The following is a 57,671-nucleotide window of genomic DNA, read 5'->3' on the forward strand; positions in this document are numbered from 1 at the left end:
GGACAACACCTTCGTAATCGCCGCCGTCAGCGTCGTCTTGCCGTGATCAATGTGCCCAATCGTCCCAATGTTCACATGCGGTTTGGAACGATCAAATTTCTCCTTCGCCATTGCTCTCTCCGTCTCGTAAGGTTGGCCGGCGATTATGCCGGCGAGTTCAAATCAAACTTCCAAAACCGTCTCAGTAGTACGCGTACAGCCGGAAGAACCTCTGCCGAAGCTCCGGAGCGACGCGCTCCAGGCTGGCCAGATACAACTCACGAATCTGCCCCTGATCTCCATCCGGGAGGCTGGAGTATTCCGCAGCCGACTTCTTCCCAAGAAGTCCCTTGGCGAGGACCATTTCGAATTCACGAATGCGAACTCCCTGGCGATCCAGCGACCGAAGAAAGTCGGCAACCTTGCCAGTCGAAAAGGAAGATTCGATGGCCGACTTTACCGCGCCGAACGCCACGGGGTCCGCGATCGGAAGTACCGGCTGCTCATTCAACGTGCTCAACAAACTCTCCTGCGGCGTACCTTCAAAACTTTGGAGCGGGAGACGGGAATCGAACCCGCGACCAACAGCTTGGAAGGCTGTGACTCTACCACTGAGTTACTCCCGCCCGTACAACATAACCGTCCAGAAAATGGACGGCTTCAAATTCTGGAGCTGATGATGGGGCTTGAACCCATGACCTCTCCCTTACCAAGGGAGTGCTCTACCACTGAGCTACATCAGCCTTACAACCAACCTACCAATCCTACCGCGAACGCAGCCATCCAAGCGTTACGCGAAAGGCAAAAAATCCCAGGAGGACCCACGTCAGCGATTGCATCCTGCCCGGCTCCATCGTCCGCCAGACCAGGATTGCCAGCATTCCCAGCCCGATCAGCGCAACTGCCATTCTGCCGCTGCCGGCGGGGCTGAAATCCACTTACGCTCCCCTGTCTACCGCATACAACCAACTACCCGAACTGAGTGGTGCACAGGGGAGGATTCGAACCTCCGTAGCGCGTTGCGCGGCAGATTTACAGTCTGCTGCCATTAACCACTCGGCCACCTGTGCACATCCCTGCCTTGCCTTTCACACACAGATCCTGACCCCATCCAATCCCGCCGTCGATCGCATCTCACGATCGAGCGGGTTTTACACCTTGAAGGAGTCTCCGGAGGTCTGCATGGCCAGAACGGCCCGACAGTACAACCAAATCCAATCTCTTCCACCGGCTGAGTGGAAACTGGAGCTGGCGAAGGGACTTGAACCCCCGACCCTCTGATTACAAATCAGATGCTCTACCAGCTGAGCTACGCCAGCCCAAACAGCCTTGTCCTGCTCCCTGTAAGCACGGCTGCGGGACGCGCAGTCTTGCCTGCGCAGAGTGCGCCGCAGAGCTAACTTTAGCACAGCAGGAACTCCCCCGCAACGGCAGCAGCGACGCGGGTTTAGCGGTTTCCCACAACCGCAGCCTCAGCCAGCTCTGCTGCCGCGCGTTCCTGTGGAGAAGCAATCCTCACCCAGGCCATACCGGCTGCTGTGGCCGCATCGATCCCCATCTGTCCATCCTCGAACACCAAGCAATGCTCCGGCTCAATCCCAAGCCGCTCAGCCGCCATCAGAAACGGCTCCGGATGCGGCTTGCCCTGGGCATAATCCCCGGCGCAAACCAGCGTCTCGAACCGATCCAGCAGGTCCAGCGTCTTCAACGAAGCTTCTACGGAGTCGCGGGTGCTTCCCGAGACCACCGCAAAAGGTATCTCCCCATGCCGTGCATCGATATGCTCCAGCACCTCGGGAACCACTTTCATCAATGGCAGATTCGCATAGAACAGCTCTTCTTTACGACGCTTCAGATCCTCAATCGGCATGGCGAGCCCGTGACGCTGGTTCAGCGTCGAGATAATCTCCGTCACCGGCATACCACCCCATTGATAAAACAACTCTTCGGCAAACTCGCAGTTCCACTCCAAAAGAACGGTCTTCCAGGCGGTATAGTGCAGCGGCATCGAGTCGGCAATGGTGCCATCGCAGTCGAACAGGTACGCCTTGAAATTTCCCTCGGGAAGCTTCAACTTCATGTATGAATCTCCTTGGCTCTCCCACACCGGCAGAAAGCCCTGTTTATAGGATGACAGATCGCTCAAGGAGCTTCGCCTTGAATAGCGATTGCCTTGGGAGCTGTTGCATCGTCCAATACCCGTAGTTATTTGTAGATTGTTCTTTTGGAGGTATTTCTGCATGTCGTTCGGAGCACGATTGGCCACTGCCCTGCTCTCTCTGGTCCTGTCCGGAACACTGTCCTTTGCGCAGAACGCTGAAACCTCCAGGCCTGCGGAGGGTCCTCTTCCTACCGCGCCCGAACATTCCAAAACCCTCACCAACAGCTCGATCGTCCGCATGGTAAGCGCTGGTCTCAGCGACGACCTGATCCTCCATGCGATCGCCGCCCAGCCGGGCCAGTACACCACCGACGCCGACTCCCTCGTCGACCTCAAAGACGCTAATGTCTCCGAACGTGTCATCACTGCGATGATCAACAAGGGCCGCAAACGGCTCACACCCGAAACCGCAGCTTCCTCAACCGCTTCCTCTGAGGATCCTCCACCGGCTCCTATCTCTGAGGTCAGCGAGATCGGCGCCTACTACAAGGACCGCAACGGCACCTGGCAGCCCCTCCAGACCGAAGTGGTCCACATCAAGTCCGGAGGCTGGCTGAAGTCGACCGCCACCCACGGCATTATCAAGCAGGACCGTAACGGACACCTCAACGGACGAGAGTCGAAGCTTCCCTTGCAGGCCCCCGTCGAGATCCTCATCTACGCCCCCACAGGAGTCGACATCGCGGAGTATAACTTTCTCCGTTTTCGCCTCAACTCCGACAATCGTGAGTTCCGCTCTGTGACCGGCGGCGTCTTTCACTCCAACAGCGGAGCGCAGCGTGATGAAGTCCCCTTCCATCCAGCCAAGGCCGGTACCCGGGCATGGAGCTTTACCGTCGATGCATCAGTAGGCGGTGGTGAATATGGCATCCTGCCTCCCGGGACCGGAAACATTACTAACGGCGGTAAAATCTATACCTTCGCCCTTACCGAATAGATTTAGGCCGTTGCTCTCTAGCACCGGACAGAGTAGAAACAAACAGGATGCCTGACCTTCCCGTAACCGATCGTCCAGATGCGTAAACCCACCCGATACTCCCTCCTGCTGGTGGCAGCATTGGTCGTAGCCCTGGTGATCGCCATCGTTCTGCGCAAAGCGGCGCCCCCCGAGGCCGCGCGCCTGCTCCCGGAGTCCGATGCCATCCTCTACGCCAACCTTAAGCCGCTCCGCCTGGCGACGCACTTCGACCGCACGCCCGTGAACCGCGCACCCGAATACCAGCACTTCGTCGACGCCACCGGCATCGTGCCCGAGCGCGACCTCGATGATGTTGCTTTCGCACTCCATCGCATGGACGATCCCAACGGTCCCAACGGCCCGGTAGGATACTCCGAGGTCTTCGAGGGGCGATTCGACGGTGAGAAGCTCACACGCTACCTCGACTCCATCACGACCGCCCGCGAGACCTACGCGGGCCACACCATCTACACCGTCCCCATTCACGATGGCGAGGCTATCCGGCCCCTGCGCATCGCCCAGATCGGTTACGATTCCATTGCCGCCTCCAACATGCCTACGGCGGAGCAGATCCACTCCATCCTCGACCGCCACCGGTCGGCAGCTTCGCCTTTCTCCGGATCGTCGCTGCTCTCCTCGCGCTATCGTGACGTTCCTTTGCTCTCAAGCGCCTGGGGCATCGGCCACATCGGTCTGCCCTTCTCGGATCGTGGCTACATCAGCCTCTTCGGCCTGCAGCTTCCATTGCCCGAAGACACGACCTTTGTCGCCAGCCTGCGCTATACAGGCTCGCTGCGACTGCGGGTCGAAGAGATCTCCCCCTCGGAGGCCGAAGCCGCACAAGCCGCGCAGAATCTCTCCACGCTCTTGGGTCTGTTCAAGTCGCTGCAGCAGGTGAAGCCTCGCAACCCCGAGGATGTCGCCTTCCTTCGTTTGCTCGGTTCGGTCAAGATGGACCATCGTAAGGATCGTGCCGTTCTCACGGCAACCGTTCCCCTCGAGCTATTGCAGTCTTTGACCAGCGCCCCCGCCGCCTCTACGGTTCCCCAAACCTCCGAACCACCCAACGGTGCATCTCCAGCTCCACGCTGAGCGCAGCCGCATCGTCGGTCCTGCCTACCGTCATTCTGAGCGAAGCGTAGCGGAGTCGAAGCCTGCCCTGAGCGAAGTCGAATGGGAATCCCTGTATTTTGTCCATCCCGGGAAATACTTAGAGGTATCGCGGCGGGCAGCCTGACTCTCCTCTGGCTATGCTCTCAGGCGCAGAATCGTGTCAGATGGCCGTTCGCACTGATCTCCGGGTCCACATCCAGAGGACGGTGATCGCTAAGATATCCCAACAACGCGCGAATGCAATTCTGATCGAGCTTGCGTCCGGCTAAACCGTTCAGAATCGGCAGAATCTGCCCAAAGCTCAACCCTGCCCGATAGGGTCTTTCCTCCGACAACGCACCATAGACATCCGCAACCGCGATGATTCGAGACTCGATGGACAGATCACGCGCCGTCAGCCGGTTCGGATAACCGCTTCCGTCCAGCTTCTCGTGATGCTCTCCCGCCACAATCGCAATCTCGTGGAACGGTCCGATCTGCTCCAGGATCTTTCGCGTAAACCCGGGATGCTCCCTTACGACCTTCCATTCGGCATCCGTAAGCTTTGCCTTCTTGTCCAGAATCTTGTTTGAGATGCTTAGCTTGCCCAGATCGTGCAGTAGAGCTGCTCGCCATACCAGCCGCACCCGCTCGAGCGGCAGGTGCAGATTCTCCGCGATGCCTCGCGCCAGCTCCGCCACACCCAACGAATGGCGGAAGGTGAAGTGCGACTTCGCATCCACCACCTCAGCAAAGGCCTCGCAGATCCTGTCGATCTGGTCTTCATCCAACTTATGCGCTCTGCGAGGATCCATTTCCAGAACCGCCGCCCGCGTCGCCTTGTGACTGTCCGTCGCCCGACAATGCATCCACAGCCGGTCCTGCCGATCCAGCTTCAGCGCAACTTCCACCAGCTCTGGATCGAACCAGCTTCCGCTCCACTCCTCCATCGTCTCGATGGCAATTCCCGTGTTGCGGCCGATCGAAAACATATCCAGGTGCTGGGCAATGGCGCCTAGCCGTGCCAGCCTCGGAATCTCGCGTCCGCGCTTGTGATTCGGATATCCCGATCCGTCCCAGTGCTCCTCGAGATTGCCCACGGCATCCGCCGCCAGCGATCCCATGCCCAGCTTGCTCACGATGCTCGCGCCGCGATCGCATCGCAGACCGATCATCTCCTCGTTGCCGATATCTTTGAGAAGTAGAGCGTAGTAAAGACTGCTCTTTTCTTCGTCGGTGAAGCCTGCCTCGTTCGCAATCCGCATCCCGAGAATGCAGCTCCGGAGGGCATGTCCATGGATGGCGCCATCGGTTAGCTCAATAGCGAAGGAAAGCGCAGAGATGATGTCTGAGAGGAAGATCGACTGGTCCAACTCCTGAGTTTCCTTTCGAAAGGAGGTTGATGTCGGGCCCATACGATCGATTCCGTCTCCGCAAAAAAGCTCTGCTGGCGAATGTTTTGGAATCCTGTGGGGCAGATCTTCCCTTGGGGGAGTGAGCCTTGAAGATCCCGCAATGACTATAGGGACTTCACTCACAACCTGCCACTAGCACAAAAGATGCATTTTTGACCGTTTGAGAGGCTTGATCTCAATGGAAAAAATTCATCGAAGATTCAACTTTCGAACCGGCATCTACCGTGATCCCTCATCCCCTTTTCCGAAAAATCCTGGGCTCTTTTGCTCAAAATTCTCACTCGTCTCGTCTTAACCGTCGCCGGGGCGTCTCTACCGCGGCTTTTGCATTGTCTTTTCTGCTCCATAAAGCGCCAGGAGAGGATGCCGCACCACCGCCCGGAACTCGTAATGTCCGGTATCCGTCAATCCGGGAAGTTCGGCGGAGAAGACTCCCGCGTGGCTGACGGTCTGGAGCGGCAGCGCTACCCACGCGGCAGTGCGGGAATGAATATCCTCCCCCTCAATCGAGCGATACTCGAATCCCACCTCCAGCGACTTCGCGCCTCCCATATCCAGCAGATCTCCCTCCAGGTGATAACTCTTCGAGCCCTCCTCCCACCGATAGCCTTCCGTCTGCACTCGTGGCGGAACCAGTGCGGGCACTACGTTCGTCATCCGCACCACCACGGGATTCGGCCACTGCTTGTTATCCTGCAACCGCTGCGACCGCATGGTGCGGATATGCAGGCCATCGCTCTCCATGCGAAAGGTCGACTTCGGGATAACCTTCGGTGCGTACTCCAACACCTCGCCGTTCGCGCCCAGCACACTCACCTCGGTCTTCGCCGTCGCCTTCACCGAGTGCAGCACCAGGTCCTTCCACTCGCCCATCTTCCACGGGATCTCCGGATCAACGATCGCATACAAGGCGCTCGAATCCTTCTTCTTCGTAAACCAGACATCGCCTTCGTTGGTGATGATCCACGGCCTCACTCCATAGATCGACTCCGAGTTCACGAACATCCACAGCGCCATCTCGCGCAGACGTTCCTCCTGCTCGACAGCCAGCTCCCCATTCGGCTTCGGTCCGATGTTCAACAGGAAATTGCCGCCCTTGGCACGCGTCTGAACCAGCTCGCGGATCAGATCGTGGCCCGTCTTGTAGTGGTCGTTCTGAGGCTGATACTGCCACGCGCTTCCCATGGTGTCGTTCGCCTCCCATGGAACGTCGAACGGCTTTCCGGGAATCGTCTGTTCTGGGGTCATCATGGCTCCCCGAGTGATGACGATCCTCGGCTGCAGCTTCCAGGCAAGCTGTCGCAGGCTCGTCGCCTCGCCATCAAAGAACAGCACGTCCACTGGACCATAGTTCGTCAAGAGCTCGCGCAACTGTTCGCTGTCGTACTGGAGAAGCCCGGGATTGTGGCTCGGCTGAACCTCCTCGGTTCCGCGCTGAATCGTCTTTCCGTTTTTATGCAGCCAATAGAAATCGTCCGGCGAAAAGTACATCCCCGGAGCGATGCCCTCGTTCTTGAACGCCTTCAATATCTCGGCTGTAATATCGCGATGAAACGGCGTGTTCATCACGTTGAACGGTGTCGTCTTCGTGTCGTACATGCCAAAGCCTGAATGGTGCTTTGTCGTAAACACGACATAGCGCGCGCCCGCCAGCCGCGCCAGTCGCGCCCACTCCGCCGGATCGAATCGCGTTGGATCGAACGTCTTCGGCAACTCGTTAAAGAAGCGGTCGCTGTAGTCCTGCGATGCTCCCACCAGGGAATGGCTGATCGTCACGCCAAGCTGGCTGTCCACGCTCCAGTGAATAAACAGCCCGAACCCCTGATCGCGAAACCACTCCACCCGATCGGCCTGATTTAGCGAACTGGTAAAGTCGGTGTTCTCTCCCGCGATTGCTTTGCCCTGCCCCGCGGCATGCAGTGCCACGCCCCCACACACGATCGCGATCAGTAAACCCCGTAGACTGCGCCGCACCATCAAATCTCATCCTCTGTTAAAGATCGCCGCCGGACACAGCTCTGCCAGGCAGAGATGCAATTCACCTGACGGCAAACCATCACTCTACATGGTTTTCCGAGGCGGCATCGCACGCTCGCGCAAAACATTGAATCTCTGCATTTCGCCCGAGACGGTTATTCCGTCTGAACCAAACGGATCCACCCGCGAGTCGCCAAACAACCTCCCGCAAAGAAACGGAACTCTTCTCCTACCTTTTCCGTATCTCCAGCGTCCTATGTGCGGAAGCACAAGCATTTTCGTGCCAAAGGATCTTCCATGACACCACAAGAACAGCAGATGCTCCAGGGCCTGGTTCAACGCGTCAATCAGACCCAGCTCCAGGAAAAAGACTTCGACGCAGAAGAGATGCTGCAACAGACGCTCGGGCGCAATCCCGATGCGCTCTACATCCTCGCCCAGACTGTGCTCGTTCAGCAGTACGCTCTCGACCAGGCGCAAAGCCAACTCGAGCAGCTTCGACAGCAATCACCACAGCGCTCAACAAGCTTCCTGGGAAATCTGCTCGGACGTACACAGGAACCGGCACGCCCTGCTCCTCCACCCCCGCCTCCACCACAGTACGTACAACCGCAATACGCTCCCCCTCCGGGCTATGCAGTCGATTACGGAGCTCCTCAGTCCGGCGGCTTTCTTCGTTCCGCCATGCAGACTGCCGCGGGAGTCGCTGCTGGTGCTCTGGCCTTTGAGGGCATCGAAAGCCTGATGCACGGCTTCGGTCATTCAGCAGGGTATGGTCCGGGCCTTGGCGGTTTTGGCGATTCGGAACGGCCTGAGGTCATCAACAACTACTACGGAGACAGTTCCCCCGGTCATGAGGGCTCTGGCCACCTCTCGCCCGACATCGAAGATCGACGTGGCGAATCCAAGTTCTCGCAAGCGGTCGACAACAACGACCATGGCGACAACTTCATGGACAACGGCAGCTCGAATGACGACAGCGCTGACAACTTTGCCGATGATTCCACCTTCGACGACAACTCCGGGTTCGGCGATGATTTCGATTCCGGCGGAGGCGACGACAGCAGCTTTTAGCCGGTCAATCGCCTGGCTTGTCTTTGTCTTTATCCTTGCGTTTCAGAGCCAGGCCAAACTTTGGTGAGCCGCGGGAGCCGCTGATCTTCACGGGAATTTCAGCGCCCGCGCCGTTTTTCCTAAAGAACGGATCGACAGGCTTCAGCAACCATGACTTCCACCACGTGGCCACCATGTTCGAGAGCGCGGCCTTGGTCCTGACCTTGCCGTCAAAGTTCAGTTCATTCCCATCCAGCGAATAGGCTCCGGCAAGGTTGATATCCGCACCGGGAAGAGAATATTCAAGACGGCTGAAGTGCAACTTTCCGCCGCCCATGCCAAACTTTCCCACCATTCGAGAGGTCACGTCGTCAGCGCCGGGTTTGGCCTGCTTTGCTTCGCCTTGCGCTCGCAGGCTCAGCATATCGACCTTGTCCTGCCACTCCGGATTTACAAAATGAATCGAGCGCAGCGTGAAACCTCCACTCAATCCCAGCTTTTGCGTCACGCTCTCTTTGCCGGGATGAATCGATAGCTTCGTCTTCATATTCAACCGCCCTGTCATAATCGCCGGCTGCGCCTTGACCGCAAGATCGAGGAAGTCCTGGATCCTGCCGTTCGGCACGTCCACATCCAGGTTGATCTGGTGCCCCTTCCCTTTGATGTTGATCACCGCGCCCTTGCAGGTGAACTCCGAATTCCGCAGCTTCGCCTCGACCGGCTGCAGATAGGTATCACCGCTGGTGCCATCCACAATCGCGTGAAATTTCGTGTGCAGCGGCATCGGATGATGAGCGGTATCGAGCGAAAAATCCGGCGTCTCCGTGGTCCCATCCACCACGATGCGGTTCAATTGTCCGGTAAACTCTCCCACGGAAGACAGCATTCCTGCGATCCCCTTAATCGTGTTCAGGTCTGCGCGATCAAACGTATATTTGCCGGTCACGGTTGAGTCCCCCGGACTCTCATTCACCCAGGGACCAAAGGTTCCCACCGCATGAATATCGCCGGTCGGAATCGCGTTGACAATCGTTGCGTCGTAACGCCAGGGACTATTCGGACCCACGTTGTGCATCACGATATGGTTAAGGTCGAACTCCTTAGGATCCTTATCCGGTTTGCTCGTTTCCAGGATCAGCTTCGAGTCATCGCAGTCGATCTCATCAACCACAATCTTGATTTTGCCGACGTGCCTGTTGCTTTTTCCTGCCTGCTGACGCATCTCACGGGGAGGGACACTGATGGTCATCCCTGCAACTTTCACCGTGCCGACGTGCATTGGCTTCAGGAAAAGTCCTGCGACGTTCGCGTGAAAGGTGAAGTGCTGAAGCGAGATCAGAGGATCCTTCGCACCCGCTGCCACGATATCGTCCGGCGGATAGATGCGAAGCCCATCGCCTGAGACCTCAAGCCCCGATAGCACCGAAACGTGCAGGCGATCAAGATCGACACGGCTGTCGAACCGGGTGCTTAGAGTCTCTATGATCCTCCCCCTCAGGATAGGCTCGGCACGATGAAGCATCCACTCCAAGGCCGCCGCAAGACCGATGACAAGGAACAAGGCAGAGATTGCAAGCCAGCCCCAGATGCCTCGACGCTTTTGAGGCAAAGACTGGAAAGATTGTTGATCTGTACTTCGCTTAACGTCGTTCACAATCAATTGGATGCATCTTGTCACTACATCGTGCCTAAGCTTTTAAATCGGCCATTCTGGTGACAAATAACGTCCAAAAAGCTGTTACTCTTCTCTTCGCTTCGTATCTAACGAGGCAAAGATGGGGGCGCAGGTTAGCCCATCTCAATTCAAGGAGATTGTTATGAAGAATTCCTTCAAGGCAATGATGCTGGGCGCGGCAGTGACCGGTTTGCTCAGTGGTTCCACCTCACCTATCCACGCTTCCAGCATGCACAACGATGCTCAGCTTGGGCAGGCCGCGCTCTCTTCGTCGGCGACGCTGATGGGAGCAAAAGAAAAGCACGCTTGTAAAGGTCAGAACAGCTGCAAGGGCAAGGGCGGTTGCAAGGCTGGTGACAACGGATGCAAAGGCAAGAACAGCTGCAAGGGCAAGGGTGGTTGCGCCACCGACGGCTCCAAGCCGCCTGCCGCATAACCGGCGCTGCCTGACAGCCTGTACCGCCGTGAGTGCGTTTCTGGTCTCGCGGCGGTACATCTAAACTCCTCCATGAGGATCTTGCAATGCCAGCAAATCGCTTCAACGCGTTTACCGAGTATGGCGTCGGCATCGGTCTCCGAGTTCCGCACTACCGCCATATCCTTGAGAAAAAGCCGGTCGTCGACTGGTTCGAGATCATCTCCGAAAACTACATGATCGACGGCGGACGTCCCCTCGCCGTTCTCGACAGCATCCTCGACCAGTACAAGGTCGTGCAGCACGGCGTCTCCATGTACTTCGGCTCGGCCGAACCTCACTCGCGGGAGCATCTTCGCCGCCTGAAAGACCTCGTCCGTCGCACCAACACTCCCTGGCTCTCCGACCATCTCTGCTGGGGCTCGGTCGACGGCACCTACACGCACGACCTTCTTCCCATGCCTTACACCTTCGAGGCCGCACGGCTCACCGCCGAAAAGATTCGCCAGGCCCAGGACTTCCTCGAAGTCCCCATCGCAGTCGAGAACGTCTCCAGCTACGCCGAGTTCCACGTCTCCCAGATGACCGAGTGGGAGTTCCTCAACGAGGTCGTCGAGCAGGCCGACTGCGGCATTCTCCTCGACGTCAACAACATCTACGTCTCCTCGCAGAATCACAACTTCGACCCGCGCACCTACGTCAACAGCGTTCCGGCAGAGCGCGTCGCGCAGATCCACATCGCCGGCCACTCCAAATTCGAGAAGTACATCCTCGACACCCACGATCATCCCGTGCTCGATCCTGTCTGGGCTCTCTACGCCCGCGCCATCGAGCGCTGTGGTCCCACCGCCACACTGCTCGAGTGGGACGACTCCATCCCCTCCTTCGACGAGGTCCACGCCGAAGCCCTCAAGGCAAACCGCTATCTCACCTCTCAGGCAGAAGCAGTACCGCTTGCGGTGACGGCATGAACGCTCCTGAGTTGCAGGCGCTGCAAAAACGCATGGCCGCCGCCGTCATGCGACCGCTCACGCGCAACGAACAGATGCGACAGCGCGACGAAAGCAATCGTTCCGTCGCCGAAGAAGCAAACGAGTTCATCAAGCCCAACGACCGTCTCAGCTCCTTCGAACGCCTCGAAATCTACAATCGCCAATACTGGTTCCGCGTCTTCTCCTCGTTTGAAGAGGACTTTCCCGGCCTCAAGTCGATCGTAGGCACCCGTCGCTTCGAACGCCTCATGCGCGCCTATCTTGAGGTCAATCCCTCGCGTTCGTTCACCCTGCGCAATCTCGGCTCTTCGCTCGTCGCCTGGCTTCGAGAAAACCCGGACTATACACAGCCCATGACCGAAGACGCCATCGCGATGGCCGCACTCGAATGGGCCCACATCGAAGCCTTCGATAACGAACGATGTGCTCCGCTCACGTCCGAAGAGATCGCCAACCTCGACGACGCCTCCCGCCTCGCGCTGCAGCCCTATCTCCGCTTGGTGGAGGCCCCCAGCGCCATCGACGATGCGCTCCTCGCTGTCCGCGATGCGTCTGAGGGAGCCGGAGCTCAGGCCTCGAACGCCGTAGGCATCCATCTCGTTCGCCGCACTCGCTCGCGCAAGCCCGCGCCTGGCCATATCTATCTCGCCATTCATCGCCACGAAGACTCGGTGTACTATAAGCGGCTCGGCCGGGAAGACTATCTTTTGCTCCGCGCCTTCGAGAGTGGCGCAATCCTCGGAGAAGCCATCGAGGCCGCATTCGAAAACAGCACCCTCTCGGAATCGGACCGGGCAACTCTCATTCAATCTTCCTTCCATTACCTCATGCAGATGGGCTGGTTCTGCACTCCACGCACGACCGAGGCGATATGAAACTCCTTGAACGACTCGCCGCCGCGCACGCTGCTTTCTGCACCATCGCAGAAAAGCTGTCCTCCCCCTTTCTCCTTGCCATTCGCCTCTACTGGGGCTGGCAGCTCATTCAAACCGGGCTCGGCAAGCTGCGAAATCTACCCAAGATCGTGGACTTCTTTACCTCGCTCAATATTCCCTTTCCCGCATTCAACGCTCACTTCGTCTCGGGGCTTGAATTCTTCGGAGGCATGCTCCTCATCGTCGGACTCTTCTCGCGCCCCATCTCGCTGCTGCTCACCGGTTCCCTGTTCGTCGCCTATTGGACTGCGGATCACGAGGCGCTGACCTCCATCTTCTCCGACCCTGGAAAGTTCTACGCCGCCGATCCCTTTACCTTCCTCTTCGCGGCGCTCCTGATCCTCGTCTTCGGTCCGGGTCTCTTCTCGCTCGACGCCCTCATCGCCAGAAAGTACCGTTCTTATATGCACACTCCTGCTTCAGGCACAGCACGCTGGGAAACGGATGCAGTCTCCGGATAGCGAAAGAGACGAGGCCGCCATGATCGCGGAGATTCTGGCAGGTCAAACCGACGCCTTCCATGAACTTATCCGCCCTTATGAGCGCAGCGTCTACCTCATGGCGCTCTCGCTTCTTCACAACGAGGCCGAGGCGGAAGATGTCGCGCAGGAAGCCTTCATCAAGGCCTACCGCGGCCTCGGCCAATTCCGCTCCGAATCCCGCTTCAGCACTTGGCTCATCGCCATCGCGCTCAATGAAGCTCGCGCCCGCCTGCGCCGCAAGCAACCCCGCCTGACCGATTCTATCGACGACCCCGATGGCTCCATCGTTCCTGCTCAACTTACCGACTGGCGCGAGATTCCCTCCGAGACCCTCGAGCGCCAGGAGATGCGCTCTCTCATTCGCCGTGCGCTCGCCGCGCTTCCGCTCGCCTATCGCGAAGTCTTCGTCCTCCGCGAGCTCGAAGAGCGCAATGTAAAGGAGACCGCCGAAACCCTCGGCATCACCGTCGCATCCGTCAAGATGAGGCTTCACCGCGCACGCATGATGCTGCAGAAGCAGCTCGCGCCGCAGCTCATCAGCGCCGCTCCAAAGCGCCGAAGGAGGTTCCCGTGGTTCTGAACTGCCGCCATGTCTGGGACTACATCTCCGGCTATCTGGACAACACCCTCGACCCGGAGACCCGGGCCGATGTCGAACATCATCTGGAACACTGCGAGATCTGCTCCGCGGTTCTCGACTCGACCCGCAATATCCTCATCCTTACCGCGGACGACCGCGTCTTCGAACTTCCCCTCGGCTACAGCGAGCGACTCCACGCACGGCTGACAAAAGCCATGCTTGAAATTCCGCCACCGGCAGATGAAAAAGACGAAGAAGAACCGCCTTCGTGAGACGCCATCACACCCGATGGACCATTCGGTGTGTCACCAACTCCACGGCAAGCAGGATCAGAGTCACCCCCGCCAGGCCAATCTGCAGCCGCTCGGAACGAAGCTTTTTGACAGAGACAGGCTGACGTCTCCACTGCGCTGCCGGCCGTGCCCGCAACGATCGCACCCTCCACACCGCATACAGATTCACTAGCGAGCCGATCAGTGCCAGCCACATCATCGGGATTCGAATAGCATCCTGGTGAAATCCCTTTGCCGGCGCATAGATTCCGCTGGCGCCTGCCAGGGCAGTCAATCCAATCAACACCCGAAATCCACTCACAGCCAGAAATGCCGTACAAAAACTCTGTAACAGCGCAAAGAGAAGGCTTCCCAGGTTCACCCAACCCAACCGGCGCTTCGTCGGCTCAGCCTCTATCCGGCTATCCGCCCCCGAATCTTCCTTTGCAGAATCCATACTTCGATTCTAGCGCCCACCCGCACCCACCCTCTCTGGCCGCCCGTGCTCGAGCCATACCTTGTAAAGACCCCATGCCGCCACCGAACAGTTATCCACAATCTCCCCGTTCAGCAGCATCTGCTCAAACTCCGCTACACTCACCCGCCGCAGCACCAGGTCCTGCTCCTCCGCATCGGGATCAGGCTCCCCGTGCGTCAGCCCCTCGGCAAGAAAGATATAGTGCTTCTGATTCATCACGCCGTAAGCAATTTGCAGCGTGCTCAGCAGCGTCAGCCGCTCAGCCTCGATGCCGGTCTCCTCGCGAAGCTCACCCCGCGCCAGCTCTTCAGGAACCACCTCGGCCTGCTCCCAACCACCCTGCGGAAACTCGGCGAATCGGCCGCCTACGGTATAGCGGTACTGTTCGATCAGGTAAACGAACTCGCCTTCCTCTGTCTTCTCCAGCGGAATGATGATCGAAGCCGGGTCCTTATCGACTACCCCATAAATCCCGCGCTGCCCGTTCGAACGTTCAATTACGTCCTCACGCACGCTCGTCCATGGATTGCGATAGACCTCACGGCTGCTGATGGTTTTAATCGACAAGCTCTCTCCTGAAGTGCCATGAAACATCAAACGCCCCAACCCACACCGTCATTCTGAGCGGAGCGCAGCGAAGTCGAAGAATCCCTGTATTTCTTTGCAGGATATTTAAGTCCCACTGATCTTCCCTCAGGCAAAACCTTCTTCAAGACCTCAATCCGGCATCTCGAACTCAAGATGCGAAGGATACTTCGCCGATCCATAGATCGAAATGGTCTCCGCCTTATAGGCGTCCGGAGAAGCCGTCATGATATTCGGCACATACGTCTGCGGATTCCGGTCGTACAGCGGGAACCAGCTCGACTGCACCTCGACCATGATCTTGTGTCCCTTCAGAAAAGTGTGGTCCGCTCCATGCAGACTCCACTTGTACTCCGCAACCTCGCCCGGCTTCACCGGCTCCGGCTTCTCGAAACTGTTCCTATAGCGTCCGCGAAAAATCTCATCGGCGATCATCAGCTGGTAGCCACCCATCCCGTTCGGCGCGTCGTCGGGGTACACGTCAATCAGCTTCACCACCCAATCGCCATCGCTCCCCGTCGTCGAGGCAAACAGGTCGGCCACTATATCCCCGGTCACGGTCACATCATGGTCAAGCGCCGCCGTCGTGAAGTTCGCCAGGTCCTTGCGCCCGCTCACAAAGCGCTGATCTTCCACCAACCACGTGCGCCATTTCGACCCATTCCCATACGTCGCCTGCACCGGCCTGTGCCGATAGGGCACGGGATTCGCAGGGTCTGCCACATACTCTGTCTTCGCTTCTCCACCTGGTGCATCAAAGCTCAGCCCATGATCAGCGGCGAGATACATCTTCGCCGGCTTGAATCCCGCCTTAGGCGGCCATGCATCATACCGCTTCCACTCATCCACACCGGTTCGGAAACTCGCCGTGTCCTTCAGATCGAACCCCCGTCGATCCTTCAGATACTTCTCGAAGAACGGCGCCTCGATCGTCTTCCGATACGCCTCGCCCGTCGCTGCCCCAAAGTTCACAACACCCAGGTGCCGCGTCGTCGGAACCCATCCGCCATGATTCCAGGGTCCCAGCACCAGGTAGACCTCATGATCCTTGTCATGTGGCTCCAGGGCAGCATATTCGGCTTGCGGTCCCCACATATCCTCCTGGTCCCACCATCCACCAACCTCCAGCGTAGGAACCTCTACCTTGGTCAGGTGCGGCTCTACTGCCATCGCCTGCCAGAACTTCGTATACGCAGGCTGCGTCAGAAACGCCTTTGCCGTCGGCAGATCGCTCATTCCCGCGCTCTTCGCCGCACCGGCAAAGTTTCCATTCTTCAAAAAGAAGTCGAACGTATCCTCGCTCGTCTCCACGCGCACATCGGTCTTCTGCCCCTCCAGCTGCTGCACATAATCGAAGCCGTAGGTCTCGCGGAACGCTCCGTTATGAAAGAAGTCGTCGCCGATCCAGATGTTCGTCATCGGTGCCTGCGGGGATATCGCCTTCACCGCCGAATGCGCGTCGATCCCCGCCATCATCGCCAGGAACCCCGGGTAGGAGATGCCATACACCCCAACCCGCCCATTGTTGTTCGGAATATTCTTCAGCAGCCAGTCAATCGTGTCGTTTGTATCCGTGGTCTCGTCCACGTCGTTCTTCGTCGTATGCGCGACAACAGGCCGGTTCATCACGAACTGACCCTCCGACTTGTACCGCCCGCGAATGTCTCCAAAGACGAAGATGTATCCGCTGGCCGCCAGCTCAGGCTTGGAGGCGTTCACGCTCATCGACGTCTCGCCATCCACTCCATACGGCGTTCTCTGCATCAGAAACGGCAGCCGCTCCCCCGTACTTTCCGATCCTTTCGGCCGCAGAATCACCAGATGCAGCTTCACCCCGTCCCGCATCGGGACCATCGTCTCGTTCCGCGTGTACTCGCGAAAATGGTTCAGATCCTTCGGCTTGTCGCTGAAGCGAACCATGCTCATCGAGCCGTTGCTTCGCGACCCGGCAGTTGTCGTCGTAAGCCCCGTCACCTTGCCTTTGCCATCACGGGTAAATGCCACGCGAACCGAGGTCTCCGGCAGAAAGAAGTGGTCCACCGACTCCGGCTTCAACTCCACCGCCGCCATACGCTCACCCTCCGCGTACAGCACGCCATTCCGCAGCGAAATTGCATTCACGACATCCGGCTCGACGGACCCGCGATACTGCCCCACATACTCGCCCAGCTTGCTCGAGGAAAGTGTCACTGCCTGCGGATCGCCCCCGCCAACCTGCGACCATGCCATCGCAGATGAAAACAACAGAACCCCCGACAGCATCTTCGTCGACCACGTAAAACGTCTCATCGAGCCTTCCTCAAACCAACGCTGTCGTGAACCTGCGGAAAAGAAAGCACTGCGGCCGCCTTCTCCATCAAGGAGGGCGGCCGCAGCGGCGATCGGTAGACGACTAAGTCAGTAGCGCAGGAGATGCCGCGCACTGAAATCCCACCTTGTTGTGCGATCCATCGCAAAAAGGTCTCTTCTCGCTTGCGCCGCACCGGCACAACGAGATCGCCGGCTTGCCCGTCAAATCCCAGTGCCTGCCATCCGCGTCCGTCAACGAGATTGGACCCTCCACCCGCAAAGGACCGTTCGGGCGAACCGTAATCTTTACTGCCTCATCTGCCATCGTGTGCTGCTCACTCTCTTTTTAAAAGGTGAGCCCAGCATAGCAAACCAGCGCCAGCTCTCGCTCTTTCAGCAACTCAGGCGAACTCCAGCTCAACCTCGTCGACATAGCACCAGCCCCACGTCTCCCCCGGCTCGATCGACCGCATGATCGGATGCTTCGTCGCATGAAAATGCTTCGTCGCATGCGTGTTCGGCGATGAGTCGCAGCATCCGACATGTCCGCAGATCTCACACATCCTCAGGTGCACCCACCGGCTGCCCATCTTCAAGCACTCCTCGCAACCCTTCGCAGAAGGCTTTACGTCACGAATCTGATCCAGATGCTTACACTTCATAGTTTCCATCCCTTTTTTGATTCGCCTGTTCCCGAATCATCTCTCTTTAGGATGCCAGATCGATCCCCCGAACCTGCGCCCATCATTCTGGATCTGAATCGCGACTCAGCGACTGCGCCCATCATTTCAGCGCCTGCCATTCTCGTCAGCCACTGCCATTCCCGGCATGCAACACCCTGCCACTCCCGCCATGCAGCGCGCCCCCACATCGCTCATTCCGAGCGAAGCGGCGCAGCTGCGAAGTCGAGAGCCTGCCCTGAGCGAAGTCGAATGGGAATCCCTGTATTTCGCGCATACAGCCGCAGATCCTGCCCGAGGAACAATTTTCTGCCACAGAAGGCGAACCCATCTCCCGTGACCTAATCTGTCGCCTCCGACACGTCTGTAATCCCATACTCCTTCAGCTTGCGATACAGAGTCGTCTTTCCGATTCCCAGCAACTTGGCCGCGAGAAGCTTATCTCCCTTCAACTGGCGAATCGTCCCCAGGATTGCCTGCTTTTCCATCTCTGCGATCGACACGATCCCGTCCTCCCCTGCCTGGGCACTTCGGGATCCCTCCGCCGGAAAAGCCATCGTCGTCGGGTCTGCCTCGGACTCTGCGTTGCGCTGCATCCTCAGGTCCTGCAACTGAGTCGGCATATCTCCCAGATGGAGCACCGGGCCGCTCGACAACGCGCACGCCCGCTCAATCGCATTCTCCAGCTCTCGCACATTGCCCGGCCAGTCATAATCCGCCATCAGCCGTAAAGAGTCGTCCGACAGCGTCCGCTCCACTCCCGTCTCCTTCTCCATCCGAGCCAGAAAATGGATCGCCAGCAAGGGAATATCCCCCCTTCGCTCCCGCAGCGCGGGAATGCGCAGGTTCACCACATTCAGGCGGAAGAACAGGTCCTTGCGAAACTTCCCCTGCTCCACCATCGTCGACAGGTCGCGATTGGTCGCCGCCAGCACCCGGGCTGAGATCGGCTTGGCGTGCGTTGCGCCCACCGGACGAACCTCCTTCTCCTGCAGAGCGCGCAGCAGCTTCGCCTGCAAGTCCAGTGGAAGCTCGCCGATCTCGTCCAGAAACACCGTCCCGCCCTCGGCCGAAGCCAGTAAACCCTCCTTCGCGCGATCAGCTCCTGTAAACGCCCCCTTCACATGACCGAACAATTCGCTCTCGATCAAGCTCGGAACCAGGGCACCGCAATCCACCGGGACGAACGGCTTTTCTGCATTCGGCCCATTGAAGTGGATCGAACGCGCCACCAGCTCCTTTCCCGTTCCGCTCTCTCCCAGAATCAGGACCGGGTGCGTTGAGAACGCCACCTTCGACAAGATGCGGTACAGCTTCTCCATCTCCGGAGACCGGCCCACCAAGCCATTCGTGTCCTCCTGGGATCGCAGCCTCTCACGCAGCAGGCGGCTCTCGCGGTCAAAGTGCACCCTCTGCCTCGCGCGCTCCAGCACCGTCGTCAACTCTTCCAGAGCGAAAGGCTTGGTCAGGTAGTCGCGTGCTCCAATCCGCATCGCCTCCACGGCAGAAGACACCGTCGCATACGCCGTCATCACGATCACGGCCGTATCCGGGTAGAGAGTCTTCACCTGTTCCAGCAGGGTTAGCCCTCCGCCATCGGGAAGCTTGAGGTCCAGAAGCAGAACATCGATCTTTCTGTGCTTCAGGATCGATCGTGCCTTCGAGATGCTGTCTGCTGCCACCACGGCGCAGCCAATCCTCTCGGCGATCGAGCAGCACGCCTGCCGCACAGACTCCTCGTCATCGACCACGAGAACATGTAACTCCGGCGACCTACCCGTCTCACTGTCCCCTGCCTTCGCATGGTTCACGATCTCAGTCTTCATCCCGGAGATCCCAACCAACATCCCTGTTGATGGTCTTCTCTCTTCCGCTGTCCTGCTCTGTATCGCCACGGTCATCGTCGTTCGCTCCAACCCGTTCACTTGAAATGTGCAACGGATTGCACTTTCTATAATCACGCGCAGTGCCAAACTGGAACTCGCACGCTAAGTGTTGAAGAATCCGCAACAAATCCCGTTGCCCTTCCTCATCCGTCCAAGAAAAACACGCCTTGGCCTCTTCCTGCAATTCCCAATTCGGGACAGCCTCTCCCCCAAAAGTCCCAAATCGCTACAACTTCCCCCTCTTTCAGGCATTCCCAAAATGAAACGCAATCCCATTCCGGGAAGCTCCAACTCCAGCCCATCTATAAAGCCCATCTATAATTTCCGAATGCCCGCCGCTTCACCGCAGATCTTCCGCCCCGATGCCCGTACCGCCGACTCTCTCCGTTCCATTCGCATCACTCCCGGCTTCGTCGCCATGGCCGAAGGCTCCGTCCTCATCGAGGCCGGCAACACCCGCGTCCTCTGCAACGCCTCCGTCGAGCAGGGAGTTCCTGCCTGGCTCCGCAATTCCGGCCGCGGCTGGGTCACCGCTGAATACGGCATGCTCCCCCGAGCTACTCTTACCCGCACTCCGCGCGAGGCCGAACGCGGCAAGATCGGCGGACGCACTCACGAGATTCAGCGGCTCATCGGACGCAGCCTGCGCTCTGTCGTCGACATGAAGGCCCTCGGCGAGCGCACCGTCATCCTCGACTGCGACGTCCTCCAGGCCGACGGAGGAACCCGTACCGCCGCCATCACCGGGGCCTCGGTCGCCCTCGCGATCGCGCTCCAGAAGCTCGTCGCCGCAGGAACTCTAAAAGCCTCGCCTCTGCGCCAGATGGTCGCCGCAACCAGCGTCGGCCTCGTAGACGGCAACGTCCTGCTCGACCTCTGTTACGAAGAAGACTCCCGCGCTACCGTCGACATGAACGTCGTCATGCTGGCCTCAGGCGGCCTCGTCGAAACCCAGGCCACCGCCGAAAAGGACTCCTACAGCCGAGCCCAGCTCAACGAGATGCTCGACTACGCCGAAAAAGGAATCCGCGAGCTCTTCGCGGCCCAGCAAGCTGCCCTCAAGAGCGCCATCTAATTTCAGCAAGAGGACTCTGATGAAGAACCCCGAAGAAAAACCCACCACGCGTCTTCAGGATATGGCGTCGCTCTGCTCCACCTTCGCCGTCGCCTTTTTCGTCATGACCTTCCTCTTTCAGAACTTTGCCATCCCCTCCTCCTCCATGGCGAGCACCCTCTTGGTAGGCGACCATGTTCTCGTCGAGCGCGCCACCCTCGCGCCGTCTTCTCCTCTCGCCGGATTTCTTCCCTACGGCCAGCTTCAACACGACGAGCCCGTTGTCTTCTTCCGCCCAACGCCCAACGCCAGCGGCCAGCACGACATCCTCGTGAAGCGCGTCATCGGACTTCCCGGCGATCGCATCCACCTTCGCCACGGCATCGTCTACCGCAACGGCATCGCGCTGCAGGAGCCCTACGCCGCTCAGCCCACCGCAGCCAACTATGATCCCTACAACGACGACTTCCCCGCGATCCCCGCCGATCAAGGTCGCGACGTCCTCGCCGCCTGGTCCGTCGATCTCCCCGGCCACATCCGAGGAGAAGACCTCGTCATCCCACCGGGTTACTACTTCATGATGGGCGACAACCGCACCAACAGCTACGACAGCCGTTACTGGGGCCTTGTGCCTCGCGCCAACCTCATCGGACGCCCGCTGTTCGTCTACTGGTCGTTTAAAACCTCAGAGGAAGAGCAATACAAGACCACTGTCGTCGAACGAACCACCTTCGCCCTCCACCAGGCGCTTCATCTCTTCGATGAAACCCGTTGGAGCCGAACCTTTCAAAGAATCAAGTAAAGAAAGCGGCTTCGGCGAGCTTCTAATACTGAACGGGCGCCTTTTTGTCCTCCGCCGTGAGCGAACCACCTTCGGCGAGCTTTTTCATATTGCGGAGCATCTTCTCGAAGAGCGCGCGATAGGTTTCTACCTGTCTCTTCCTTGCGGCGTCGTCCGGTTGAATTGAATCGTCCCATACGAGCGTGTAGTAAAGAGTGGTTTGGGCGGCATCCAGCCGACGCGCCTCAATCGTCCCGTGATACATCGGATAAGGACCGTTCGCCCGCAGAGGTTGCGTATAGGTATAGCTATACTGCGTCTGCCCGACGATGATCGAGTGTCCGATGGTGCGAACGGCTCCTACCTCACCCGGTCTCCCGGAGATCAATTCGCAACTTTGAAAGCCCCACTCCCCGATGTCGCACGTCTTGCCGACACGGGCCCAGACCTTCGCAACAGGCGCGTTGACGACGATCGACATCGGCAGACTGGCGTAGTGAGGATTGAGATTAAGGAACGGTGTCGTGATCGGTGGGCGAAGGTTCCCTTCCCGCTTTGGTGGAAGCTTACCGCCCTCGGCCAGCACCTTCATATTCTTCAGCCACTCTGAGATACGCGCATGGCGACCGTCCGCATCGCGTTTGCGGGCGGCCTCGTCCGGCAGCACCGAATCATCCCGCAGCATCGTATAAGTCAGTCGCGTGGTAGTCGGGGTTAGCGCCTCTGCTGAAAGCGTACCGTGGGCCAGGTTGTAGGGAGTGTTCTTTCGAGGCGCTTGTGCGTAGGTGTAGCTGTGCTGCGTCCGGCCAACCATGACCTCATTCACGATCGTTCGCACACTGCCGGGGCCGCCGTCACCCTGCAGGTAGCGACAGTCCTCCCATTCGGGTGAGTTCATCCACTCCGTAATATTGCAGTAACCGCCAACTCGCGACCAGACCTTGTCGACGGGAGCGTCCACGACTACGGACTCGGTGACGGTCGCATAGTGAGGGTTTGGAACCTGCAGAGGAACCTGCTCGCGTACCTGAGAAGTTTGTAATTCAGCGCGTGCGACGGCGGAGAAAACAAGTACACCGAATAAGCCGACGTGGCGCATGGTCATGGCTGAAGCCATCCTCTAGTGGCAATCCGGCACATCCTGAAACTGCCCGCCTGGGATAGCCTGCGATGCCATCCCCTGTGCACAGGCCAGAATCTTCTTATCCAGTGGATCGTTATCCAGTGAATCCGGCGACACATACGTCAGCGTAGTGCGAAGCCCGAGAAACCGGTCGCTCAACTGCTGCATCATTCCCATCGCACCCTGTAGCAGCGGCAGCGCCTGCCTGTCTGCGTCCGTTGTTGCCGACGCGGTCGCCATCGCCATCCTGTTCTCCGCATTGCTTCGATATCCCGCGATCCAACTCTGCAGCACCGGGTTGTTCGTACGGATCGCGTTCTCAATCGCGCTGCGCCACTCCCGGATCACCGTCATCTGCTCTACCCCGGCACGCAGGAACTCACGCGAAAAACCTTTCTCTTCCTTAGGCTGCGCTGCAGGCTCCTCTGGCGCAGGAGGGGGAGCCTCAGGCTCGTATACCGGCAATCCCAGCACGATGCGGTTCCCTTGAAACGCCAAGGTCGCTCCCGTGATTCGTGCCAGCCCCTCCACCTCTACGTAGGCGTGGCCATTGCGCTGGATCAACGGTGCCTGCCCATCGTAGCCACTCACCACCAGCACCGTGCTCCGCGGCGCGTTCTGCGGAGAAACGCTCGTTGCCGCACTCGGCGGCGAAGCGCTCGCTCCGGTACTCTGTGCAACTCCAGTCCGCAGTCCAACCGCTATTGCAAGCACCAGCATCCATCGCGTGAAGCTCATAGTTACCATCCTTATGCCAGCCATCCTGCACCTGGCCCGCATCACAGATATCATCCCACCAATGGCTGCTGAGACCGAAATCGATATCCTGGCTCAGCTCACCGCACGCGAACCCATCTTCCACCGCCTCGAGCATCTCGAAGGACGCCTTCCCACCCGCGCTGACTTCGAAGTCATGGCGGCTCCTGGCTTCTTCGAGATCGGAGCCTCAGGCCGTCTCTATACTCGTGACTTCATACTAGACACCCTCGAAGAACGCCACCGGACTCCTGGCTCAGAGCCCGACCTCTGGAACGCCAGCGACTTCCGCCTCCTCCGTCTCTCCTCCGATACCTGGCTGATCTCCTATCTCCTCGAGCAGCAGTTGCCCTCCGGTCCACGCTTCACCCGTCGCTCCACCCTGTGGCAGCAGACATCCCGGGGTTGGCAGATCCTCTTTCATCAGGGAACCCTCGCCTGATCTTTCAAGCCCATCGAACCCATCAAGCCCTTCGACCATCAAGAGCTTTGATCATCGGAGACACTCTAAGCCGATATGGGCATGGCGCTTACTCGAGAAAATGCAGGAATTCTTCCCTTCACTCAACAATCCTTCATCGAATGAAAGAGCTCCGCATGAGCGGCCAGCTTCTCCTTCACCGTAGCCTGGTCAACCTCCAGCGACCAGTTCCCCTCGTCATGCGTCCCACCCAGCAATACGCCGTCCCTGCGCGAGAACATATACGTATCCTCGAAGGTCGTCGCATACGTCACCTCAGGCTGCGGCAGCAGAAACGTAAGCTGCCCTCGAACCGGCACCAGTTCCTTGTCATCGAACAGAGCCTTCGCCCCCAGGCCCGTACAGTTGAAGACCAGCTTCTCCTTGAGTGCCTGCACCTCAGCCGTCGACTTCAACTCCCGCCCCACAACCTTGCCGCCCGCAATCCGAAAATCTGTGATCAGTGCGTTCAGAAGCATCGGCGGCTCCATAATCATGCCGTCATACTGTGACGCATACCCAATCCGAAAAGGATTCTCCTCCTGCTTCAGCAACCTGCGCTCCGGTAGAAACGGTTCGAGCCCGCTCACAATCCGCGGTCGATCCACTCCCCGCTTCAGAGAAATCGGCGTGCGCGAGATCGAATAGTTCCTCATCCACCGCACTCCATACCGTGGATCGGTCGTGATCTGGTAGCGCTCGTACGCATACTTCGCAGCCGCCAGAAACTGATCGGTGAACCTCTCGGTCACCTTGTCGTCGTCATACACCGTCGCGGGATACCACTGCCCTCCCGCAATATTCGAAGTCGTATCCGGAGGCATCGCCTTCGTATAGATCGTCACCGCATATCCGGCATCCTGCGCCATCCTAGCCGTCGTCAGCCCGATCACGCCGCAGCCAAGCACCGCCACCGATCCCGTGTGTCCCTTCAGGCCAAGATCGGTCGCCAGCTTAGCCGTTCCCCAGCTCAGCGTGATGCCTCCACCGCCATGTCCATAGTTGTGGACCACGACGGTGTCTCCCACCTGCTCTCGTTCCACCCGAAAGCCGGAAGGCCGATGCGGCCGCAGGCCCACCACCGTGCGGATCACGCGATCCTCCGTCACATGCACCGGAGGAAGATGGCACGCGCTCTCCGGCAGATTCACCGGCGCAAGCGCGGCCTGGTTCATCGCGGGGTTGAAGATCGCAGGCTTCTTCCCAGCGCAGCCTGACAAAAAAGCAGAGGCTGCGGCAAGGTTCGCGGTACGCAAAAAGGCACGACGGTTCACGCTGTCTCCTGGTGAATCAGAATTGAGGAGGGATCCTTGAAAGTCATCTACGAAGACAAACGCTGTTTCGTCCCTGCATTTCCAAAGGACACCCTATCGTCGGGCGGCCTGAAGCGCCTTCCTGTCCCCATCATTTTTGGCTGGCTTCAGCCCTAGAATGCCACAGACGAAGTCATACACATTCACATTCGTGAACGGAGCGATCTTTACGCCCGGCTTGATATCCGGACCCTCCGCGTAAAAAATCGCCTTCATCTCCGGGAACTTGGCTGGGTCAAATCCATGCGCCCCGACTCCCTTGATCTCTGCCTCTTTCGGTTTCGCTGTAATGGGAACCACCTCCATCGGCACCACCACCGGGTCTCCCTCGCGCTCACTGCGGTTGAAGTCCAGCTTGCCGGGCACATCCTTCAAGCGATACACCGCGAACCGGGGATCGTTCGTCGCTTTCAACTCTTCGTAGATCCTTCTCTTCTCCGCCTCGGTCTTCGGATACATCAGCTCGCCCGAGGTCAACGTATCCTTCAGGTCCACCAGCTTGCTCAGCGGCAGCCATCGGCGATCCTTAAGCTTTGCCATGCCATGATCCGAAACCACGATCATGTCCACCGGAAGCCCGGTCGCCTTCAGTTTCTCTTCCAGCTCACCCATCAGGGCGTCCAGATGATGCACTGCGTCGCGGCACTCCTCGGAGTCCGGACCAAAGTCGTGTCCCGCATGGTCCACGTTCGAGTAGTACAGAGTAATCAGGTGCGGCCGATCTTCCTCAGGAAGCCCCAGCCATTCCATCACCTGCGTAATGCGCTTCTCATCGTCGAATTTGTCGTCGAACGGAACCCAGTAGCTCGGACGCTTCCCTGCAATCTCTGCCTCCGACCCCACCCAGAACATCGATGCCGACCGCATCTTCTTCCGCTCCGCCAGCGACCACAGCGGAACCCCGCCGTACCAGCTTCCATCGCTGTTCGAGGCATGGTCTTTGTAGTAGTACTCGGCGTAGTTGCGCTTCGGGTCCCGGAACTCGTTATCTACAATCCCGTGATGCTCAGGATAAAGTCCGGTAACGATCGTGTAGTGATTCGGAAAAGTGATCGAGGGATAGCTCGGAATCATCCCCTCTGGCGCGCTCGCTCCCTCCGCAGCCATCTTCAACAGATGCGGAGCCCCCCACATCGCCGCATAGTCCCAACGAAATCCATCCAGCGAAATCATGACCACGTAATGCGCCTTCTTCGCCTTCGCTGAGTTCGGCGCGTTCGGCTCATGCCGTACCGGAGCAACATCGGCAGCCGCCACAACCTGTACACCAAGAAACAAAACTCCCAAAGCCTTCAGAACTTTCAATGTCCCTCCATCTAGGAGCCATCTCCACAACGAAGCATCTTTACAACCGTCATTCAGCGGCAAAGCAGTTCTTTACAGCCCATCCTTCTTCGGCGAAGCACTTCTTACAACTTGTCGTGCTGAAGCAGCTTTTCTACCTTGTCCTGCCGAAACAGCTTTTATTGCTTGGTCATTCCGGGCGAAGCGGAGTAGCCGCGAAGTCGAGAGCCTGCCCTGAGCGAAGTCCAACGGGAACCCCTGTACTTCGCTCGTGCTCCCATATGCGCCGGCCCAACTCCTACTCCGCCTTATCTTCCGGCACCAGCACCTGCAGCGTCAGCGGTCGCTCCAGCATGCAGTCCAGCTTCGCAATCGAGCGGATCGCCTTGTCGACCACGCTTGTCAGGCACGGCTCCGTTGTCACCACAAACGGAAGCCTGTGCTTTGGATACCCGGGCTTCTGCAGAAGCGAATCGATGTTCGCTCCCACCTTCGCCAGTGCGCCCGCAATCGAGGAGACGATTCCCGGCTTGTCATCCACCACGAACCGCAGATAATGCGGCGCCAGGAACTCTCCCGTCACCTCCCGCTTGCGCATCGGAAGCTTTACCGCCTTCGCTCCCTGCGAGACTGCCAGCAGATCCGAGACCACCGCCACTGCCGTAGGCTCCCCGCCCGCTCCGTGACCGGAGAACACCACGTCACCACCGTAGTTCCCGCTCGTCACCACCATGTTCTGCGTCCCGTGCGACCACGCCATCGGCGAACTCAGGGGAATCAGCATCGGGGCCACCCGGGCATGCACTACCTTGCCATCCGCCTGCGCCCGCGAAACCTGCCGGATCGTGCAGTTCAGCTCCTTCGCATACACAAAGTCGATCGCCTCGACCGTCGAGATCGTCTGCGTGGCCACCTCGTCAGGATCCAACTCCGCATGCAGCGCGATCCGCGACAGGATGCACAGCTTCGCTCGCGCATCGAACCCATCTACGTCCGCCGAAGGATTCGCCTCCGCATAGCCAAGCTGCTGCGCGTCCTTGAGCACCGTCGCATAGTCCGCGCCCATCTCCATCCTGTTCAGAATGTAGTTGCAGGTCCCGTTGAGGATGCCGCTCAGCCGCGTCACGCGATCCCCGCTCAGGCCCTGCAGAATCCCCGGAATCACCGGAACTCCGCCCGCGACTGCCGCCCCATAGACAAGCTGCACGCTATGCTGCGCCGCCAGTTTCTGCAGGCTCACCCCGCGGTACGCGATCAACTGCTTGTTCGCAGTCACCACGTGCTTTCCCGAGGAGAGCGCCTTGCGCAGCCATCCCTCCACCGGGTTCAGGCCGCCCATCAGCTCGATCACCACGTCGACATTGGACCCCAGCACATCGTCGATATTCTCCGTCCATATCGCCGTCGAAGGAACGAACTTCGCCGCAGCAGAACCACGCTTCCGTGCCACATCGCGGTTGTATACATGCGTCAGGGCAATGCCGTGAAACTTCGACTCTGCCAATACCTTCGCCACCGAGCTTCCCACCGTCCCGAAACCCAGCAACGCTACCTTCACCACGCCATCGCTCTTCCGCGCCGCACCCTTAACCTGCTTCTTCTGCTTCGTCGTCATCATCCTCGCCTGTCGTTCGTCTCAGTAATCCATACGCGTGACAAACTGTCGCCACGCATCGAAGCTCTCTGTTCCCCGCTCCGCAAGCAACCGCTCCTCAGGAATCGTCCGCTCTCCAATACTCGTTCGCATCACCCCATAGAGAAATGCATCGTCGAAGCCAGCCGCAGCTGCGTCTTCTGCTGTCCCGCTGTAGAAGATCCTCTCCATGCGCGACCAGTAAATTGCCGCCAGGCACATCGGGCACGGCTCGCAGCTCGTATACATCGTGCAGCTTGTCAGGACGAAATCTTCGAGCACCCTGCATGCCTCACGGATCGCAACTACCTCCGCATGCGCTGTCGGATCGTTCGTCCCAGTCACCTGGTTTACCCCCGTGGCGATCACCTCGCCATCGCGCACGATCACCGCGCCAAACGGTCCTCCACGCCCCGAAGTCACATTCTCGGTCGCAAGCTCAATCGCCCGCTTCATGAACTCTGGATTGCCCTGCATTTGGCTCCGTGTCCTCGCCGCGCACGCCAACTCTCTCGAACAGCGAGCACAACAAGCCTGAAAGATACTCAGATTATTTCATACCGTTTCACCCCATCCGATGTCTCGAGGACAGGTCTACTGGAGCCCGAAGGAAGGCTTTCCATGGCTGGCACGCAATGCCAAAGACGCTTCTCGCATGTTGGCTTCGATTGCATCGCACGCTAGCTCAACTGCCGCAACGCTGGAAGAATGCGCCCGGAGCCACCGTCCGCTAAGTGGTTCTACCACCTTGAGTTGGCGAAAATGGAAACTTTCACTATAGTGATCGGAATTATTAAGACGCGCATACAGTGCTGATCTTAAAAAACATACAAATGCTTCTTTGAAGTACGTTACGAATTTTTGCGAAGGCCGCATCGTTCCATCTTCTGATAGCGCTCCCAGGTACTGAAAAATGCAGAGTTTCAAATTTTTCAGGGAGGGCCCCCAATTGTCATCAAAAGTAAATTCCATCCGTTTTCTTCTCTTCATCCTCTTCTTCTTTCCCGTCACCATCACAGCGCAGGAATACCGCGGCTCCATTCTTGGGCACATCACGGATCCCCAGGGCTTCGATATTCCCAATGCCTCTATCCAGGCCACGAGCGATCAGCAGACCTACTCCATCAAGACCGACAGCCGCGGAAACTTTGTTATTCCGCTCGTTCAACCTGGAACCTACACCATCGCCATACAGGCTCCCGGCTTCCGCAGAGAGGTCTATCCCAACCAGATTCTCAGCATCAGCCAGAAGCTGAACCTCTCCGTCCGCCTCACTCCCGGCGGTGTCTCCGACGTTGTTACCGTCACGACCGATCAGCTCCAACTGGCCACGACCGATGCCTCTGGCGGAACCGTTATGGATCCTGAGAAAGTTCAGAACCTTCCTCTCAACGGCCGCCAGGTCTACATGCTCATGTCACTCACTCCCGGCGTTCGCTTCACCCAAACGCAGTTTGGCGCTGGCGGATACTCCGGCACCCGCGGCTGGGATGTATCAAACTCCTACTCCATCAACGGACAGCAGGGAGCCTACAACCAGTTCATGCTCAACGGCGCTCCCATCTCCGTGCAGGGTGGCGGCAGCGCGGGCAGCTGGAATATCTCTCCCTCTATCGACGCCGTTCAGGAGTTCAAAGTCATGACCATCACCTTCGACGCGCAATATGGCCGCGTCGGCGGCGGCGCCATGAACACCATCCTCAAATCTGGAACTCCCAAATTTCACGGAACCCTGTACGACTACTGGCGCAACTCCATATTCGACGCCAATGCCTACCAGCTGAATCAGCAGGGAGCGGACAAGCCCTATCACAACCAGCATCAGTACGGCGGCACCATCGGCGGACCTTTCCTCAAACACAACGCCTACTTTTTCTTCAGCTACGAAGGTTGGCGCGAAGTCCTTCCTGCCGGTGTCGTCACCAGTGTTCCCACTTCGGATATGCGCCCCGATGCCTCAGGCAACGTCAACCTCAGCGGTTATCTCGCGGCCGTCAACAAGACCGGCGTCTACGATCCACTCACCACGACCTGCGCTACTCCGACCAGCGGAAGCTGCTCCACCTATACGCGCACGCAATTCCTCAACAACATCATTCCCGCCTCGCGCATCACCACTACGGGGCTCGCTGTGCTGAATCTCTTCCCTCTACCCAATCGCCCTGGATATACCAACAACTTTGTCTTCAACGGCAAAGATAACTACACCTACAACATGCCCATTGCGCGCGTCGATTACAACTTCACGGATCGCACGCGTCTCTACGGCATCTTCGCCTGGTGGGCAGGCAATGAGTACCGCAATCAGAACGGCTTCTCCGGCCCGGCCATGCGTGGAAACGTTCAGAATTATCGGTCCAGCCTCACCCAGGTGCTCGACCTCACCCACACCTTCTCCGATCGTCTCGTCGCCGACGTTCGAGTCTCCTTCAACCGCTATTACACCAACTCTCCGGATGGAGCCGTCGCCGCCGACCAGGCCTCTCTCTCCGCCTCCGATCTCGGCCTCAACATGCCGCAGCTCCCCACCACAAACAAAAACTACGCTCCCGAGTTCACCTTCGGCGACGGCTACAACTCCGTCATCGGCAACACGGTCTCACCCTCCATCTTTGAGACCTACGACATCGGGCCCTCGCTCACGCACACTATCGGCCGCCACACCCTTCACTACGGTGGCGAGTTCTCTCTCTACCACGACGTCACCGGAGGCATCGGACAACCCAACGGAACCTTCGCCTTCGGTGCCGATACCAACAACAACAACCGCGATTTCACCTCGAAGAATCCCTTCGTCCAGAACAACGACGGCTCAGCCATCGCCGATCTTCTCCTCGGCTACGCCAACGGAGGCAGTGTTCAATACAAAAATCAACCCTACGAGTCCTACAAATACTTCGGCTTCTTTGGCCAGGACGACTGGAAGGTCACCGACAAATTCGCCATCAACGCCGGCCTCCGCTGGGACACCGAGCTCTCCCCCACCGAGCGGCATAATCGCCTCCTCGCCGGCATGTGCCTCACCTGCGTCAACCCCATCACCGGCATGGTCCAATACCCGGCAGGGAATGTCCTTCCCAACGGAGCAAGTATCGCCAATCCGATGAATGGCACTTTGCAGTTTGCCAGCGACAAACTCACCGCCTACGAAAACAACACTGGCTTCTTTCAGCCCAAGCTCGGTTTCTCCTACAGCCCCAACCGCACGCTCGTCTTCCACGGTGGCTACACCCTCTCCAAAGCGCTCGGCATCGAGCTTGGAGGAGACTCCTCCTGGACCCAGAGCACTCCCTACAACGCCTCGCCTGACGGAGGCCTGCACCCCTCTGACAGCTTCCATAGCGGGACTCCTTTTCCCAATGGTTACGTCACGCCTCCCGGCAACTCGCAGGGAGACCTCACCCTCGTCGGCTCCAGCGTCTCGCTCGACTTCCGCGATCGCAAGATCCCCATCGTCCAGCAATGGACCGCCGGTTTTGAAACCCAGTTCCCTCTCGGCATCATCGCCAACGTCGCCTACCTCGGCGCCCGCACCTATCACCTTCGCGCCAGCCGCCAGCTCAACGGCCTCAGCGCGGCAGACTTCCAACGTGGCCACGACAACCCGAACTACCTCGATCAGCAGGTGTCCAACCCCTTCTACGGAGTGCTTCCCTCCACGGTGGCGATGGGCCAGAATCCCACCATCCAGGCCAAGTACCTCATGGTTCCCTATCCCGCGTTCGATGGAAACATCTACAACTACACCAATGCATCCGGCTCCAGCCGCTATGATGCCCTGCTCGCCAAGCTTGAAAAGCGTTTCTCCGGTGGAAACGCTCTCAGCCGCGGGCTCAGCATCCTCAGCTCCTTTACCTGGTCCAAGCTCATGAGCACAACCGATTACCTCAACAACTCCGGCGCAGGGCTGGTCGACGACAATCCCTTCAAAGCCATCGACGGCAGCGACCGATCCTGGGACTTCGCCATCAGCGGCCTCTATAACCTGCCCCTAGGCCGCGGCAGCAACCTGCTCGGCGACGCGCACGGCATCGTCGGCCAGTTCATCAACGACTGGCAGCTCGATTGGACCTTCACCAACGACGCCGGCACCCCAGCCAACTTCCCCAATGGCAGTCTCTTTAACTGCGGCAACTACAACATCCGCTCCGCGCAGCGCAGCTATAAGAGCTACCTCAACAACACGCAAAGCAGCTGCTTCAAATCCTTCCCGGAGTACACCGCAAAGACACAGCTTCCACGAACTACCCTCCTCCGCAATCCCTGGGCACAACAAACTGCTCTGGCTGTAGAAAAGAAGTTCGCGATCAGGGAATCGATCAAACTCCAGTTCAAAGCCGAGGCCTTTAACGCCACCAACACAGCCATCTTCGGCTCACCCAGCAGCGACTCCCCGCAAACCGCACCCGTACGCACCAGCGTCGCCGATCCCAATCAACCCGGAGCATGGTCCGGCTTCGGAACCATAGGCTCCACCCAGCAGAACTTCCCGCGACAGATGCAGATGTCGCTTAAACTTCTCTTCTAACTCCCGTTCCAGCCGCTCCGTCCTCATTCGCTCGCTGGAGAGAGCAGGGTGAGGGCGGTGCGTCTGGCACTTGTCTGAACCCGTGGTCCCAACTTTTGCTAATCTGCTCCGTAAGCAGCATGGCCATCGAATCCATCAATCCCGCCACCGGAAAACTTCTCCGCAGCTTTGAACCTCTCACCGGGCAGGCCATCTCCGAAAAGATCGCCCTCGCCCACGAAACCTCACGCACCTTCCCCTCCATCCCCCTCGACCACCGCGCCCTCTGCATGAACAAGCTCGCCTCGCTCCTCGAGCAGGAGACCGACGAGATCGCTCCCACCCTCACCCTCGAGATGGGCAAGCCCCTGCTCGCGGCTCGCCAGGAAGTCGCCAAGTGCGCCACCGCCTGCCGCTACTACGCCGAAAACGCCGCCCGCATCCTAGCCCCCGAGGCTATCCCCACCGAAAACTCCAGCTACGTTCGCTGGGATCCCCTCGGCGTCGTCCTCGCCATCATGCCCTGGAACTTTCCCTTCTGGCAGGTCTTCCGCTTCCTCACGCCTGCCCTCATGGCCGGAAACGTCGGCCTCCTCAAGCACTCGCCCAACGTTCCCCAGTGCGCCCTGCTCATCGAATCGCTCGTCCGCCGCGCCGGTTTCCCCCGCGGCTCCTTCCAGGCTCTCCTCATCGAGACCAATCAGGTCGAGCATGTCCTGGCCGATCCGCGCATCGCCGCCGTCACCCTCACCGGCTCCGTCGCCGCTGGCAAAGCGATTGGAGCCCAGGCGGGCTGGCTCATCAAAAAATCTGTCCTCGAGCTCGGAGGATCCGACCCCTTCCTCGTCCTCCCCTCTGCAGACCTCGACGCCGCCATCGAAACCGCCGTCCGCGCCCGCACCGTCAACAACGGCCAGTCCTGCATCGCCGCCAAGCGCTTCATCGTCCACGAATCCATCTACGACGCCTTCGAATCCCGCTTCGTCGCCGGTATGGAAGCCATGAAGATCGGCGACCCCATGAAGGAAGACACAGACATCGGCCCGCTTGCCACCCCCAAGATCGCCGAAACCCTCGAAGCCCAGGTCAATGCCGCTGTAAAAGACGGAGCCCGCATCCTCACCGGGGGCCAGCGCATGATCGGAGATGGCAACTACTTCGAGCCCACCGTCCTCATCAACGTCCCTCGCACCAGCGCCGTCTATCGCGAAGAGCTCTTCGGCCCCGTAGCCATGCTCTTCAGAGTCTCCTCCCTCGACGAGGCCCTCGAGATCGCCAACGACACCCCTTTCGGCCTCGGAGCCTCCGCCTGGACCCGCGACCCCGCCGAACAACAACGTCTCGTCGCCGAGCTCCAGAGCGGCGCCGTCTTCATCAACGCCATGGTCGCCAGCGACCCGCGCCTTCCCTTCGGAGGCATCAAGAACTCCGGCTATGGCCGCGAACTCTCCGCCGCCGGAATGCGCGAGTTCCTCAACGCCAAAACCGTCGTCCTCGCTTCACCCGCACCAAATCCATCCCGTTAGTCCGCTGATCTTTCCTCTCGGATAAACGCGCTTTTCTCGCCCGAACCGGAAGCAAACGGAGTAGCCAAGATCTTCTCTCACAAATAAGAAAATACGGGATGGCGACTCCGCATCTTCAGGTCCGCGTACCACTTGCACGCTGGATAGCAAGCGAGAACAACAAGCGGCCACACGCACCAGATGACACCCAGGCCATACCCATATCCCGGCGGCCTCCCCGTCAAAACGCCGCCATGTGGAATCTCCGCGATCCACCATCGCCAATCCCCGCCGCTCATCGCGGAGACGACCAGCGCCAACAGGTGAACGATCGCGATATGCAACAGGAAATAGAAAAACGGAACCCGCCCATAAACCTGGAGCACGCTTCGCGTCCGTTTCAGCACAGACCTGCTTTCCGCAAACTCAATCGAGGCCATGACAAGCGCTGCGATCCCCAGAGTCGCAAGCAGAAACAGTAACGAAGGCGGATACTTCTGCACGTTGAAAAATGAAAGAAGGGTGCGCCACTCAATCGGCTGCGAACTCCATCGAGACGGGTCACCATAGAGATTGCTCCAACGCAGCACGACAAACGCGACAAGCAACACAACGCCCGCGCGCAGGTCGAACCGTCTGCGTTGCAGGCTGTCGGAAAGACAGACGCTGCCGAACGCGTAGCCCAGCGCCATCACTCCCACCCAGGGCACCAGCGGATAGGCAACAATGACGATCGGCGCGTGCACCGGCGGCCCAGTAAGGGATCCAGGCACATGAAGAATCGACCAGAGCCAGCCCATCGATCCGAATCGCGCTGGCATCACTCCATCGAATGCATTGTGACCGAGGATCAGGCATGCGCCAAAGATCAGGTTCCCGCGCACGCCTGCGTGAATCAGCACCGCCATCAACATCATGGACGCTCCGATCACCCAGATCACTTCAAGGAGCTGCACATTCCACTGCCAATGAAAATTGAAAACGAGATGCACCAGCGTCAGCTCCACCACAATCAACCACAATCCACGTGAGAGCAGAAGAGTGGTGACCTCGGCTTTCGTCTTTCGCTGCTGCTGAAAAGAAATGGATGTGCCGGCAAGAAATACAAAGACCGGAGCGCAAAGATGCGTCATCCATCGCGTCAGGTAGAGCAGCAGCGTTGTATGTTGTGGGTCGAGCGGATTTCCCCTGAAATTCGTAAAGAACTCTCGAGTATGGTCCAGCGGCATCAGTACCATCACCAAGCCGCGCAGTATATCCACTGCGGTAACACGTGTTCTGGTTCTTTCCATTCGAGGAGGCCGCCTCAAAGTTTTTCAGTTTTAGTGCGTTTCGGCGTATGCCGAATCTGTTTCGAAAACATTCTAGTGCCGCAAAGCCAGCTTGTGGAGCAAGATCACGGCACAGCTCCCTCACCTGAAACCAGCAACTCCACCATCACCGAATAGGGTGCGCTATTCCGTTCGCCGGATGATCTTCGCGCTAAGTCTGTCGGGCCTACGGCCCTAATCAAACGGCAGCAAAGAATGCAACTAGGAAAAACACTAGTCACCGCATCTCCTGTGTTGTGTCCGGCTTCCCCAAACTATCGCTTTCCCTAGTACACAGGTGCTTCCGCTAGGAGCATAATAGGTCTCGCAAATTGCAGCTCTTGTTGTTCTTCTGCCGGGACTGCGGATTACCGCTCCGAGTTTTGGAGTGTGTTAGGGCCACAACGCAAATGTGGAGGCCTTATGCGGACGATACAGCGGGCGCTATTAGCGATAGGTCTTACTCTCCTGGTTGTTTACTTCGGTATACGACTCCATGGTGAGCTATCGTCGCGCCTGTCTCTCCTGGTCTTTCATTCCGCACACACCAAATCGGATAAGCAGATCACCCCTAAGCAGATCGTCCCGGGTGTCGATTTTAATCTCTGGTCGGAGAAAAGAATTGCGGCGTTCAATGAGAGTCTGACGCGACACTTCAGTCCGCCCAGGGCAGTACTGCATATCTCGAAGATTCATCTTGAGGTGCCGGTGTTTGAGGGCACCGATGACCTGACACTAAACCGCGGCGTAGGTCGGATCATAGGCACTGCTCATCTCGATACGGACGGGAACGGCAATATAGGCATCGCCGGCCATCGAGACGGCTTCTTCCGGGGGCTAAAGGACGTACAAAACGGGGACACGATCGATCTGGTTCTCGCAGACAAAACAATGAGCTTTGTAATCGACAAGATTCAGGTAGTAGATCCAGACAACGTGAGCGTACTGGAATCCGGTTCTGTATCTTCATTGACCCTTGTTACCTGTTATCCGTTCTATTTCAACGGCAGTGCGCCACAGCGGTACATCGTTCACGCATCTCTTATCCCCCCTGCACCCTCGGAGGGCGCGACAACCATGCAAAATGTCGCTGCCGCTGGCAGACGAAGACAACAGGAGAAGACAGAATGAAACCGACTACAGCAAGAATCATTTTCAAATTCCTCATGGCGAGCGGAGTCTGCTTAACCTTCGCCGCTGTGGGGCACACACAAGTGCAATCATCAACCACTACAACGACCGGAGCAGCGACACACGAGGTAAGCGTAGAGCGAGGAACCGTGGCGCTCGTCAATGGGAACGATCTCTACGTCAAAATGGATGACGGCTCGATTCGCCACTTTCCAAACGTTTCGGAGAGTGCGCGGGTCACAATCGACGGCAAGCAATATGGAATTCACGATCTGCAGCCAGGGATGAAACTGCAACGAACCATAAAGGTGACCAACACGCCTCAGACAGTGACAACCGTGCAGACCGTCACAGGCAAAGTATGGAACGTACAACCGCCGAATCACGTCATCCTGACTCTGGAGGATGGATCCAACCAGCAGTTCACCATTCCCAAAAACCAGAAGTTCAACATCGACGGCCAGATGGTCGATGCCTGGGGCTTGAAAAAGGGGATGAAGATTTCAGCGACCAAAGTCGTTGAGACCCCAGAAAACGTCGTCGCACAAACGCAGCGAGTGACCGGGGAACTGCCTCCGCCACCTACGCCTCCTGCGGATCAGCCGATCCTCCTCGTCGTCGTTCGACAACCAGCAGCAGCACCGCAAGTTGCCTCTGCGGCGCCGGCAGCAGAACCTGCACCGAAGCAGCTGCCTAAGACTGGCACTGGGCTCCCGTTGATAGGAGTCTTAGGAATACTTTGCACCGGCGCTTCGCTCGGTCTTGGGCGACTGCGCCGCTCTTGAAAACAAATCAGTAACTCAAAAGCTAAGTAAATCGGGCGGAAAGGAACTGTGGCCTTCCGCCCGATTCCCATAGCGGCATAGTGCGCTATTCAGTCTGTCGGATGAGTTCCACAGTAGGACTGTCAGGCCCACAGTCCAGGCAGCGAAGCGTTGCCTTGTTATCTGCCCCAAAGGCAACATCAACTCGCGCCAGACCGGCGCGATCTCCACCAAGTCTCATCTGAAAGGTAAGCATGTGGCCTTCGAGCTTTGGCTGTAACAAGGTATGAGGTTCTACAGAAAGAATGCGTCGCGACTCTCTATCGATCGCGTAGAAAACAACCGCACCACCTATCTCTCCTGAATCCTCGGCAATTGTAAGAGTGACGGTAGGCAAGCCATTGTCAAAGTTGCGCCATACGCCGACGGGAGCAGCCTTGCTCGTCTGTGCCTGTAGCGAGGATCCAACAAGAAAGACCGCACAACCGAGGACAACCAGAAGCTTCTTCATGATGAATCCTCCCCTTCTCACTTGAAAATCGCACTATGCCTGTTTGCTGGTTGCGGCCATGGCCAATGTCCCACCCAGCCCCATGCTCTCGATTGCCGAAGAGGGAACAATCACCATCGATCCCTTCTCCCGCATGGACTCGTAGAGCATATTCATGCCGCGAAGATGCAGAGCTCCCGGGTTGTCTTCATAAACGCGAGAGGCTTCAGCGAACTTCTCGGAGACCTGGACCTCTGCGTCACCCAGAATCACGCGAGCCTGGCGCTCTCGTTCCGCTTGCGCCTGCTGCGACATCGCATTCTCAAGCGACTGCGGAATGCGCACATCGCGAATCTCCACCGACTGGACCGTGATCCCCCAAGGAGTCGTCTTCTCATCAAGAATCTTCTGCAGCTCCCGGCCCAGTGTCTCGCGTTCCGTAATCATCTGCGCAAGCTGATGTCGGCCAATGGACTCGCGAAGAGCAGTCTGCGAGCCAAGACCAATCGCCTGCGTGAAGTCTTCCACCTCAAGAATCGCCTTCTCCGCATTCCACACCAGCCAGAAGATGATCGCATCGACATTCACCGGAACCGTATCGCGAGTGAGGGTCGATTCGGCACTCACAGTGCTTACCCGGACCCGTTGATCGACAAAACGGCTGAGCCTCTCGAGTACGGGAATGATGAAGACAAGACCTGGCCCACGTAGACCGCGATAGCGTCCGAAGCGAAGCACAGCTACCTTCTCCCATTGATCGACGACCTTGATGGCAAACAAGAAGTAGACCCCGACCAGAGCTCCAACGAGGAGCGGACCGCCTGAGTGGATGAAATAGGAGGCGGCGAAGCCAAGCAACAGAGAGACACAGAAAGCCAGAAGACCGACATTACTGAACGGATTGCGTTGGAACACGGCTACCTCCTCTTACCCTCAACTTCGGATGACATCTGCTGCAAAGCTTCGAGAAGCTCACGGATCTTGAAACCCGCCGAACCTGCACGTGCGACAAACTCCGTCACAAGTTGCGAAAGCATGCGCTCGCGCTCATCCTTCGAATGCTCAACCCGCCCTCCCTCGGCAACAAAGGTTCCCGTGCCCTGCTGCGTATCGAGGATGCCGCGAACTTCCATCTCTCGATAAGCACGAACCACCGTATTGGGATTAATGGCCAGATCGACGGCCACGCGGCGAACGGTAGGAAGTTGGTCGCCAACGGATAAGACTCCCATAGCGATCGCAGCCTGGACCTGGTCAATGAGCTGCCGATAGACAGGGACGCCGCTTTGGTGGTCCAGCCGAAAGGTGAACTCAAGCCTGGCGAGTTTGTGGGGCGACTTCACGGAAACAATGTATTAGTATACTAGTACATTGTCAAATACTTCTTCTCCCATTCGACCTTCGTACTCAGCGCTTTTTTGAAGAGCGATGCGGTACATTCACGGCCTGGCCGCAAGAAGACCGCCTTCCTTCGTGATCCTCCCGGCATATTCTTTTGCGAGTGATTTCTGGCCAACAAGCTCTGCAGCTTTACTTGCGCCTATTAATGAATCGTAACGATTCGGAGCAAGCCCCAGTGCATCCTTGTAAGCGAGCAAGGCTTCTGCTGGGCTGTCCATTTGCAACAGCATATCGCCCAGCATCTCTCCGGTAGGGCGCGGGAGAATGTCTGCATAGTACATAGGATGATCGCGTTCGAACCTGGCCATGCTTCGCAGTCTCGCAACGGCGTCATCGCGCTTTCCTTCGGAGAACAGTGTCCACGCCTCTGCCTCTGCAAGGCCAACGCCGAGGATGTCGCCCCAGCCGTGCTCCTTGTTCCACGCGGTTTCCGAATCACGGTACTTCGTCAACGCCGCTCTTGCTCTCTTCGGATCGCCGGAACGTGCCGCTCCTATCGCCTCAATCCAGTACGCATCGAAGTTCTCCTCGAAGGCCGATGAAGCAGGAGGTGCGATCAGCACGGCATCCTGCCAGTTATGCGTCTCCAGGTCGTAGTAGATTCTCGCGTCGATAGGAAGCCACGGATCATTTCCAGTCTTCGACAAGACGGAGATTTGACCGACGACTTCCTTCGCCCTCTCATCCTCGCCAAGCTGAAGCGAGGCATATTCGATGTTGTTCAACGCATGGAATTCATCGAAGCTGCCCTCGCGGCCTGTTTTTATCCACGCTGCCGCGACGCGAGCCGACGCTTCGTTCGTCTGAATCGAATCCTTCCATAGCCCGAGCCGGTTGAAGATGTGAGAGGGCATGTGCAATGCGTGCGGCGAATCAGGAGCGATGGCTGCGTATTTACGTGCGGCGGGCAGAGCTTCCGAGGCAAGCTCAGCTGTATCAGCGGCGTGGATGATGTAGTGCGCAGCACCAGGATTATTCGGGTATCTCTCAAAGATCGGCAGAAAGATCGCCAACGCTCGCCGACGCTGTTGCAGGCCCTTCTCTCCCGATCCAGCAGTCCAGGTAAGCCCCAGCCCATAAAAGAGACCAGCATTGACATCATCTGGATACTTCTCGCGCAGCTTTCCCATGCGGTCGAGATAATCTTGCCAACGTCTTGATCCCCCCACGCTGGCGTAATCCTCATACATCGCGCGAACAGCGTCCACATACATCTGTTCTCGTTCTGTCCCTGCCCTAACTGCGAGCCACGGTTTCAGCTCCTCCCATCCCTTCGACAAGTCCTTCTGTGGTGCATTCGCACCGGATCTTTCAGTCGTGGAAAGTGCTACGCCCCATGCTGCTATCACGCATTTCGGGTCCCCCTTCTCCACGTTACGAAAAGCGGCTTCGGACTCCCTGAACTCGAACGAATGGAGCAGAGCGACACCGGAATCGAACTGTTGCTGAGTCGATGCTTTGCACGACGTGGGAAAGCGAACGTCGCCTAACGAGTCAAGTGCCCATACAGAACGAGCAGCAGGGATGAGAACAACCATTCCAAACAGGAACCGAATGGATCGACACAGTGTCATCAGAAAAACTCCTAACTCTATCCCTGTTCTTCTGGACCATTTTCACCTAACGTGACGCTCTGCAATCTTTGCCCTGCTCGCCTCGTACGGGGCGGGCATCCATATGGCGAATTCGAAGTTCCCCTCCACGAATCCTGTCAAGTCCCCAAAGCCGTAAGAAGAACGAAACAGAGGCTATAGAGACGCCGATTCACCCTCGCCCATTCGATATACTTAAACCAACGGAAACTGAAGAGGCCTCAGATCGTCTCTGAGGCCTCTCCCTTTGCAAGAACATTTTGCACCGCAAGATTCCTGACGTCTGAGCCTTCAAAAATCGAGGTCCGGACCTAAATCATTTCGATGGAAGACTTTGCGCGATAAGTACGGGGGGCACCCCCAACCGCGGAGAATGAGGAAGTGAGAAAATAGAACGATGCCCCAGGAGCTGAACAACACGATCGCCGTCGCCATGTCCGGAGGAGTTGACTCCTCCACCGTCGCGGCCATCCTGCGCTCCGAGGGACACAATCTCGTCGGCCTCACCTTGCAGCTCTGGAATCAGCGCCGCCTCGCCGGCAAGGAGGGCATGCCCGAATCCGTCCAGGGACGCTGCTGCTCGCTCGACGACGTCTACGACGCCCGCGCCGTAGCCGAGCAGCTTGGCATCCCTTATTACGTCGTCAATCAGCAGGAGCGTTTCGAGGCCGACGTCGTCCGTCCCTTCGTCGATGAGTACCTGCACGGACGCACCCCGATTCCCTGCACCCTCTGTAACAACCATCTGAAGTTCGACCAGCTCCTCCTGACGGCACGCCAGATCGGCGCCGACCGCATCGCCACCGGTCACTACGCACGCAACCATTACGACCCCGCGCGCGATCGCTGGATTCTATCTAGGCCGGCCGATACCACCAAGGACCAGACCTACTTCCTCTTCGGCCTCACGCAGGCCCAGCTCAGCCGAACCCTCTTCCCCCTCGGCGAGATGCAGAAGCCCGCAGTCCGCCAGGTCGCCCAGGACGCCGGACTCTACGTCGCCCAAAAGCCCGACTCGCAGGAGATCTGCTTCATCCCCGGCGGCGACTACAGCACCTTCCTCAAGGCTTACCTCGACGAGCAGAACGAGACCATGCCTGATCTCTCCGGCGAGCTCGTCACCACCTCCGGCGAGGTCATCGGCCACCACGAGGGCATCCACAGCTTCACCGTGGGCCAGCGCAAAGGACTCGGGCTAAGCTCGCCTAATCCGCTCTACGTCCTGGCCATCCACCCGGACTCGCACCAGGTAACGGTCGGCTCGGACGAAGCTCTGCTCTCCCGCGAGCTCAAAGCCAACCGCCTCAACTGGATCTCGGTCACCGATCTCGCCGAAGGCGAACAGCTTCGCGTCACCGCAAAGATTCGCCACCGCCACACTCCAGCGCCCGCAACTCTCATCGGTGCGGGCGAGGACAAGGTGCAGGTTATCTTCGACGAGCCGCAGCGGGCCATCACGCCCGGACAGGCAACTGTCTTCTATGAGGAAGACGAGGTCGTAGGCGGAGGCTGGATCTTCTAAGAGATCCGCACTTACAGCGTCGGTTCCTCTTCTTCGCCGTATCTCTTAGCGCCAGACCCAAACGGATTCGAAACAGGCGGTACTTCAGCACCCGGATAACTCCGGTCGCTGCGATGGTTCTCCCTGCGTCCGGTCAGCACGTCCATACCAGCCTTAAGCCCATTCATGATTCCATGAAATTCGCGGACCGGAACGGTGACGCTCTTCTGAACCGCCGAAGCGATTCCCGCCGTCGTGTCGAGAACTGAGGTGAACATATCGTCGACACGCGCTGTCTGAGCACGTGCCCGGTTGTTCACCTCGGAGATCGTGGAATCGAAATCCGCGGCCTTGGACCGGACCACATGGCTTGTCTCGACGAGATTGTCAGTAATAACAGTGAGCTTCGGCCGCAGGTCGCGCACCATCCCTTGGGCATCGTCGATCACGGGTAGAGTCTTCGCCCGAAGCTCTTCAGCAATCGCGAGAAGCTGCTTTCTCGCCTTATAAGCACCGTACGCGGCTCCAATGACGACGGCCGCCTGAGCGACCATCGCGATCGCAACCATGGCAACAAAAAACATCAACAGCCGCGAGTTGCCGGATGAGATCGAGCCCGGATCCTGCAGCCACATCCCTAAGATCATCATGGAACCTCTCCTCGAAAACCAAGCCTTATGCGCAGGCGAACCTGGCTATCAGACAGCCAGGTTCACCGCCCTAAAACCGTTACGATGAGGAGGAAGGCTCCTGAGTCGAGCTGGCATAGGCCTGTTTTCCTGCATCGATGGCCGAAGCAACCTTGCTCTGCTGTTCCTGCACCAGGCCCTTACCCTTCTCGACATACTGAGACCACTGTGTCCGGCCGCGGTCATAGTACTCTTTGCCGCGATCGACATACTCGCCGACCTGCTGCTTGCCCTGCTCTGCGTACTGGGCTGCCCGTTCACGGCCTTGCTGCGCATAGTCAGCGGCTCTTTCCTTCGCGTCCATCGCGCTGGCCATGAGCTCCTCACGCGTCTCTCTACCCGACTTTGGCGCGTAAAGAACACCTACCAGGGCTCCAATGCCCAAACCTGCGAGAAACCAACCCAATCCACCTGCGCCGTTGTCGATATCTGACATTGCCTGTCTCCTCTTCTCTTTCTTATCCCTGATTCAGATCCTGGATCCGGAAACCGTGTTGTCCTTGCCTTTTATAACGCAATATCCTCTCCGAGTTGAATCGTTTAGCGATGAATCGGAGGCAATTCGATCCCAGGAAACTCCTCGCCGCAGCTTTTGAAGGTCCTTTCGCCAGCTGCCAGCGTCATTACGAGTGGATGCCCCTCCGTGTCGTTTGGGTTGCGCGCGTTTCGCTCAGGTAAAACTTTACGCTGCCCAGTTCTAGTCCGATGCGTCCTATAGCAATACAGGCGAAGCTCTCGAAACCGGGCTCCCGCAACAAAAACGACGATGGAACATTGCCTTGGTTTAGAGTCTTTGTCAGCAGCAAAGTGTCTTTTTGTACGAGAGAGATAGATCTTATGAATCTTTATGGAATCCCGGCACGTAAACTCGCCGTTGCAACAATTTTTTCGCTCGGCCTCAGTCTGGCGGGCTGCAAAGTCAAAACTCCTTCCGCCCCCGCCGTCGACGACGCCAGCCTGACGACTGCGGTCCAGAGCCGTCTTTCCAGCGATGGCGCCCTCGCATCCGAGTCCATTCAGGCCGGCGTTCAAAACGGCATCGTTACTCTCAATGGCAATGTCAGCAACGAGGCCGCCCGCTCGCTCGCAGCCGCAGATGTCGCCCAGGTAGCTGGCATCAAGACCGTCGTCAACAACCTCTCGGTCCAGACAGCCGCGCCGCCGGTGGCTGCCGTGGCTCCGCCCCCACCTCCTCCTGAGCCAAAGCCCGAGCCGAAGGTGAAAAAGCCCGTCGAGAAGCGTAAGAGTGCTGCTGCACCGATAGAGAGGCCCGCCGTCGCCGAGACGGCCCCCCCGCCGCCTGCTCCGGCTCCTGAACCCGCGGCGGCTCCCGCACCGCCTCCGCCGCCAGCCTTTCGGACCGTGACGATTCCGTCGGGAACGACCATTCCGGTTCGCATCACCCAAACTCTTGACAGTGCCTCCACCCAGCAGGGGCAATCCTTCTCCGGGACCGTCGCAACCGATGTCATGGCAGACGGCCTGGTTGCCATTCGACAGGGTACGGGTGTCGGCGGCCGTGTCTCCGCGGTGCAGGAAGCAGCGCACTATAAGGGCAACTCTCTGCTCTCCGTCGAACTGGTGAGCATCAATCGCCATGGCGATTCACTGGCCGTCGCAACACAGCCCTATAGCGTTCAGGGGAAGGGACGCGGAAAGAACACTGTGGCCAAGGTGGGCGGCGGCGCTGCCGTCGGCGCCATCCTTGGGGGCATCTTCGGTGGCGGCAAAGGTGCGGCTATCGGCTCTGCTGCAGGAGCTGGTGTCGGCGCGGGAGCCAATACGATCACCAGGGGTGAACAGGTACAGATTCCTTCCGAAAGCCTGGTGAACTTCACCTTGACGAACTCGCTCTCCATCCGCGTTTCCACGTCGGACACACTCAGCACGCATACAAATGGCCAGCGCCGCCGCCCCATGAATCCGACGCCAGACCAGCCCCAGCAGGACCAACCACAGTAGCCCAACCGCAACAGCAGTATCAGCATCCTAAGCATTAAGCACGAGCGGGCCCCATCGACGAGGCCCGCTCTTTTACTCTTCGATCCGTTCCTGGTGTAGACTTCTTCGAGCCAACGAATCCCCAGCGAACGAGGCAACTTCACCAAAGAGATGTGGGGGCTCTGTCTTGACGCAGGCATCAGCGAGATCCGCAAAGCGCCCAAAAGGGTATCTCACCTTTACCCTGCACGCGCATTTGCCTTATGTCGTGAATCACGGAACCTGGCCCCATGGAATGGAATGGCTCCACGAAGCCGCAGCGGAGACTTATCTTCCCCTGCTGCGAGTGCTACGCAACCTGGAACGCGACGGCATCCGTTTCCAGTGCAATCTGAACCTTTCTCCCATTCTGCTTGAACAGCTTTCTCATCCTATCTTTGTTGCCGAATTCCCCAAGTATCTGACCCGCAAGATCGTCGCCGCGCGAGAAGACGAGGCCTTCTTTATCCAGTCCGGCGAAAGCCATCTCGCCGAGACCGCGCGATTCTGGCATCGCTTCTTTCAGAACGCCCTCGATGACTTTCGCGCACTCAAAGGGAGCATCATCTCCGGCTTTCGTCACTTCAACGACATCGGGCTCATTGAAGTGATTACCTGCTGCGCCACCCATGGCTTCATGCCGCTGCTCGGAACCGATGAAAGCGTTCGCGCCCAGATTCGCACCGCTGTTACGACGCACACGCGCCATATGGGCCGCCCTCCCCGTGGTATCTGGGCTCCCGAATGCGGTTACCGTCCTGCCGGTTTCTGGAACTACCCTGTCGGCCTCGCCGATGGCTCTCCCGCACCGGCGGGCTTTGACCGTATCGGCGTCGAGCAGGCTCTGTCCGAGAGCGACATCGAGTTCTTCTTCGTCGACACTCACCTGGTGGAGCAGAGCCACCGCGTTCCCTCACCCTACGAGCTTCTAAACGGCTCCGTTCCCACAGACGAGCAGACCGTGGCCATGACCCATGGTGACCATCGCTCCCTCTACCAGCCCTACTACGTCGACGGCCCGTACGATAAGCGCTATGCGACCACCATCTTTCCCCGCGACCCGCGCACCGGCGTCCAGGTATGGTCCGGAGATTCAGGGTATCCCGGAGATGGCGTCTACCTGGACTTTCACAAGAAGCGCTGGCCCGGAGGTCACCGCTACTGGCGCGTAACCGGTCCTCGCGTCGATCTTGGGGACAAGCAGCCCTACTATCCGAAGGAAGCTGCAGAGCGGGTGAAGTCCCATGCCTCGCACTTCGTTCATCTGGTGTATGAAGCGCTCAAGCAGGGGTTCAACGACTCCATCCCTCCAATCCTGTCAGCCCCGTTCGATGCCGAACTCTTCGGCCACTGGTGGTTTGAAGGAGCATTGTGGCTTGAGGCCATTGCTCGCACTCTCCACGACTACGACACGGGCATCGAGATGATCTCGTGTTCCGAATATCTGGATCGCTACCCACGCGCGGGCTTCGTCGCCCTGCCCCAAGGTTCGTGGGGGGCAGGTGGCAGCAGCGAGGTGTGGCTGAATCCGGACACCAGCTGGACCTACACTCACATCTATCCTGCTGAGTTATTCACTCGTGAGGTCGCTACCGCCGGTGTGTGGCGGGACTCCGATCTCGGCGGCCGCATTGCGCGCCAGTTGTGCCGCGAACTGCTCCTGCTGGAGTCCTCCGACTGGCAGTTCCTCATCACCACCGGGGCAGCTCGTGATTATGCCGAGGCAAGGTTCAACGCACATAACGATCAGTTCAACGAAGTCAAAACCATGTGGCAAACCTTCGAGGCTTCTGGCGCACTGACCGTAGCGCAGGAGGCGCGCCTGGCGGAGATTGAGCGACGCGATTGCGTCTTTCCGGATATCGACCCCGGCCTGTGGGCTGTGAACGCAAAAGAGGAAAAGCATCAACGCTCCAGCGGGATGGCCAGGCCGCCTTTTCCGACTGGCACCCTCCGCGCGGTTGAGGGTGCAGGGCCCGTTGCGTGATGCGTCACGGTGTCGGCACCTAAAATAGAAAGGTGGCCGGCAATTCAACGAGAGAGACAACGAACGAGAAGAGATCTCTGCCGATCTTCTGGCATCTTCTCTCACTGGATGCTCCCGCTGTCGCAACGCTGTGGACCTGGTTTATCGCCCGCACGAACCATGTCCCGCTCCGGATCTCTTCCCTAATTGCCATGGCCGCCGCGGTATGGACTCTCTATGCTGCGGATCGTCTCCTCGATGCACAGTCGCCAGGCAACGACGCTCTTGAGGCCCGGCACTACTTTCATCTGGAACACCGCACGGCTTTCATGTTTGGAATTGCCGCGGCATCGATCCTGCTGGCTGTCCTTCTTCCCCGCATCCCCGAAGCCGCCATTCGGCTTTACCTGATCCTCGGCGGACTGGTCTTCGGCTACTTCGTCATCATTCACGCCACGCGTAGCGCGCACCGCCTTCCCAAAGAGATCGCTGTCGGAGTCTGCTTCGCCGCCGCAACTTTCATCCCCACCGTAGCGCGCGAGCCCGAGCTACGGGTCCCGCTCCTGGCTCCCGCGCTTTTGTTGGCTGCGGTCTGCAGCCTCAACTGCCTGTTCATCTACGCATGGGAGCATCCCCTTCCCAGCGGCCAGACGCCTCACCCTGTTACCGCTGTCGCATTGCGCCATCTCACCGCTCTCACCCTTGGCGTTGCCGTGGCCGGTGCGATTCTTGCTCTACTCGATCGACACGCTCCCTGGCCGCTTTACGCTGCCGTAACCCTATCGAGCCTTGCTTTATTGCTTCTGCATCTACGACGCCACGTGCTTGCAGCGCTCGAGCTACGCGCCGCAGCCGACCTGGCTCTGCTCACCCCGCTGCTTCTGGTTCCTTTCCTGTGAGTGCTCCCGCCAACTTCGACCGCATCGCCCGGCCCTATCGAATACTCGAATACCTCACGCTGGGCAAAATGCTCGAACGGACGCGAATGCACTTTCTTCCGCGGGTCCCTGCATCAGGGAATGCGCTGGTTCTCGGCGATGGCGACGGTCGCTTCCTCGAGCATCTGCTAGCCACAAAACCCGATCTTCGCGCGACCGCTCTCGACAGCAGCGAGTTGATGCTCCGACTTCTCCGCGAACGCTGCGCACCTTACGCCAGTCGGTTGCGCACTCTCCACGGCGATGCGCTTGGTTTCATCCCTCCTGCAAACGCCAGCTACGACCTGCTGGTAACTCACTTTTTCCTCGACTGCCTGACGGAGCCGCAGCTTGACGAGCTGGTTCAACGCCTCTCTCCCGCGCTCGCGCCCGACGCCCTCTGGCTCTTCTCCGACTTCCGCATTCCCCCCGGTTCCATGGGCTGGCCTGCGCGAATCCTGGTCCGAAGCCTGTACCTTGCATTTCGCGTGATTACGGGTCTCAGTGTCACCCAGCTTCCTCGCCATGGCCTGTTTCTATCGGCAGCCGGATTCAGGCGGATCGACAGGCAGCTCTTTTTCTTCGGAATTCTCACCACAGAGCTTTGGCAGCGCGAGTCGGCCCAGCAGAAATGACCCCTCAAAAGTGGCGAGGGCGCACCACCCATTCCAAGCTTTTTCGCATCCTATTGAAAGCACTGAGACTTCAGCCTATGCCGCGCTCCCTGTTCGCCGCTGCTTTTCTGCTGCTTGCTGTTCCGGCGCTCGACGCCCAGCTGAGTATTGCCACCAATTCTCCGAATGGCCGGCCAATGTCGGAACGAGTCGTGTCGTACGTCATCGACGCGCGCCTCGACACCGACAAGAAGACACTCGACGCCACCGAGACGCTGACCTATCGCAACCTCACCGGCCAACCCCTTACGACCTTTCCCTTTCACCTGTACCTCAATGCCTTCCGTCCCGAGTCCACCTTCACGGCGGAGACCCGGATGAGCGGCGGCGTCCGCGGCTCGCTTGACGACACCTATCCGGCGGAAAAGATCGGCGGCATCACTGTCTCGCATGTAGACGCCGATGGATATGGCGATCTGACCGCCACACTTCATTTCACGGCTCCCGATGACGGCAACCTGCAGGACCACACCGTCGCAGAGATCGTCCTTCCGCGTCCGCTCGCTCCAAATGAATCCGTCACTTTTCACCTCACCTTCCACGACAAGTTCCCTCTCTCGGTCGCCCGCAATGGATACAAGCGTGACTTCATCATGGGCGGCCAATGGTTCCCGAAGGTTGGGGTCTTCTGGCACGGCGCATGGAACTGTCATCAATACCACTCCACGACGGAGTTCTTCTCCGACTTCGGGACCTTCAATGTGCGCCTGACCGTTCCCAGCCGCTACACGGTAGGAGCCAGCGGAGTCCCGACAGGAACCCAGCAGAACTCCGATGGAACCAAGACCTTGAGCTTCTACGGTGAGGACATCCACGACTTCGCCTTCGCAGCCAGCCCCCACTTCGTTGTCTCCGACGCGATCTATCTCTCCTCCCTTGGACCGGTCCAGATCCACGTGCTGGCCCTCGCGGCTCATCCGCATATTGCCCAACGCTATCTCGACATCACGCGCGGAGCTTTGGGCGAGTTCGAGCGTCGTTACGGGCCTTATCCCTACAAGGTGCTTACCGTGGTCGATCCCGAGCCGGGGTCGGAGATGGAAGGCATGGAATATCCAACGCTGGTCACCGGCGATGGATCCTGGACAGGAATCATCAAAGCGGCCGAGATCACAGTCGAGCATGAATTCGGCCATCAGTACTGGTACGGAATGGTTGCCAGTAACGAGTTTGAGGAAGCGTGGCTCGATGAGGGCATCAACTCCTACACCGAAGTGAAGGTTCTGGCAGCACTCCTTGGCCGCGGAACTTCGGCGATTCGTCAACGCTATGCGAACCTTGGCGATGGATCGCTGCAGCGCGACTCTTACCTCTCCTCGCCGGACTCCGATCCCGTAACCCGCTTCGCTTGGAAGTTCCGCAACGAGCAGTCGTACGGTGCCGTGACATATGGCAAAACCGCCACTCTTCTGACAACCCTTGAGGGGATCGTCGGTACGGACACCATGGACGAAGCCATGCGCACCTACTTCCAACGCTACCGGTTCACGCATCCGACGACCGAAGATTTTCTTCGCACCATCGAACAGGTCGCCGTTGCTCACGGGAAGGCGAAGGTACTCTCCCGAAGCCGCGCATCCGAAGCATCGGAGTCCGCGCTGCCCTGCACTCCAATCGAAAACCATCCCGCCAAACCGGGTCCGCTCGCCGCTACGACGACATTCAGCCAGTTGAGCCCCTTCGTTCCTGCTGAAGCTGTCTCCGGCGCAGCGCCGCCGTGCACGCCTTCAGCAAATCCTGCAGCTCCGTCCGCCTCCGAGCCCTCGTACGCGCCAACCAGCCTGCGACCGTTCTTCAACCAGGCGGTCTACGGCACGGAAATGCTCGACTACGCGGTCAGTGGATTCTTTTCTGAACCCGTGCGCTGGTGGGAGCCTGAGACCCGCGGCTCGGTCAAAAGGCAGTATCTCTCCACCGTCTCCCTCCGCCGCAAAGGCGATTTCATCCTTCCCGTCACCGCGGAGATCGTCTTCGACGATGGCAACCGCATCCGCGAGCATTGGGACGGCGCCGATCGCTGGACACGCTTCACCTATACGCGCAACGCAAAGGTCGTCTCGGTTGAGATCGACCCCGACCACCTGATTCCTCTCGACCGCGATCTGTTCAACAACAGCGATACCGATCGCAGCGATAAGGTACCCGCCCACAAGCTGGCGAGTATCTGGGTCGTCTTCCAGCAGATGGTGGCACAGCTTGCCGCCTGGATCGTTTGAGATAAATTGAGCGGAAAGGAAACCGCGCAGCAAGCTCTGTTCCTGAAAGGCCATTGCCCATGCCCCGAACCCGCAGCATCTTCTTTCATGGTCTCGGCATTACTCTTCGACGGTTCCCGGCCTTTCTGTGGACCTGCATCTTCAGCCTCGGGCTCGCCCTTGCCTTCTCCTTTCCTCTTTACACACAGATCTCGAAGCTGCTTGACCACTCCCTTGCCTCGCAGGGTCTCTCTTCGGGCTTCGATGTCTCCATCGTGACATCCACGGTCATGCGGATCCATGGCGATCACGCGGGCGACGCTAACGCGATGACCAGCCACGGCTCCATCGTGGCTTATCTTCTGCTCTATTTCTTTCTCGTTCCCGGAACTCTCTTCTGCTACGTCACTCGCGCCCGGGCGAGGCTGAGCACCCTGGTTCGCCAGGGCATGTCGCACTTCTGGCGCTTCGTTCGCATCACGCTTCTTACGCTGATTGTCGCCGGGGTGATTCTGGGCCCTCTTTTTGTCCTTCAAAAACGGTGGGCAGACTTCGTCGATGATCGCTTTGTCGGCAGGACGGCTCTGTCCCTCACCCTTGCCGGAATCTTCGTCGTCTTTCTTATCGCCTCGCTGCTGCGTCTTTACTTTGATCTGGTTGAGGTCTACACCGTCCAGCTCGGAACGCACCAGCGTCTCACCGGCCGTCCCGACCGCCGCGTTCGCCGGACTCTCGGCCCTGCATTCCGTTTATTGCGAAAACATCTCGCGCGAGCCTGGATCGTCTTCCTTGCCTTGACTCTCCTCGGATCCGCCATCGCCTTCTTCACGACACGAATCGCGATGCACATGCTCGCCCAGCCCCATGTCTGGCCCATGTTCTTCATCGCTCAAATCGGCATCTTCGCCATGATCTTCACTCGCTTCTGGCAGCGCGCGGCCGAGACCTCGCTCGTCCTCCAGAATCCTATCGAGCCTGAGTCCGACGCCTCCAGCGAGTTCGAAGGCTATCCCTACACGCGACCGGCTCCCGCATCGCCACCCCCGCCGCCACCATCACCATCACCTGAGAGCCCAGATCCGGATCGTCCCCGCCATATCGAGATGATCTATAACCCGGACCCGCTGACTCCGCTCTACCCCGCGCCGTTCTCGCCCGATGATCCGTTGACCGCGCATTCGATGCCGTCACCTCCATCGAATGCGCCTGAGACACCACTCGACCCCATCCCCAATCCCGAACCGGCCTCGCCGTCGCTGGATGAACCCGACCCCGGCGTCTTTGGCCACGATCCCGATCGTTCGCATGATCACGGAGCTCCGCAACGGCCAAAGGCTCCTGACGGGTCACCTGACACGCCACGTCATGAATAGGTCCTGCTTCCACCTTCTTACCCGGCCCGATGCACAGTACAAGGAAATGTTAAAATTGGGAGAATAACTATGAATCTCTTTATCCTTCGGCACGCATCGGCCGGAGAGCGACGCCCTAATCCTGTTCTCGACAGCAAGCGTCCCCTCGACAAGGAGGGGAAGCGCTATTGCCTGCATCTCGGACAGGTTCTTGGTGAGCTCAAGCTTCAATTCGATCTCATCGTCTCCAGCCCCCTCAAGCGAAGTGTCCAGACCGCCTCTCTGGTAGGAACCGAGGTAGGTTATGAATCGCAGATTCTTATGTCGAAGGCGCTCTCCCCCGCAGCCACCTTCCCGGACTTCCAGGGGCTTCTCGCCGAGTGCCGCGGCTACGAAAACCTGCTCATGGTTGGCCACAATCCCAACCTCAGCCAGTTCCTCGCAGGGCTGATTGTTCCCGTGAGCACACCTGCTCTGCCCCGGATCCGCCTGCGCAAAGGCTCGCTCGCGCGCGTCTCTCTGGATCGCGGCCCGGCAACGCTCCTGTGGCTGCTCGATCCACGGCCCGTGCGAGCGCTCTACATCACCTCGACGAAGAGCTCGCGACGAAAGACGTCACGGAAGTAAACCGCTTCCTTCTTCACGGACCAGGCCTCCAGCTCCGCGCCACCTCGGCCCGGAACCAGCTCCAGCACAATCCGCTTGGGATAGACATGCACTTTTATGCGCAGGACCGCGCTCGCCCGGTCCTGGTTGAGCGCTACCGCCACACGCAGAAGCACAATTGCGCGAATGACATGGGTATGCTCCTCAAGCGGAATCGTGCGCATAACGCGATCCACAGCCTCGGGTCTCGTCTTTCCAAGATACCGAGCCAGTGCGCTGACGATCGCTCTCTGTTCGGGTGAGAACCCGAAGATCTCTGAGTTCGCGATGATGTATTGCGCGTGGCGGTGGTGTCCCTGGTGGTTCATGAACTTTCCCACATCCTGCATCATCGCCGCCGACTCCAGCCAGAGCTTGTACTCGTCGGGCAGGTCGTGCACGCGTGCCAGCGCGTTGAACAGCTCCACGACGTGCTGCCTCACCGGCTCGACCTGCCGCTGCTCGATGTCGTAACGACGGCATACCTCGAGAACCCCGGCCCAGCGCTCGCTCTCGATCTTCTGATGCACCGACGCTCGCAGGTCCACGTCCCCCAGCATCTGCGCCAGAATCCCATCCCGAAGCCCCAGCGCCGAGTAGCGGAAAGACCTTAACCCGAAGCGCTCCATCAGGCTCGCGTAGACCAATGCGCCGCCCACGATGATCTCTGAACGCCGTGGCCCGATCCCGGGAATGGCCGCCCGCTGCTCGTCGCGCATCTTCGCCATGCGGTCGGCCAGCTTGCGGACTTCGCTTAGGTCGGCCGTCAACGTTCCGACATGTTCTACTCGCCGTTTTGCCAGCGACTTCTTCTTGTCCTTCGCGCTCGATCTCTTGCGCGCATAACCGCTGGCCTCGGCCAGCGCCGCCGCCGTTCCTGAGGTTGCAATCACCAGCCCGACCCGCGGCACTCCAATCTTTTTGGAAGCCTTCTTCAGCTCGCGGTCGATGTACTGCTTCAAGCGAGCGATATCGTCCCTAGCTGGAGGGTCGACGGTGAGAAACTCCTGCTGCAGCCGGACCGCTCCCAGTGGCAGGCTGACCATTGCCTTGATGCGTCCCCCATCCGAGACGGTGACCTCACAGCTCCCGCCGCCAAGATCGACCAGAACGCAACGGCCACGTGCTCCGACCTCGTGCGTCACCACACCCAGTTGAATCAGACGACCTTCTTCCAGGCCCGAGATCACTTCAACGGTCCACCCCGTCGCCGATCGCACCCACTGGGTAAAGGCCTCCGCATTGCGCGCATCCCGCATAGCGCTGGTGGCCACCACGCGAACCTTATCAGCAACATGAAGCTGCACCGCCTTGTGAAATCGCTTCAGCGCCCGAATCGTTGCCGCCATCGCCTCCGGAGAAATTGTGCCTGTCTGAAAGACGCTCTCGCCCAGTCGGGTCACTTCACGGTCTTCATGCAGTGTCTTCAGCCGATGCATCTGCACCTCGGCGATCTTCAATCTGCAGGAGTTAGACCCGATATCTACAGCGGCAAACGTCGGCATTGCACCTCACCCTCAAAAACCCGAAAAAATCACCCATCACAAGCAAGATACATCCCTGAATCCCCGTTCACACCAAGGCCTCCAGTATTCGCACAGCTTCTCCGGCGGCAACACAAATACCCGGTTTTTCCTTCCGGCCATTTATCCTTGAAAGAAGCGTCTATCATGACCACCCCCACCCTCTCCGTGCCTCTGGCCTCCCCCACACCTTCCGGGCTCCAACTATCTCAGGGCCCCCGCCGGTCGACCGCGCTGATCACGATCCTCTCTCTGTGGGCGGTGATCTTCTTCGCTTCTCTGTTCGCTCCCCCGCTGCTGGACGACGCCGACGCCACTCACGCCAATGCGGCGCGCAACATGGTCCTTACCGGGGACATGGTCACCCTGAAGGTCAACGGCATTCGTTACCTGGAGAAAGCCGCTCTCCCCTACTGGCTCGACGCGGCCAGCTTCCGCCTCTTCGGCTTCAACACCTTCGCCGCGCATCTTCCCCAGGCCATTGGAGTGCTTCTGCTCGCACTGCTCGGCTTTCACTGGAGCCGCCGAGCCTATGGAGACCGCGCCGCCTACTACACCGGCCTCGCCATCCTTACCTCTGCCGGGGTCTTTCTTTTCACGCGCATTTATATCCCTGAAGTCCTTCTGTCGCTCTTCCTCTCCATCGCGCTCTACAGTCTTCTTCGAGCTCTGGAGCCTGACGCAGTCCGCCCCGGCTTCCACGCCTATGCCATGTGGATCGCTCTTGCGCTGGCGGTCCTTACCAAGGGCCTCGTCGCGCTGGTCTTTTTCTTCGGAGCCGCCATCGTCTATCTCGCCTTTACAGGCGAGTGGAGAAGCCTTGGCAGAACGAAACCCGTCACCGGCCCTCTGCTCTTTCTGCTCATCGCCGCGCCATGGCACATTCTCGCCGGCCTGCGAAACACCGGCGGCATGAACGGCCATGGCTTCTTCTGGTTCTACTTCGTCAATGAGCACTTCCTCCGCTTCCTGGGCAAGCGCTACCCCAAGGACTACAACAAGCTGCCCGGCTACCTCTTCTGGAGCCTCCACCTGGTATGGCTCTTCCCCTGGAGCCTCTTTGCGCCTGTCGCGTTCATTCAGGGCTGGAGACTTCGTCGCCAGCCGCAATCCGCCATCGGAAGAACGTTTGCGACAAACACGACCCTGCTCCTCGTCCTCTACGTCGCCCTGGTTCTGGTCTTCTTCTCCATCTCGACCAACCAGGAGTACTACACCTTCCCCGCCTACCTCGCGATGCTGATTCTTTTAGCTGCCGCGCTCATGCGATCTGAAACGCAATACGACGAAGACAGCCGCCTACGCCGCTGGATCGTAGCCGCGCATGCTACCTACACCGTTCTCGGCCTTGCGGCGGCTTCCGCACTGGCCTATGGACTCTGGAGTTCCCGCAATCTTTCCTTCGTTCCCGATATCGGGGAGCTTCTCGCTCACCGCGGCGTGGGCGACTACACCCTCGCGATGTCGCACTTCTTCGACCTCACCGGCCCCAGCTTCGCGGCCCTGCGCCTTCCCGCAGCCCTTGCGGCAATCGCCTTTGCCATTGGCCCTGCTATCGCATGGTGGCTACGCGCCAGACGAAAGCACCTCGCCTCGACCACGGCGATTGCCCTTGCCTCGACTATCTTTCTGGTCGCCGCCCACATTGCGCTGATCCGTTTCGCCCCCATGCTCTCCTCGGCCAACCTTGCCCAGAAGATCCTCCAGCTTGAAGACAGCCATGCCGTCTCCCGCGATAGCCAGATCCTGCTCTTCGGCGACCAGGCCTATGGCTCCTCCATCCCCTTCTACCTCGGCAAGGTTGTCTATCTCGTGGACGGACGATCCACCTCCATGCTCTTCGGCTCGACCTTTCCCGATGCACCGCACATCTTCCTCACTCACGACGAGCTTTTGAAGAGCTGGGGCAACGGGCAACGCAAAATCCTCTTCGTCCCACTTGAAAAACGTGACGAGGTTGACCGCCTTCTCGGCAAGGACAAGATTCTTCTGGCAGAGACCTCCGGAAAGGCACTGTTTACCGATCGCCCCCTCGATCCTTCGAGCGATCGCTCTCTGGACCGTCCGTGAACACAAGCACCGTCCAATTCGTCGGCACTCATCCCGGCACAGCCGCTGAGGTTTCGGCTGCGCCTCCGCCTGTCGCGGCATCCGTAACCGAGTCCCGCCTCTGGAGCCCGCGATCGGTCGCGATCATCCTCGTCGCCTGGTTCGTTCTTCAGATTGGAGGTCTCTTTACTCCAGGCCTGCTCGACGACGTCGACTCCATCTACACCGAGATCGCGCGAGAGATGCTCGTACGCCACGATTACGTCACCCCCTACATCGACGGCGTCCGCTTCTTCGACAAACCGCCCCTGATGTACTGGATGGCAGCGGCTTCGATGCGCATCTTCGGCGCCCATGACTGGGCTGCCCGTCTTCCGCTCGCACTGGGCGTGCTGGCGCTTTTCTTCTCCGTCTACGCTTTAGGCATCCGCCTCTTTCGGTCCGTATCTCCTGCCTATGCGCCGGACCGCGGAGGCTTCTACGCTGCCCTTGCGCTCGCCACCGGTATCGGACCTTATCTCTACACGCGCTTCTTTATTCCCGACATCTTCCTTGCGCTCTGGATGACCCTTGGAGTTCATCTCTTCCTCATTGCCCTCGACTGCATCCATGAGAATCGCTCTACCCTTGTTCCCTGCGTGAGCTTCGCCGGCGTGATGGCTCTCAACGTTCTCACCAAGGGCCTCATCGGACTGATCTTCCCTATCGGGTTCGTGCTCGCTTACCTCGCAATCACGCGACAACTTCGTTTGTTCATGCGGCTGCACCTCTGGACATCCGCCGCTGTCTTTCTGGGGATCGCCGCGCCATGGCACATTCTCGCCGCCATCCGCACTCCCGCAATCGCCCTTCCTCCCGGCCAGGGGCTCCCTGGCCACGGCGGCTGGGCTTGGTTCTATCTCTACAACGAACACATCGCCCGCTTTCTCGGCCATCGCATACCGCACGACTATGGCCAGGTCCCCATTCCACTGTTCTGGTTGCTGAGCGTCCTCTGGATCATGCCCTGGGCAGCCTTTCTCGTCCCCGCCATCGTCGGCCACATCCGCACTCTGCGCACGCACCGGGTGCCCGATCTTCGCCGCAGCTTTATCGCGGCCAAGGTGGGAATTCGAGCGAAGCTCGAACCGCATTTTTCTAACAACCCTTTTCCGGACGCCAATTCCATCAAG

Annotated in this window: 54 protein-coding genes and 4 tRNA genes (1 of these 58 running past the window's edge); 26 read left to right on the forward strand and 32 right to left on the reverse strand. The window is 58.8% G+C overall.

What is annotated here, in order from left to right; genetic code table 11:
• The 8 genes from AC5S26_RS25340 to AC5S26_RS25375 all read right to left on the reverse strand — a co-directional run.
• Window positions 1-111, reverse strand: a 111-nt coding sequence (locus tag AC5S26_RS25340; protein WP_494184631.1) for a GTP-binding protein, incomplete at its 3' end; no start/stop codon positions are given.
• A gap of 70 nt (window positions 112-181) precedes the next feature.
• Window positions 182-499 carry a hypothetical protein gene (locus AC5S26_RS25345; protein WP_494187750.1) on the reverse strand — a complete coding sequence of 106 codons (318 nt, stop codon included), beginning with the start codon at window positions 497-499 and terminating at the stop codon, window positions 182-184.
• Between the two features lie 31 nt (window positions 500-530).
• Window positions 531-605, reverse strand: a tRNA-Gly gene (locus AC5S26_RS25350).
• Window positions 606-647: 42 nt separating this feature from the next.
• A tRNA-Thr gene (locus tag AC5S26_RS25355) sits at window positions 648-722 on the reverse strand.
• A 21-nt stretch (window positions 723-743) separates the two neighbouring features.
• A complete protein-coding gene (locus AC5S26_RS25360) occupies window positions 744-917 on the reverse strand; it encodes a hypothetical protein (RefSeq protein ID WP_494187751.1) in 174 nt (57 codons plus the stop codon).
• Between the two features lie 45 nt (window positions 918-962).
• Window positions 963-1,049: transfer RNA gene (locus tag AC5S26_RS25365), tRNA-Tyr, on the reverse strand.
• Between the two features lie 173 nt (window positions 1,050-1,222).
• Window positions 1,223-1,298: transfer RNA gene (locus tag AC5S26_RS25370), tRNA-Thr, on the reverse strand.
• Window positions 1,299-1,426: 128 nt separating this feature from the next.
• Window positions 1,427-2,059, reverse strand: coding sequence for an HAD family hydrolase (locus AC5S26_RS25375; RefSeq protein ID WP_494187752.1), 633 nt, complete (start codon window positions 2,057-2,059; stop codon window positions 1,427-1,429).
• Between the two features lie 160 nt (window positions 2,060-2,219).
• On the opposite strand from AC5S26_RS25375, the gene AC5S26_RS25380 reads away from it, so the two are divergent.
• Window positions 2,220-3,077 carry a hypothetical protein gene (locus AC5S26_RS25380; RefSeq protein ID WP_494187753.1) on the forward strand — a complete coding sequence of 286 codons (858 nt, stop codon included), beginning with the start codon at window positions 2,220-2,222 and terminating at the stop codon, window positions 3,075-3,077.
• 78 nt (window positions 3,078-3,155) lie between these two features.
• On the forward strand, window positions 3,156-4,190 hold the full coding sequence (locus AC5S26_RS25385; RefSeq protein ID WP_494187754.1) for a hypothetical protein: 1,035 nt from the start codon (window positions 3,156-3,158) through the stop codon (window positions 4,188-4,190).
• A gap of 164 nt (window positions 4,191-4,354) precedes the next feature.
• Here AC5S26_RS25385 and AC5S26_RS25390 read toward each other — a convergent pair whose 3' ends face one another.
• Both AC5S26_RS25390 and AC5S26_RS25395 read right to left on the reverse strand, forming a co-directional pair.
• Entirely contained in the window at window positions 4,355-5,563 is a 1,209-nt protein-coding gene (locus AC5S26_RS25390; RefSeq protein WP_494187755.1) for an HD-GYP domain-containing protein, read from the reverse strand.
• A gap of 354 nt (window positions 5,564-5,917) precedes the next feature.
• Window positions 5,918-7,582 (reverse strand): alpha-L-fucosidase, encoded by a 1,665-nt coding sequence (locus AC5S26_RS25395; protein WP_494187756.1) that lies wholly within the window; start codon window positions 7,580-7,582, stop codon window positions 5,918-5,920.
• A gap of 297 nt (window positions 7,583-7,879) precedes the next feature.
• Between AC5S26_RS25395 and AC5S26_RS25400 the strand changes: the two genes are divergently transcribed.
• The gene (locus AC5S26_RS25400) at window positions 7,880-8,656 is read left to right on the forward strand and encodes a DUF2076 domain-containing protein (protein ID WP_494187757.1); all 777 of its coding nucleotides are present in this window, start codon (window positions 7,880-7,882) and stop codon (window positions 8,654-8,656) included.
• 4 nt (window positions 8,657-8,660) lie between these two features.
• Here the strand turns inward: AC5S26_RS25400 and AC5S26_RS25405 are convergent, their stop codons facing one another.
• Window positions 8,661-10,157, reverse strand: a complete 1,497-nt coding sequence (locus tag AC5S26_RS25405; RefSeq protein ID WP_494187758.1) for an AsmA family protein — start codon at window positions 10,155-10,157, stop codon at window positions 8,661-8,663.
• A 295-nt stretch (window positions 10,158-10,452) separates the two neighbouring features.
• On the opposite strand from AC5S26_RS25405, the gene AC5S26_RS25410 reads away from it, so the two are divergent.
• From AC5S26_RS25410 to AC5S26_RS25435, 6 genes are all read left to right on the forward strand, one after another.
• A complete protein-coding gene (locus AC5S26_RS25410) occupies window positions 10,453-10,746 on the forward strand; it encodes a hypothetical protein (RefSeq protein ID WP_494187759.1) in 294 nt (97 codons plus the stop codon).
• A gap of 86 nt (window positions 10,747-10,832) precedes the next feature.
• Window positions 10,833-11,696 carry an MNIO family bufferin maturase gene (gene bufB, locus AC5S26_RS25415; protein WP_494187760.1) on the forward strand — a complete coding sequence of 288 codons (864 nt, stop codon included), beginning with the start codon at window positions 10,833-10,835 and terminating at the stop codon, window positions 11,694-11,696.
• Window positions 11,693-12,592 (forward strand): HvfC/BufC family peptide modification chaperone, encoded by a 900-nt coding sequence (locus AC5S26_RS25420; RefSeq protein ID WP_494187761.1) that lies wholly within the window; start codon window positions 11,693-11,695, stop codon window positions 12,590-12,592. Before bufB ends, AC5S26_RS25420 begins: the two co-directional genes overlap by 4 nt.
• Window positions 12,589-13,113 (forward strand): DoxX family protein, encoded by a 525-nt coding sequence (locus tag AC5S26_RS25425; RefSeq protein ID WP_494187762.1) that lies wholly within the window; start codon window positions 12,589-12,591, stop codon window positions 13,111-13,113. Before AC5S26_RS25420 ends, AC5S26_RS25425 begins: the two co-directional genes overlap by 4 nt.
• Window positions 13,097-13,714, forward strand: a complete 618-nt coding sequence (locus AC5S26_RS25430; protein WP_494187763.1) for a sigma-70 family RNA polymerase sigma factor — start codon at window positions 13,097-13,099, stop codon at window positions 13,712-13,714. Before AC5S26_RS25425 ends, AC5S26_RS25430 begins: the two co-directional genes overlap by 17 nt.
• Window positions 13,705-13,986, forward strand: coding sequence for an anti-sigma factor family protein (locus AC5S26_RS25435; protein ID WP_494187764.1), 282 nt, complete (start codon window positions 13,705-13,707; stop codon window positions 13,984-13,986). Before AC5S26_RS25430 ends, AC5S26_RS25435 begins: the two co-directional genes overlap by 10 nt.
• A gap of 7 nt (window positions 13,987-13,993) precedes the next feature.
• Here AC5S26_RS25435 and AC5S26_RS25440 read toward each other — a convergent pair whose 3' ends face one another.
• From AC5S26_RS25440 to AC5S26_RS25465, 6 genes are all read right to left on the reverse strand, one after another.
• Window positions 13,994-14,443 (reverse strand): hypothetical protein, encoded by a 450-nt coding sequence (locus AC5S26_RS25440; RefSeq protein ID WP_494187765.1) that lies wholly within the window; start codon window positions 14,441-14,443, stop codon window positions 13,994-13,996.
• A gap of 9 nt (window positions 14,444-14,452) precedes the next feature.
• Window positions 14,453-15,031 carry an NUDIX domain-containing protein gene (locus AC5S26_RS25445; protein WP_494187766.1) on the reverse strand — a complete coding sequence of 193 codons (579 nt, stop codon included), beginning with the start codon at window positions 15,029-15,031 and terminating at the stop codon, window positions 14,453-14,455.
• A gap of 150 nt (window positions 15,032-15,181) precedes the next feature.
• Complete coding sequence (locus tag AC5S26_RS25450) at window positions 15,182-17,338, reverse strand: CocE/NonD family hydrolase (RefSeq protein WP_494187767.1); 2,157 nt, start codon at window positions 17,336-17,338, stop codon at window positions 15,182-15,184.
• Window positions 17,339-17,441: 103 nt separating this feature from the next.
• Window positions 17,442-17,663 (reverse strand): CDGSH iron-sulfur domain-containing protein, encoded by a 222-nt coding sequence (locus tag AC5S26_RS25455; protein ID WP_494187768.1) that lies wholly within the window; start codon window positions 17,661-17,663, stop codon window positions 17,442-17,444.
• Between the two features lie 76 nt (window positions 17,664-17,739).
• A complete protein-coding gene (locus AC5S26_RS25460) occupies window positions 17,740-18,000 on the reverse strand; it encodes a ubiquitin carboxyl-terminal hydrolase 14 (protein ID WP_494187769.1) in 261 nt (86 codons plus the stop codon).
• Between the two features lie 359 nt (window positions 18,001-18,359).
• Window positions 18,360-19,844 (reverse strand): sigma-54-dependent transcriptional regulator, encoded by a 1,485-nt coding sequence (locus AC5S26_RS25465; protein WP_494187770.1) that lies wholly within the window; start codon window positions 19,842-19,844, stop codon window positions 18,360-18,362.
• A gap of 388 nt (window positions 19,845-20,232) precedes the next feature.
• Between AC5S26_RS25465 and rph the strand changes: the two genes are divergently transcribed.
• The gene (gene rph / locus AC5S26_RS25470; protein WP_494187878.1) at window positions 20,233-20,979 is read left to right on the forward strand and encodes a ribonuclease PH; all 747 of its coding nucleotides are present in this window, start codon (window positions 20,233-20,235) and stop codon (window positions 20,977-20,979) included.
• A gap of 19 nt (window positions 20,980-20,998) precedes the next feature.
• The gene (lepB, locus tag AC5S26_RS25475; protein WP_494187771.1) at window positions 20,999-21,760 is read left to right on the forward strand and encodes a signal peptidase I; all 762 of its coding nucleotides are present in this window, start codon (window positions 20,999-21,001) and stop codon (window positions 21,758-21,760) included.
• Between the two features lie 22 nt (window positions 21,761-21,782).
• Here lepB and AC5S26_RS25480 read toward each other — a convergent pair whose 3' ends face one another.
• Window positions 21,783-22,844 (reverse strand): SRPBCC family protein, encoded by a 1,062-nt coding sequence (locus AC5S26_RS25480; RefSeq protein ID WP_494187772.1) that lies wholly within the window; start codon window positions 22,842-22,844, stop codon window positions 21,783-21,785.
• Window positions 22,845-22,859: 15 nt separating this feature from the next.
• Entirely contained in the window at window positions 22,860-23,600 is a 741-nt protein-coding gene (locus tag AC5S26_RS25485; protein ID WP_494187773.1) for a hypothetical protein, read from the reverse strand.
• On the opposite strand from AC5S26_RS25485, the gene AC5S26_RS25490 reads away from it, so the two are divergent.
• The gene (locus AC5S26_RS25490) at window positions 23,590-24,060 is read left to right on the forward strand and encodes a nuclear transport factor 2 family protein (protein WP_494187774.1); all 471 of its coding nucleotides are present in this window, start codon (window positions 23,590-23,592) and stop codon (window positions 24,058-24,060) included. The two genes, AC5S26_RS25485 and AC5S26_RS25490, sit on opposite strands and share 11 nt — an antisense overlap.
• A gap of 122 nt (window positions 24,061-24,182) precedes the next feature.
• On the opposite strand, the gene AC5S26_RS25495 is transcribed toward AC5S26_RS25490, so the two are convergent.
• The 5 genes from AC5S26_RS25495 to AC5S26_RS25515 form a co-directional block, all read right to left on the reverse strand.
• On the reverse strand, window positions 24,183-25,352 hold the full coding sequence (locus AC5S26_RS25495; RefSeq protein WP_494187775.1) for an FAD-dependent oxidoreductase: 1,170 nt from the start codon (window positions 25,350-25,352) through the stop codon (window positions 24,183-24,185).
• A 93-nt stretch (window positions 25,353-25,445) separates the two neighbouring features.
• Window positions 25,446-26,696, reverse strand: a complete 1,251-nt coding sequence (locus AC5S26_RS25500; protein ID WP_494187776.1) for an alkaline phosphatase family protein — start codon at window positions 26,694-26,696, stop codon at window positions 25,446-25,448.
• A 277-nt stretch (window positions 26,697-26,973) separates the two neighbouring features.
• Window positions 26,974-28,293 carry a homoserine dehydrogenase gene (locus AC5S26_RS25505; RefSeq protein WP_494187777.1) on the reverse strand — a complete coding sequence of 440 codons (1,320 nt, stop codon included), beginning with the start codon at window positions 28,291-28,293 and terminating at the stop codon, window positions 26,974-26,976.
• A gap of 18 nt (window positions 28,294-28,311) precedes the next feature.
• Window positions 28,312-28,785, reverse strand: a complete 474-nt coding sequence (locus AC5S26_RS25510) for a nucleoside deaminase (RefSeq protein ID WP_494187778.1) — start codon at window positions 28,783-28,785, stop codon at window positions 28,312-28,314.
• Between the two features lie 117 nt (window positions 28,786-28,902).
• Window positions 28,903-29,280 carry a hypothetical protein gene (locus AC5S26_RS25515; protein ID WP_494187779.1) on the reverse strand — a complete coding sequence of 126 codons (378 nt, stop codon included), beginning with the start codon at window positions 29,278-29,280 and terminating at the stop codon, window positions 28,903-28,905.
• Between AC5S26_RS25515 and AC5S26_RS25520 the strand changes: the two genes are divergently transcribed.
• Together AC5S26_RS25520 and AC5S26_RS25525 are read left to right on the forward strand one after the other, a co-directional pair.
• Window positions 29,258-32,836 carry a TonB-dependent receptor gene (locus AC5S26_RS25520; protein WP_494187780.1) on the forward strand — a complete coding sequence of 1,193 codons (3,579 nt, stop codon included), beginning with the start codon at window positions 29,258-29,260 and terminating at the stop codon, window positions 32,834-32,836. The two genes, AC5S26_RS25515 and AC5S26_RS25520, sit on opposite strands and share 23 nt — an antisense overlap.
• Window positions 32,837-32,955: 119 nt before the next feature.
• Window positions 32,956-34,341 carry an NAD-dependent succinate-semialdehyde dehydrogenase gene (locus AC5S26_RS25525; protein ID WP_494187781.1) on the forward strand — a complete coding sequence of 462 codons (1,386 nt, stop codon included), beginning with the start codon at window positions 32,956-32,958 and terminating at the stop codon, window positions 34,339-34,341.
• 77 nt (window positions 34,342-34,418) lie between these two features.
• Here the strand turns inward: AC5S26_RS25525 and AC5S26_RS25530 are convergent, their stop codons facing one another.
• Window positions 34,419-35,612 carry an acetyltransferase domain-containing protein gene (locus tag AC5S26_RS25530; protein ID WP_494187782.1) on the reverse strand — a complete coding sequence of 398 codons (1,194 nt, stop codon included), beginning with the start codon at window positions 35,610-35,612 and terminating at the stop codon, window positions 34,419-34,421.
• A 441-nt stretch (window positions 35,613-36,053) separates the two neighbouring features.
• On the opposite strand from AC5S26_RS25530, the gene AC5S26_RS25535 reads away from it, so the two are divergent.
• Entirely contained in the window at window positions 36,054-36,761 is a 708-nt protein-coding gene (locus AC5S26_RS25535) for a class D sortase (protein ID WP_494187783.1), read from the forward strand.
• Window positions 36,758-37,546, forward strand: a complete 789-nt coding sequence (locus AC5S26_RS25540) for an LPXTG cell wall anchor domain-containing protein (RefSeq protein WP_494187784.1) — start codon at window positions 36,758-36,760, stop codon at window positions 37,544-37,546. The genes AC5S26_RS25535 and AC5S26_RS25540 overlap by 4 nt, the downstream gene beginning before the upstream one ends.
• Window positions 37,547-37,631: 85 nt before the next feature.
• Here the strand turns inward: AC5S26_RS25540 and AC5S26_RS25545 are convergent, their stop codons facing one another.
• The 4 genes from AC5S26_RS25545 to AC5S26_RS25560 form a co-directional block, all read right to left on the reverse strand.
• The gene (locus AC5S26_RS25545; protein WP_494187785.1) at window positions 37,632-38,036 is read right to left on the reverse strand and encodes a DUF2147 domain-containing protein; all 405 of its coding nucleotides are present in this window, start codon (window positions 38,034-38,036) and stop codon (window positions 37,632-37,634) included.
• A gap of 33 nt (window positions 38,037-38,069) precedes the next feature.
• Window positions 38,070-38,930, reverse strand: a complete 861-nt coding sequence (locus AC5S26_RS25550) for a slipin family protein (protein ID WP_494187786.1) — start codon at window positions 38,928-38,930, stop codon at window positions 38,070-38,072.
• Between the two features lie 2 nt (window positions 38,931-38,932).
• Entirely contained in the window at window positions 38,933-39,358 is a 426-nt protein-coding gene (locus AC5S26_RS25555; protein ID WP_494187787.1) for a GntR family transcriptional regulator, read from the reverse strand.
• A gap of 96 nt (window positions 39,359-39,454) precedes the next feature.
• Window positions 39,455-40,990, reverse strand: a complete 1,536-nt coding sequence (locus tag AC5S26_RS25560) for a hypothetical protein (protein ID WP_494187788.1) — start codon at window positions 40,988-40,990, stop codon at window positions 39,455-39,457.
• 415 nt (window positions 40,991-41,405) lie between these two features.
• Between AC5S26_RS25560 and mnmA the strand changes: the two genes are divergently transcribed.
• The gene (mnmA, locus tag AC5S26_RS25565) at window positions 41,406-42,530 is read left to right on the forward strand and encodes a tRNA 2-thiouridine(34) synthase MnmA (RefSeq protein ID WP_494187789.1); all 1,125 of its coding nucleotides are present in this window, start codon (window positions 41,406-41,408) and stop codon (window positions 42,528-42,530) included.
• A gap of 11 nt (window positions 42,531-42,541) precedes the next feature.
• On the opposite strand, the gene AC5S26_RS25570 is transcribed toward mnmA, so the two are convergent.
• Window positions 42,542-43,159 (reverse strand): hypothetical protein, encoded by a 618-nt coding sequence (locus AC5S26_RS25570; RefSeq protein WP_494187790.1) that lies wholly within the window; start codon window positions 43,157-43,159, stop codon window positions 42,542-42,544.
• Window positions 43,160-43,238: 79 nt separating this feature from the next.
• Window positions 43,239-43,634 (reverse strand): YtxH domain-containing protein, encoded by a 396-nt coding sequence (locus AC5S26_RS25575; protein ID WP_494187791.1) that lies wholly within the window; start codon window positions 43,632-43,634, stop codon window positions 43,239-43,241.
• Window positions 43,635-44,035: 401 nt separating this feature from the next.
• Between AC5S26_RS25575 and AC5S26_RS25580 the strand changes: the two genes are divergently transcribed.
• From AC5S26_RS25580 to sixA, 7 genes are all read left to right on the forward strand, one after another.
• Complete coding sequence (locus AC5S26_RS25580) at window positions 44,036-45,160, forward strand: BON domain-containing protein (RefSeq protein ID WP_494187792.1); 1,125 nt, start codon at window positions 44,036-44,038, stop codon at window positions 45,158-45,160.
• A 166-nt stretch (window positions 45,161-45,326) separates the two neighbouring features.
• Window positions 45,327-47,165 (forward strand): glycoside hydrolase family 57 protein, encoded by a 1,839-nt coding sequence (locus AC5S26_RS25585; RefSeq protein WP_494187793.1) that lies wholly within the window; start codon window positions 45,327-45,329, stop codon window positions 47,163-47,165.
• Between the two features lie 32 nt (window positions 47,166-47,197).
• Entirely contained in the window at window positions 47,198-48,043 is an 846-nt protein-coding gene (locus AC5S26_RS25590) for a hypothetical protein (RefSeq protein WP_494187794.1), read from the forward strand.
• Window positions 48,040-48,696: a class I SAM-dependent methyltransferase gene (locus AC5S26_RS25595; protein ID WP_494187795.1), complete on the forward strand. Its 657-nt coding sequence runs from the start codon at window positions 48,040-48,042 to the stop codon at window positions 48,694-48,696. The genes AC5S26_RS25590 and AC5S26_RS25595 overlap by 4 nt, the downstream gene beginning before the upstream one ends.
• A 77-nt stretch (window positions 48,697-48,773) precedes the next feature.
• A complete protein-coding gene (locus tag AC5S26_RS25600) occupies window positions 48,774-50,951 on the forward strand; it encodes a M1 family metallopeptidase (RefSeq protein ID WP_494187796.1) in 2,178 nt (725 codons plus the stop codon).
• Between the two features lie 59 nt (window positions 50,952-51,010).
• Window positions 51,011-52,303 (forward strand): hypothetical protein, encoded by a 1,293-nt coding sequence (locus AC5S26_RS25605; RefSeq protein WP_494187797.1) that lies wholly within the window; start codon window positions 51,011-51,013, stop codon window positions 52,301-52,303.
• Window positions 52,304-52,372: 69 nt separating this feature from the next.
• Window positions 52,373-52,909 carry a phosphohistidine phosphatase SixA gene (sixA, locus tag AC5S26_RS25610; RefSeq protein ID WP_494187798.1) on the forward strand — a complete coding sequence of 179 codons (537 nt, stop codon included), beginning with the start codon at window positions 52,373-52,375 and terminating at the stop codon, window positions 52,907-52,909.
• Here the strand turns inward: sixA and AC5S26_RS25615 are convergent.
• On the reverse strand, window positions 52,861-54,432 hold the full coding sequence (locus AC5S26_RS25615) for a Ppx/GppA phosphatase family protein (RefSeq protein ID WP_494187799.1): 1,572 nt from the start codon (window positions 54,430-54,432) through the stop codon (window positions 52,861-52,863). The genes sixA and AC5S26_RS25615 overlap by 49 nt on opposite strands.
• A 165-nt stretch (window positions 54,433-54,597) precedes the next feature.
• Between AC5S26_RS25615 and AC5S26_RS25620 the strand changes: the two genes are divergently transcribed.
• Together AC5S26_RS25620 and AC5S26_RS25625 are read left to right on the forward strand one after the other, a co-directional pair.
• Window positions 54,598-56,520 (forward strand): ArnT family glycosyltransferase, encoded by a 1,923-nt coding sequence (locus tag AC5S26_RS25620; RefSeq protein WP_494187800.1) that lies wholly within the window; start codon window positions 54,598-54,600, stop codon window positions 56,518-56,520.
• A protein-coding gene (locus AC5S26_RS25625) for an ArnT family glycosyltransferase (RefSeq protein WP_494187801.1) crosses the window boundary here: on the forward strand, window positions 56,517-57,671 show its 5' portion. Its footprint extends 888 nt past the window's final position; 1,155 of the gene's 2,043 nt are visible here — the first part of the coding sequence; the start codon lies at window positions 56,517-56,519; its stop codon lies beyond the right edge, outside the window. Before AC5S26_RS25620 ends, AC5S26_RS25625 begins: the two co-directional genes overlap by 4 nt.

The sequence above is a fragment of the Edaphobacter sp. FHG110511_03 genome (genome assembly GCF_059115365.1).

Coding starts and splice junctions, on each gene's coding strand:
- AC5S26_RS25450 (WP_494187767.1), bottom strand. CDS start 17,338: ATGAGACGTTTTACGTGGTCGACGAAGATGCTGTCGGGGGTTCTGTTG.
- AC5S26_RS25600 (WP_494187796.1), top strand. CDS start 48,774: ATGCCGCGCTCCCTGTTCGCCGCTGCTTTTCTGCTGCTTGCTGTTCCG.
- AC5S26_RS25460 (WP_494187769.1), bottom strand. CDS start 18,000: ATGAAGTGTAAGCATCTGGATCAGATTCGTGACGTAAAGCCTTCTGCG.
- AC5S26_RS25455 (WP_494187768.1), bottom strand. CDS start 17,663: ATGGCAGATGAGGCAGTAAAGATTACGGTTCGCCCGAACGGTCCTTTG.
- AC5S26_RS25530 (WP_494187782.1), bottom strand. CDS start 35,612: ATGGAAAGAACCAGAACACGTGTTACCGCAGTGGATATACTGCGCGGC.
- rph (WP_494187878.1), top strand. CDS start 20,233: ATGCCCGCCGCTTCACCGCAGATCTTCCGCCCCGATGCCCGTACCGCC.
- AC5S26_RS25425 (WP_494187762.1), top strand. CDS start 12,589: ATGAAACTCCTTGAACGACTCGCCGCCGCGCACGCTGCTTTCTGCACC.
- AC5S26_RS25560 (WP_494187788.1), bottom strand. CDS start 40,990: ATGACACTGTGTCGATCCATTCGGTTCCTGTTTGGAATGGTTGTTCTC.
- AC5S26_RS25405 (WP_494187758.1), bottom strand. CDS start 10,157: ATGCTTCATCGTGCCGAGCCTATCCTGAGGGGGAGGATCATAGAGACT.
- AC5S26_RS25620 (WP_494187800.1), top strand. CDS start 54,598: ATGACCACCCCCACCCTCTCCGTGCCTCTGGCCTCCCCCACACCTTCC.
- AC5S26_RS25440 (WP_494187765.1), bottom strand. CDS start 14,443: ATGGATTCTGCAAAGGAAGATTCGGGGGCGGATAGCCGGATAGAGGCT.
- AC5S26_RS25395 (WP_494187756.1), bottom strand. CDS start 7,582: ATGGTGCGGCGCAGTCTACGGGGTTTACTGATCGCGATCGTGTGTGGG.
- sixA (WP_494187798.1), top strand. CDS start 52,373: ATGAATCTCTTTATCCTTCGGCACGCATCGGCCGGAGAGCGACGCCCT.
- AC5S26_RS25380 (WP_494187753.1), top strand. CDS start 2,220: ATGTCGTTCGGAGCACGATTGGCCACTGCCCTGCTCTCTCTGGTCCTG.
- AC5S26_RS25545 (WP_494187785.1), bottom strand. CDS start 38,036: ATGAAGAAGCTTCTGGTTGTCCTCGGTTGTGCGGTCTTTCTTGTTGGA.
- AC5S26_RS25485 (WP_494187773.1), bottom strand. CDS start 23,600: ATGAGCTTCACGCGATGGATGCTGGTGCTTGCAATAGCGGTTGGACTG.
- AC5S26_RS25510 (WP_494187778.1), bottom strand. CDS start 28,785: ATGCAGGGCAATCCAGAGTTCATGAAGCGGGCGATTGAGCTTGCGACC.
- AC5S26_RS25505 (WP_494187777.1), bottom strand. CDS start 28,293: ATGATGACGACGAAGCAGAAGAAGCAGGTTAAGGGTGCGGCGCGGAAG.
- mnmA (WP_494187789.1), top strand. CDS start 41,406: ATGCCCCAGGAGCTGAACAACACGATCGCCGTCGCCATGTCCGGAGGA.
- AC5S26_RS25385 (WP_494187754.1), top strand. CDS start 3,156: ATGCGTAAACCCACCCGATACTCCCTCCTGCTGGTGGCAGCATTGGTC.
- AC5S26_RS25615 (WP_494187799.1), bottom strand. CDS start 54,432: ATGCCGACGTTTGCCGCTGTAGATATCGGGTCTAACTCCTGCAGATTG.
- AC5S26_RS25570 (WP_494187790.1), bottom strand. CDS start 43,159: ATGATGATCTTAGGGATGTGGCTGCAGGATCCGGGCTCGATCTCATCC.
- AC5S26_RS25480 (WP_494187772.1), bottom strand. CDS start 22,844: ATGACCATGCGCCACGTCGGCTTATTCGGTGTACTTGTTTTCTCCGCC.
- AC5S26_RS25375 (WP_494187752.1), bottom strand. CDS start 2,059: ATGAAGTTGAAGCTTCCCGAGGGAAATTTCAAGGCGTACCTGTTCGAC.
- AC5S26_RS25575 (WP_494187791.1), bottom strand. CDS start 43,634: ATGTCAGATATCGACAACGGCGCAGGTGGATTGGGTTGGTTTCTCGCA.
- AC5S26_RS25465 (WP_494187770.1), bottom strand. CDS start 19,844: ATGAAGACTGAGATCGTGAACCATGCGAAGGCAGGGGACAGTGAGACG.
- AC5S26_RS25605 (WP_494187797.1), top strand. CDS start 51,011: ATGCCCCGAACCCGCAGCATCTTCTTTCATGGTCTCGGCATTACTCTT.
- lepB (WP_494187771.1), top strand. CDS start 20,999: ATGAAGAACCCCGAAGAAAAACCCACCACGCGTCTTCAGGATATGGCG.
- AC5S26_RS25420 (WP_494187761.1), top strand. CDS start 11,693: ATGAACGCTCCTGAGTTGCAGGCGCTGCAAAAACGCATGGCCGCCGCC.
- AC5S26_RS25410 (WP_494187759.1), top strand. CDS start 10,453: ATGAAGAATTCCTTCAAGGCAATGATGCTGGGCGCGGCAGTGACCGGT.
- bufB (WP_494187760.1), top strand. CDS start 10,833: ATGCCAGCAAATCGCTTCAACGCGTTTACCGAGTATGGCGTCGGCATC.
- AC5S26_RS25515 (WP_494187779.1), bottom strand. CDS start 29,280: ATGGAATTTACTTTTGATGACAATTGGGGGCCCTCCCTGAAAAATTTG.
- AC5S26_RS25535 (WP_494187783.1), top strand. CDS start 36,054: ATGCGGACGATACAGCGGGCGCTATTAGCGATAGGTCTTACTCTCCTG.
- AC5S26_RS25430 (WP_494187763.1), top strand. CDS start 13,097: ATGCAGTCTCCGGATAGCGAAAGAGACGAGGCCGCCATGATCGCGGAG.
- AC5S26_RS25525 (WP_494187781.1), top strand. CDS start 32,956: ATGGCCATCGAATCCATCAATCCCGCCACCGGAAAACTTCTCCGCAGC.
- AC5S26_RS25580 (WP_494187792.1), top strand. CDS start 44,036: ATGAATCTTTATGGAATCCCGGCACGTAAACTCGCCGTTGCAACAATT.
- AC5S26_RS25400 (WP_494187757.1), top strand. CDS start 7,880: ATGACACCACAAGAACAGCAGATGCTCCAGGGCCTGGTTCAACGCGTC.
- AC5S26_RS25540 (WP_494187784.1), top strand. CDS start 36,758: ATGAAACCGACTACAGCAAGAATCATTTTCAAATTCCTCATGGCGAGC.